Below are 54,972 nucleotides of genomic sequence, written 5' to 3'. Positions count from 1 at the left end.
TCTTGCCCGACTGCGGCTGCGCGCTCGGCGGCAAGCGTAAGGTCTCGGCCCCAGCTGCGGAGGTCGTAACGAGAGACATCAGGAAGAGACAGGCGGCGTGCATACCCGCCTTGTAACCCGGACCCGGGCCAGGCGCTATCGGTGGCCGTCAGAGGAACTTGACGCCGGCCGACTTGCCGCGACGCCAGACCACCTGGCAGCTCCGCCCGGTCCGGGCATCGCGCGCAAACGCCATGCGGATCACGCCCGGGAGCTGGCTCGCATCCTCGTCCATGGTGATCCTGGCGCCGGAGGCGGAGATATCCTGGACCAGGCAATGCCGCGCCGCGAATCCGCCCTCGAGCGTGATCCAGGCGTGCTGCGACAGCAGCTTGCGGGCTGCGCGCTTCTTGGGCTGTGGCATTGGCGAAAAATCTCTCCCGCTCCAGCGCTAGCCCAGGGAACCCTAAGAAACGGTTGAAATCGCCACCCGAATGATCCCGGTGCAGGCTATCCACCGGGCCCAAAAGAGCGTGCCGGGACGGCTTGCCCACGGGCCCAAAGGCCACTATACGTTCGCCCGCTGCAAGCCGCCGGGCACGACTCGGACGGCCAGCAGGCCTGTCGCTAATGCGGCCTGGCCTTGCGTTTGCTCCCTTCGTCTATCGGTTAGGACGCCACCCTTTCACGGTGGAGAGAGCGGTTCGATTCCGCTAGGGAGCGCCACGCAGCGCCCATCCCTCACCGCTCGCCCAGGACAACTACTCTGCACCTTCGCGCAGGCAAGCCGGACCGTTGCGGAGGTCGTCAGGTCGTCGTGAAAATCTCACGTCGCCGGTCGCGCCATTTTCGACTTATCGCGATGAACGGCTCTTCGATGAACCGCCGCGATATCCACGCCATCGGTGTGGTCAACAGCACTCCGATGACAATGCTCATCAGCATCGACAGCATGGGCCAGCCGTCGATACTGCTGATGCGGACCGCGACGCTCAAGCCGATCATGTGGAAGAGATAGAAGCTGTAGGAGATCCGGCCGTAGAAGCCGATCACCGGCTGATCCAACCAGCGAAAGCCGCGCTGCCGATCCCCAAACGCGATCAGCGCAACCAGCAGCCCGGATGAACAGGCTTCGAGCAAGATGATCGGCGCTGTCTGCTTTTGCAGACCGCAATAGAGGAACAGGACACCGGCCACGACAGCCACCACCATCTGCCGACCGCCGATACGTTCCACGAGCCGGCGTCCCGCGAAGTGCAGTGCCACGCCAAGCACAAAAGCATACAAGGGCGCGAGGTTCGTGTAGCCGCCGAGCAGGTGCGCATACGGACCGATGAACGACAGCCCGAACAGCACCGCGATCGCCGCGATCAGGACGCGCAAGCCCAACCGCCGCCCGCCCAGGAAAGCCAGAATGATGACCGGCGTTGCGAAGCACTCCACCGTCATCGACCACATCGGCCCATTGATGTCGTGCCGGATCATCAGGGCGTTCAACATCACGTTGAAGGGCGAAAACTCGGCCCCGAAGCCCAGATAGAATCCGAATGCCTCGTGCAGCGCGGCCAGCAGCAATACGACCGCGATGGCGGCCGGAAACAGCCGGAGAATCCTGTGACGCAGGAATACCGCGATGTCGTCATTCCGCGCCAGCGAGCGCGACAGCACGAAGCCACTCAGCACGAAGAACAGCACCACCGGCGCCATGCCCGTGACATAGGTGTCGGTGAAGCGTCCGAACGCATGGTAGCCGACGACGGAGACCGCAGCGAGGCCGCGCAACGACTCAAGTCGAGGCAGGAATTCGAGTTTTTGAACCACGATCGTCCTGACATCCGAGGTCTGGATTTCGGACGGCTTGTTGATCTTGCAGCATCCGCACTCGTACTTAGGCACAAGACGGCACGTCATGGCAATCTATTGAAATGGGTCCGTCCCGGGGCCACCCCCGGCCGGCTCGCGGCCCGGATGTCTCCGGCCGAGCCGTCATGGTCTCTCATCGCGGGCATTGCCCTTGCGTTCGTTATCGTCGAAGCGCTCGCGACACGCGCGATGCGGCGCGCATTGCCAAGGCTCGGATTGGAGATCGAGTGGGACAGCTTGACCTGGAAAGTGATCAAGCTCGCCCTGGCCGTTGGCGCGCTGGTCTTGCTGGTGCTCCGGGCCGTGAAACAGGTCCCGGCCTATGACGTCGATGACCAGCTTCGCCCCACCCGGCGACAGATGAATCGTATCCGTTGCGATCACCTCGCCGGCAGGCGTCCGGATAAGGCATTGCCGCTCGTCACAGAGCACCTTCCGCAGCGACACGAAATCGACGCCGGCGGATCTGCTGAAATTCGCCATCAATTCGTCCTCGGCCGGGCCCGACACGCCGGCCGCAAGCCGCTCCGGTAGTTCGTGTGCAAAGCGATAATGGTTGATGATCGCGTGCGGAAGCGTGCGCTTCCACACCGGCGGCGGCCCGAGAACGACCACACGTTGGACGCCGGCGCCTCGAAGCGCGACAATGGTGCTGGCCAATTTCTTCAGGTCGTTGTCAAAGCCCCACATTGCGTGGAGCACGACGATGTCCGGGCGCCGCGCCGCGATCAGCGCGAAGGCCTTGCCGTTGGCTTCCGCACACGAGGCGCTCCGCCCCGCATCGAGGATCGGCGCGCAGCCTGGCGCCGTGAAGCGTGCCACCCGGAACGAGCTTTGCCTGGCGGCGTCGCTCACGGCCGGATAGAGCGCCGCGGCGTTGGAATCGCCCCATAGCAGAACCAGTGGCCTGTCGCCCGGTTCGACACAGCTTGCGTCGAAACTGCTCCCCGGCGCCTCGAGAAAGCAGTGGTCCCTGAAGGCCGGATTGTCCTCGGTGTTGACGGCCGCAATCGCCTGCAACTCCGGCGGAAATCGCCAGAGGAAGCCGGCCGAAGCGATCGTCACCAGACCGATCGCGCCAATGGACGCTAGCGCAATCGACAAAACCGGCGCCACATTGCGCCGATGGCAGACGGGCAATTCGATGAAGCGATAGGTCAGGATCGACAGTACGCCCGCGGCAAGGACTGCGGCCCATATCTCGATGAAGTTCGGTACCCCGTGCCGCAGGATTCCGAGATAGGCCAATAGCGGCCAGTGCCAGAGGTAGAGCGGGTAGCTGACGAGCCCAAGCTGAACGGCAGGCCGGCTCGACAGCAGCATGCGGTTGGTCACGGCACTCGGCGACGCGATGACGAGCGCGGCGCCGAGGACGGGGACGAGCGCCAGCGCGCCCGGAAAAGGCATCGATCGGTCGAACAGCAGTCCGGACGCCACGATTGCGCCAAGGCCGATGGCTCCGAGGAAATTGCTCCCGCTTTTCCTGACGAGATTGGCTTCGGCCAGCAGCCCGCCGATCAGCAATTCCCAGGCGCGTGGCATCGGCGCGTAGAAGCCCCAGTTCAGGTTCGCCCTGGCAAGAACCACGCTGGCGACGAGCGACAACAGAATCGCGCCGAGGATGTACCGTCGACGATAAGGCGAACGCCGCAGCAGGACGAGCCCCAGCGGCCAGAAGATATAAAACTGCTCCTCGACGCCGAGCGACCAGAGATGAATCAGCGGATTTTCCGCGGCTAGCGACGCGAAATAACCGACCTGCCCGAGTTGGAACAGGTTCGAAGCGAATAGCGCGCTGGCAACGATGTTCTCTCCCAGCAGACGAAAAGGCTGGGGCAGCAAGACAAACCATCCAATTGCATAGGTGGCCACGAGAACGGCGATCAGCGCCGGAAAGATCCGCTTAATCCGCCGTGCATAGAATGTCGCAAGCGGTATGCTGCCGGGCGTGAGCAGGATTCGCGTGATCAGAAAGCCGGAGATGACGAAGAACACGTCGACGCCGACGAAGCCGCCTGGCAGCATCCAAGGATGCATGTGATAGCCGACCACCAGCAGGATCGAGACAGCGCGCAACCCGTCAATATCTGGACGATAATGTTCGGACGGCTTCATTGCCCCTGCACTAGCCGCATTCATCGATAGATACAATCAGATGCAGAATAGCAACTTTTTGATATGACGCCTCCAGGCTGGGGATGATCGCTTGGTAAGCCGGGCGATGCGCCGGCAGAATCCGTCCTCCCGGCATGAACCTCCTTGGCCCTCAACCCCGACCAATGTCCGAAGGAACCGCCTCGCCGACCGCGATGGCGTCACGTCTTGAAGGACCAGCTTCGGCCCATGGAGCAACGCAAATCCACAGCGCACGGTCCGTCCGGCGCCCCGCCAGCTGTGACCACGCCCCCGGCCTGGATGCAGCGCACGGCGCCGTACTCGCCGGACCGACGCGCCAAAATGCTGGAGCACATGGCGCGCGGCAGATCGGCGCCGCAGCGCCAAGCCGCCAAGGCAACGGTGCCGTCGCGCATGAGCGGCTGGGCATTGTTCGCGACGCTTATGGCTGCGCCGTCCTGGCAGCCATAATCGCGTCCTTTTTGCAATCGCGCGTGCCGTTTTACCTCGGGGCGTTCATCTTCCTGACCGACGGCGAGCGCATCGAAAGCGCGCTCGCAACGATCGGGATCCGGTTCGGAGCCGGGAGCGATCGGGCCCGGGATCGTCAAAGGCTTCGTCTCCCTGTTCGGAGGGTTCGCGCTGCTCGTGTCGTTGCGGGACTTCGTCCCCGGTTGGCTCGCCGCCTGGATGCCGCCGTTCAGTTCGGGCCAACAAACCCGCGTCAGGTCTCCGTAAGCCGGTCGAGCTAGGTTCTACGCGCCCGATTCACAGACCCCGCCCTCCAACAGCAGGTGGCGTTGCCACGCGGTGAGACATGAGCTCCTTGGAGCAGGCGAAGCTGCGACAGATCGCGATCGTGTCGCGCGCGCTGGCACGACGGGACGGCATCGATTATCGGCAAACCTCCAGGCACGAGCGGCACCAGTACCGGCGCGAGGCGATCATCACGCTGCTCGGCAATTGGACCCTCGATGACGCCTCGCAGACGGCATCATCGTCAAGTGCCGGAACGGCTGAAGCGGCCGCGGTCGCAATGACGCGGTTGTGAATCAGCGCGCCCGATAACCGGGACGTTTTGCCGCTTATCCCGGCACACTACCGGCCTGTTTACCGGAAATTTACCCCTGCTCCTGAGTGCCGGTATCATTTGTTTAGAATTTGATCGCTACCGTGGAATTACGGAAACAATCAGAAACACGATCTGGCACCCATGTCCGTCGCAGAGTTCCTCAGGCAGCGTGCAGTGGAAGTGACCGTGAGCGGCAGCTATTCGCTGCATCGCTGGTACGACTGCGATGGCAAGCTCCGAAACTTCGCCTGCCGCACCAAGCGCGTCTCGCCCTTCCGCATGATCGTGGACGTGCCGGTCGTCGGCAAGATCGGCGAGCGCGTAACCTCGTATTTCCAGGATTTCGGCGAATTCCAGTGCACCATCAGCGCAACGCTGAAATCGGGCTTCCTGATGGAGCTCGACATGACCCGGGCCCGCCGCGCCTGGATGTCGGAAAAGCTGACCTGGCTCGAGAAGAAGCAGAAGGACGACAGCATCCAGGAACTGCGCCGTGACGGCCGCTTCGTCCCGCAGGCATCGCACACATTCCTGACGGTTGCCGACGGCAGCACCCATCCCTGCTTCATTATCGACGTCTCCACGGCCGGCGTCGCGATCTCCAGCGAATACGACCCGCTGATCGGGACACCGCTTGCGGTCGGCGCCTGCGTTGGACGCGTCATCCGCAAGTTCGACAACGGCTTTGCGGTAAAGTTCACCGAGAAGCAGCAGCGGGACGACCTCGTCCGCCTGGTCGTGCGTCAGGCCATGCCGCAGCCGGTCTGAAGCCGGCCCAACCAATCCGTATTGCTGCCCTATCGCGGCCCCATTGCGGGATCAGTTTTTGAAGGTCTGCGCCGCGTGCCGGGCTTCATTTGTAGACTTTTCATTTGCAGACTTGCGATCGGGGGACCGGATGGCAGTCGACAAGATCACGGTTGATAAGATCACCTGGGACAGGGTTGGCCGGGTCACCGAGCCCGGACGCTACATGTACACGTTCGGCTGGCTCACGATTACGGCCGGCGATCTCGATATCTGGAAGCAGTACCCGCAAGCAGCCTTCACGCTGCTCGCCCACCATTCCGAGCCAGAGGCCGTCGGCGAGGAATTCCACCTTGGAGCCTTCGACATCACGCCCGACGCTCCACCGCCCTTCACCACCCACTGAGGGCGGAAAGCGCAGGCTAGGACCGTCTGTCAGGAGCCCGCGATTCGAACCGGAGCAAGCAGGGCTCGATGTGAGACGCCGGAGGCGTGTCGTTCGAACGGGTCTCATCCCGGCTCTGGACTCGCCGCCCGCGCACGTGCATCGTGAATCGAAGAAACCTGCACATCGCCTTGATCTGACTTACCAATCGCGATTCTTTGACAGGCGCGCAGCCGTTACAGTCGACGACGAGGTGGTTCTGTCATGCAATTGATTGCGCTCCTATTCTACACTTTGCGGTCCTGATGAACGCCAGCTGTCGGGCGTGTTAAGCAACGGGACAGCAAGCGCATGACAGATGGTCGCATCGGGACACGTGGATAAGCGGACCAAGGGAACCTACTTTCGGCGCCGATGTATCTGATTGAAGCGTTACCCACCGTCATCGGAACGGCCGCCATCGCCCCGGCGCTGCTGATGCTGTGGCTTGTCATTGCCGCCGAGGAACGCCCAGGTCCCCCGGCCCAGGTCTGGACCGCATTCCTGCTTGGCGCGGCCAGCATCTCGCTGCTGGGTCTCGCCCGTGCCCCCTTCGCCAAGATGGTCGCAGCGCCCGACAATCCCTGGGCGGCGCTCGCCATGCATTCGGTCTTCGGCGTCGCGGTGCCCGAGGAGGCGGTGAAGGTGATCGCCATCGTGCTGGTCTCCTCGACCAAGCGGCGGACCTTCGTCAACCCCATGGACACCGTGGTCTATGGCGCCGCCGTCGGCCTTGGCTTCGCGGCCTACGAAAACCTCGCCTATCTGGTGCAACATGCAGAGATGTGGCGGTCGCTTGCGGCCCTGCGCAGCGTGCTCACCGTGCCGTTCCACGGCGCGCTTGGCATCATCGCAGGCGCCTATCTGACGATCGCGCGCGCCGGCACGGCGCTGGGCGCGAACCGCCATCATCGCGACTGGTCCCGCCTCTCAAGCCGCCTATTGATCTTCGCAGGCCCGCTCGCCCTGCATTCCGCCTTCGACTTCCCACTGCTCACGCTTCAGCGCATGCCGGATCTCGATCCCACCTTGCGGATGTGGCTGGGCGCCGCGAGCCTGCTGATCGGCTTCAGCTCGATCGCCTTCGCCATGCGCCTGGTGCGGCGCGTCGCGCGCCACCATGCGCCCCGCACAGATACCGCGCGGGAGCGGCTCAGCCAGCTGCGCCGGATGTGGGCGCTGTGGCTCGCCGGCGGCGGTGTTGGTTTCCTCGGCCTCGCCTTCGTGCTGACCTCGATCCACCACTGGCTCATCAACCCCGAGCGCAATCTGACGCTAGCCCTCATCCCGATCGGCTTCGTCTCGATCCTGCTCGGCCTTGCGCTGCTGGTCGTCACAACCGCGATCTACGTTCTCGGCCGCAACCGCATCCGCACCAGTGGCGAGGGTTTTTCGTCGGCGCACGGCGGCGGTTGATCCGCGGGATGGCAAGCGTTGAGTGCGCGTACTAGATTGATCGCACATCTTTCGATCCGGAGCTTGCCGATGACTTCGCCCGAACAATTTTCACGGCTGCAATCCGCGATGAGCCATGCGGTGAAGGCGCATTGGAAGGCCTTTCTGTTCGAAGGCATTTTGCTTGCTGTTCTCGGCGTGGCGGCGCTGATCCTGCCGCCGCTCGCCAGCCTTGCCATCACGATCTTTCTCGGCTGGATGTTCCTGGTCAGCGGTATCGGCGGATTGATCGTGACCTATTGGGCCCGCGCCACGCCGGGCTTCTGGTGGTCGCTGATCTCGGCGGCCCTCGCCGTGCTCGCCGGCATGCTGCTGTTGGCCCGCCCGATGCAGGCCGTGCTGACGCTGACCATCGTGCTCGGCGCCTACTTCCTCGCCGAGGGCGTCACCACCATCATGTATGCCCTGGAGCACCGCCGCGAGCTGAGCGGCCGCTGGTCGTGGCTGCTGATCTCGGGCCTCGTCGACATCGCTATCTCGTTCATGGTGATCACGGGGCTGCCGAGCACGGCGGAATGGGCCATCGGCGTGCTCGTCGGCATCAACCTGCTGTTCGGCGGCGCCACCCTGATCGGCATGGCGCTGGCAGCACGCAAAAGCAACACCTGAGGAGTTTCGTCGCCCGCCGAGCCGATGGGGGGTGACAACGCGCGAATGGCACGCTATATGGTCCCCATGATCACCGTCGCCACCAGCTTTTATTGGTACTTTAGCTACGACAGCTCGCTGGCGGCAGGAGGATCGCGCTCAATCTGAAAGTATTGATGCAAACGTCCGAACAGCCGCCAGACCTGGCGGCTTTTTTATTGGCCGGCAGGTTCTCAACATGACAGGAGCCCGCCGTGCTGAGCACGACCGACGATCTTCGTATCCGCGAACTGAAAGAGCTGAGCACGCCTGAGGACGCGATGCGGGAGGTCCCGCGCACCCTCACGGCCACCCGTGTGGTGATGGCGGCGCGCAACGCCATCCATGCCATCCTCAACGGACAGGACGACCGCCTTCTGGTCGTCGTCGGCCCCTGCTCGGTGCATGATCCCAAAGCCGCGCTCGAATATGCCGAGCGCCTCGCCGCCCTGCGCGAGGATCTGGCCGACCAGCTCGAGATCGTGATGCGGGTCTATTTCGAGAAGCCGCGGACCACGGTCGGCTGGAAGGGCCTGATCAACGACCCGGATCTGGACGGCAGCTTCGACATCAACAAGGGCCTGCGGCTCGCCCGCAACGTGCTCTCGGCCATCAATAATCTGGGCCTGCCCGCCGGCGCAGAATTTTTGGACATGACGACGCCGCAATACATCGCCGATCTCGTGTCCTGGGCTGCAATCGGCGCGCGCACGACCGAGAGCCAGATCCATCGCGAGCTGGCCTCGGGGCTGTCCTGCCCGGTCGGGTTCAAGAACGGCACCGACGGCAATGTGCGCATCGCAGCCGACGCGGTGAAGTCGGCCTCGCATCCGCATCATTTCATGGCGGTGACGAAGCTCGGCCGCTCCGCGATCGCCTCGACCGCGGGCAACGAGGACTGCCACATCATCCTGCGCGGCGGAGCTAAGCCGAACTACGATGCGGCGAGCATCGCGTCGGCTTGCAACGATCTGGCGAAATCCGGTGTCGCGCCGCTGGTGATGGTGGATGCGAGCCACGCCAATTCGAGCAAGAAGCCGGAGAACCAGCCGCTGGTCACGGCCGATATCGCCGGCCAGATCTCGGGCGGCGAGAACCGCATCATGGGCGTGATGATCGAGAGCAATCTCGTCGCCGGCCGCCAGGACGTGGTGCCGGGCAAGCCGCTCGTCTACGGTCAGAGCATCACCGACGGATGCATTGACTGGGCAACGACGGCAACCGTGCTCGAGCAGCTCGCCGATGCGGTCGAGATCCGGCGCAACGCCGCGCGCGCCGGGCTGCACGAGCGCACCGCTTAAGTGGGGCAACAGGTGGGCGGGGCGAGGCTGTTCGCGTCCTGCCCACCGCGCCGCAATTGCGGCCTAGCAGCCGCGGCAGATGCTCTTGATCTTCTTGTCGAGCAGAGCGTCTTCCTTGTTCACGGGAGTGTTCGGATCGCTCAGATTCTTCTCGTTCGGCACATCGCCGGCACGCGGCTGGCGGTGACCGACAGGCGCCTGCGGCAACGTTCCCGACGTGGCGCCGCCTGACGTCGATGCCCCCTTGGTGCCGGTCTGCGCGACAGCCGCTCCGCCGAGCAAGACCACGAGCGATGCTGCCACCATGATCTTCTTCATATCCGCTCCTCCATTCCTCAAACCGGCGTTCTCCGGCCGCTCACGTCTCGGGCGGATAGAGATGAACGTCGCCGCAATAGTCGACGATACGATAGCGCGTTTCCGGGGCGGCATCACGTGCGTCGGCTGCGGTATTTTGCTCCGCCAACACATAATTCGGTCCGACCGGCGACTTGCCGGCGCCGCCGGGTATGTCGATGACGTAGTCAGGCTGACACAGTCCTGACACCCGCCCCCGCAATTGCCGCATCAAATCCTGCCCTTGCGCCAGCGTCGTGCGCAAATGCGCCGTGCCTGGCGCGAGATCGCCGTGATGGAGGTAATAGGGCTTTATCCGGCATTCGACGAAAGCCCGCATCAAATCCGACAGGGCGGTGACGTTGTCATTGACGCCGCGCAACAGCACGGACTGGCTCACCATGGGAATCCCGGCATCGACCAGCCGCGCGCAGGCGGCGCGCGCCGGCCGGGCCAGCTCGCGCGCATGATTGGCATGCAGTGCCACCCATGTGGTCGCGCCCTCGACCTTCAGCGCCGTGACCATGTCATCGCTGATCCGCGCGGGATCGGCCACGGGCACGCGGGTATGAAGGCGGATGATCTTGACGTGATCGATGCCGGCCAGATCGGCCATGATCTCGCTCAGCCGGCGCGGCGACAGCATCAGGGGATCGCCGCCGGTCAGGATCACCTCCCAGATCTCGCTATGCGCGCGGATGTAATCGATCGCAGCGCGATAGGCGCTGTCCGAGAGCGCGTTCTCCTTGCCGGGTCCGACCATCTCGCGACGGAAGCAGAAGCGGCAATATACCGCACAGACGTGAACGAGCTTGAAAAGCACGCGATCGGGATAACGATGCACGATGCCTGATACCGGCGAATGCGGGTGGTCGCCGATCGGATCGGCATTCTCGCCCGGCTGCATCTCTAGCTCGGCGGCGGTCGGAACGAACTGCCGCGCGATCGGGTCATCGGGATCCGATTTGTCGATCAGCTCGACCAGCGCCGGCGTGATCGCAACCGCATAGCGCGCGGCGACGCGTTCGAGCGCGGGCAGCGCCGTGGCAGTCGCGAGGTCCGCGGCCACGAGGTCGGCCGGCTCGCGCAATGTCCGTGCAAGATTGGTCTTCGTCATTTTTCACTTGGCGTTTCGTTTGCAGGCGGCGTCCACACCACCTGATCAATCCGTGTTGCGCCGCTTGCCAGCATCACCAGCCGGTCGAAGCCGAGCGCGACACCGCTCGCCTCCGGCATTTGGGCGACCGCAGCCAAAAAGTCTTCGTCCAGCGGATAGGCCTCGCCGTAGCGGCGCTGCTTCTCCGCCATGGACTCCGTGAAGCGCTTGCGCTGTTCCTCGGCGTCGGTCAATTCGCCGAAGCCGTTGGCGAGCTCGACGCCGCAGGCATAGACCTCGAACCGCTCCGCGACCCTGGGATCGTCCGTCTTGACCCGCGCCAATGCCGCCTCTGGAGATGGGTATTCGAACAGAATGGTCAAACGCCCCTGTCCCAGATGCGGCTCGACATGCTCGACCAGGACCTTGCTGAAGATGTCTGACCAGGTGTCGTCCTCGGCGACGCGGACCTTGGCGGCCGCCGCCTGGGCGAGCGCGGCACGGTTACCCTCGTTGCCCGAGATTGTCGACAGCAGGTCGATGCCGGCGAAGCGCTCGAAGGCGCCCGCGACCGTCAGCAGCTCCGGCTCGGCGAAAGGGTCGGCGGTCCGGCCCCGGAACGCGAAGGTCCCGATTCCGGTCGCCTGCGCGGCGTGGGCAATAACCACCACAGTGTCGGCCATGATGGCGTCGTAGGGGGCGCCCGCCCGGTACCATTCCAGCATGGTGAATTCGGGCAGGTGCAAATCGCCGCGCTCGCGGTCGCGGAACACCCGGGCGAATTCGAAGATTCGCTCCTCGCCAGCCGCCAGCAGCTTCTTGCAGGCGAATTCGGGCGAGGTTCGCAGGTAACGGCTAGCCCGGCTGCCATCGGGCCGGATGAGCTCGGTCCGGGGGGCGTGAAGATGGGTCTCATTGCCGGGGGAGACCTGGAGAACCGAGGTTTCGACCTCGACAAAGCCCTGCTCGGCGAAAAAGCTCCTGAGAGACCCGGTAACGGCCCCCCTGGCCTGGAGGAATGGCCGCCGGTCGAGGTGCCGCCCGGGTGTCCAGAACGGCGAAATCAGCTTGTCCCCAACCATTAACCGACCGCCCCGCAGGCCAGCAAAATGCTGGCATTCAACGACAAAATGCGTATGTTGCGGCCCGAAACGGGCGCCGAGGTCTGATTTGAGGCCCCAAGTCCCCCATCGATTTGACCAAGTCCTGGCCCGAGCCGGGCCAAGCAAGCAGGAAATATAGCTTTGAGAGTCATCGCCAGTTCTATTCGCAAGGGCAACGTGATCGAGCAAGACGGCAAGCTCTATGTCGTCGTGAGCGCCGAGAACATCCATCCCGGCAAGGGCACGCCGGTCAGCCAGATCGAAATGCGCCGAATCTCGGACGGGGTAAAGATCTCCGAGCGCTACAAGACCACCGATCAGGTCGAAAAGGCCACGATCGAAGAGCGCAACTTCACCTTCCTGTACGAAGACGGCGACGGCTTCCACTTCATGAACCCCGAGACCTACGACCAGGTCCAGGTCTCCAAGGACGTGGTCGGCGACGCGGCCGCCTATCTTCAGCCAGAGATGATGGTCAAGCTATCGACCCACGACGTCAACGTGGTGTCGCTCGCGTTGCCGCAGCGCGTGACGCTCGAAGTGGTCGAGACCGAGCCGGTGACCAAGGGTCAGACCGCCTCGTCGTCCTACAAGCCGGCGGTGCTCTCCAACGGTATCCGCACCACCGTGCCGCCGCACATCGCCGTCGGCACTCGCATCGTGGTGATGACCGAAGACGGCTCGTACTCCGAGCGCGCCAAGGACTAGGCAAGGGATCGAGGATCGGAACAGGTGCCGCCGGGGGGCGAGACAGTGGGTAGGAACGGTTTCCGCTTCGTCTCGCTACTTCTGGCGTCGCTTTCGCTCTCCTTCGCAACGCCGCTCGCTGCGGACGAATTCCGCAGCCCCTCGCTCACAGCGCTGCGCGTCGATTGGCGCGCAGCGCTCGACCAGCTCCGCACCGAGATCAATAACCGCCCGCAGGTCGCCGGCGATTTCATCTTCGTGCCGCGCCGTTCGGTGCCGCGCTTCGATCCGCGCGCCATGCCCGCGCTGGTGCAGCTCAACGCGGTCTCCTCGCAACTCTTCACCGGCATCGCCCGCAGCCCCGTTCCCGTGCTGCTGCCGTTCGACGCCGCCGCCTATCTCGAGGCGCAACGCAGCGGCACACAGACCCCGCTGGCGCTGCCGCGCTACCAGGCCGATTTCAACCCCGCCGACATGTTCGACGCCGGTCCCGCCGGCTACAGCGCAACGTTCTCGCTCGAGCCCGGCGCCGGCGACGGCATGCCGTCGCGCACCTTCGCAAGGCGGGTAGAGGTGCAGATCACCGGGTCGGCACTCGTCTACGACATCGCCGATCCCGCCGGCGGTCGGGGCGAGCCGGTCAAGCCGCTGGCGACAATCTACCCGGACCTGCGCAAATTCATCCGCGAAGGCTACGTGCGCTACGCCTTCACGCGCTTCGGCGCCGCCTATGTAGTGTCGATCCAGTGCCTGGACAGCGTCGCAAAACCGCGGCGGCTCGCCTGCAAGGAGGCCTACCCGGTAGCCGAGCGCTTCCTGAAGGCGCTGCACGTTGCCGGCGGCCAGCGCACGCGGCAATTGATGGACGTTGCCTCTGATCCGATCGATCGGCCGGCCGCACGTTCGGCGGATTTCAGCTACCGGCCGAGCGGCGACATCATCCCGAACACCGGCTATCGCAAACAGGGCGGCCATCCCGATCCGATGGCCTATGCGCAGATCCGCTTTCCGCTCGAGAAGGCGCCCGCCTTCGTGCATTCACAATCCTACGCCAAGCGCGACAAGGACGATCGCCCGACCGCCTATCCGTGGCGCGACAATTTCTGCGAGTCACGCAGCTTCGAAGTCTGGCAATGCGGTGGTGGCTACGGCCACCAGGGCGAGGACATCCGCGCCGCCGACTGCCCCTCGCCCGGTGACGGCCGCGAACCCTGCGATCCCAGGCAGCGCGGGGTCGTTGCGGTGCGCGACGCCATGGTGATCCGCGCGTCAAAGGACCAGGCTGCGACGCTCGAGGTCAACAGCCGCACCGAGCACATCCGCTTCCGCTACATGCACATGAATCCGCAGGCGTTGAACGCCGACGGAGTGCTCAACGGCCGCATCGTCACCGAGGGCGAGAAGATCGGCGTCATCTCGAACTATCTCGACCATCCCGCGGGCACGTCGATGCACCTGCATTTCGACGTCCAGCTGTTCACGCGCGACGGCTGGATCTGGGTCAGCCCCTACGCTACGCTGGTTTCGGCGTACGAGCGCCTGATCCGCGCCCGCGGCCGCGAGGTCGGCCCGGAGATCGCAAGCACCCCGCAGCCGGTCGCGCATACGCTGACCGAAGATGTGATCAAGCCCGACCTGCGCGAGGGATCGAGCGGCGAAGAGAACTGAGCCGTCACCGTCGATCGTGGTCCGGATGAGCATGGCTCATCCGGACCCGGCAAGCCTGTTAGTCCAGATACGTCGTGAGCTGCGCACCCTCATCCGCCACGAACACGGCAATTAATTCCGCCGGCTCCGTGGTGCTGGCGTTGGCGGAGACCAGGTGCGTCGCGCCTGGCGGCTCGAAGAAGGACTGGCCGACACCGAACGTCTCGACCGGACCGCCACCGAGTTGGGAGCGAATCTCGCCCTTGGTGATGTAGGCCGTCACCGAGCCGGCATGCCGGTGCGGTCGCGAAAACCCGCCAGGACCGTAGAACACGCGCACGATGGTGACCCGCTTGCCCGGTACGTTGGGCAATGCGTAGGAGCCGATCGGCTCGACCTTGTCGAGCGGCGAGCTTTCCGCGGCGGTGGCGCAGAGCGGCGCGAGTGCGCCTGATACGGTGTCCATCGTCACCTGCAGCGCCTTGCCGAGCGCGAGCGCGCAGACGAGCCCGCCGACGACGGCCAGCGCCATTGAGCGCAATGGCAAAGGCCGCGGCATGGTGACCAAATTCATTGCCGTCATGACAACCTCCCCGCGTTGTAATCAGAACGCCGCAGCACTCGCCGCGACGGGCCGCTTCGCCGGTGTCCAGCGATAGGCCGCACCAAACCGGTTCCAGACATTGATCGAGGCGATTGCCGACGTCAGGTACATCAGCTCGGTCTCGGAAAACTCGCGGGACGCCTCGGCATAGACCTCCTCGCGGACGCCGTCGGGCAGGAAGGTCAGCGCCTCCGCCCAGGCCAGCGCGGCACGTTCGCGAGCCGAGAAGATCGGCGCCTCGCGCCAGACCGCGACCAGGTAGAGCTTGTCCACGGGAACATGGATGCGCTCCGAGAACAGAATGTGATGCTGCACGCAAAAGGCGCAGCCATTAATCTGCGAGGCGCGTAGCTTGACCAGCTCCAGAAGCTGCTTGTCGAGGCCGGCCTTGGCAGCCACCTGGCCCAGCGCAAGCACCAGATCATAGGCGTCCGGCGCAATCTTCTTGAAATCCTCGTACTCGCTGCGGGCGTGTGACATTGCCGTTCACCTCGTGCTATTGTAAGAATGCTTATATATTATAAGAGCCCTTATATGACGCGCAAGACTACCGACATCACAAGATCGCCACCGAGGCCGAAGACGCCCGGGCCAGCCAAGGATAGCCGGGTACACCTGCCCGCCCCCGGCGAAGGCAAGCGCGGCGAGCAAGGCTATCTCGGCTACCTCTTGCGCCAGGCCCACGCCGCGGTGCGCCTGAAGATGGAACGTACGCTGGCTGATCTCGGCGTCACCTCGCCGCAATTCGCCGTGCTGACGATGCTGAACGCTTATCCGGGCCTATCGGGAGCCGATGTCGCCCGCCTCACCTTCCTGACGCCGCAGACCGTAGGCGTCATCATCCGCAACCTCGAGCGCGACGGCGCGATCCTGATGACGCCGCATCCCGTCCACGGCCGCATCCAGCAATGGACGCTGACGCCGCGCGGCGCGACGCTGCTCAAGGCATGCCGGGACCGTGTGCTCGAACTAGAGAAGCGCCTGGTGACAGGGCTCGACGGCAAGGCTGAAGTCACTGTCCGCCGTTGGCTTGCGGGCATCGCGGCCGATTTGCAGGACGAGGCCTAGTCGCCTCCTCCGTCGCCGCCGTCACCATCGCCGAAATCGCCGAAGCCGAAGTCGCCGCCCCCCTGAATGCCGCGGCCGAAGTTTTCTGCGATGATCATCATGACCACGACCAACAGGCTGGCGCCGAACGGCCAGGGATTGGAACGAATGATCTCGAACAGCTCCCGCATGTGCGCATGATGCGCAGACGGAAGCGAACCGACCGTAAAAGGACAGGCTTAAAGTTGGGGATTTAGGGAGGCTGCCCTATCCGCCCTTCAACGCTTTCTTAACTTCACCGTCCGGCCATGCCTCGCCCGCCGCAATGACCCGGATGCGGCTTCGATCCGCGGCATTGACCAGCACATGCGAACTGATCCGGTCGCCACTCGGCTCCAGATGCAAATCCGTTTCGGGTTTCCAGCTCAGTGTCGCCGCGAGATCGCCGGGAAAAATTTGCCAGCACGATCCGTCGTTGAGCTCGACGACATGGCTTTCCGCATGCGCTCGTATCTTCATTCCACCCCGAAGTCTCGTTGAAGACAGCAGGCCCCGGCGATCGACCGGGGCCCCTTGTCCGTCAATCGTTGTCGTGATGAATCACGGTCTTGCTGCGGTTTCCGAATTCATCTTCCTTCTTGATCACGGTGGTGCGGTCGGCCGGCGCACGCTCCTTGATGACGGTGGTGCGATCACGATCTCGGTCACGATATTCATGGGACTCGCCGACCGTCACGCCGGCACCGACCGGACCGACATGAACGCCGACTTCATCCGCGACCGCAGGAGCCGCGATGGCCGTGACCATGGCGGCGGCAAACAGATATTTCCGCATGTTGTCCTCCTCGATTGTGTGCGGAGGGAATGCGGGAGTGCGACACTTTGTTCCGGGGAACGCGACGCCTGAAGCCGTTCCTCCTGTTCCTGGAACCGGCTCACAGCAGCCGTGTTTCCCGCTACAATGCATCCATGAAACAAGCTGATTCCTCCGCCCGCCACAGCCGCCGCGCCCTACTCCGATCCACACTGGGCGCCGCCACCCTGCTCGTACTGCCAACGCGTGTTCTCGCTTCGCCTCCGGGCTTCGATGAATGGCGTGAAGGTTTTCGCGCACGCGCAATGGCAAAAGGTATTTCGGCGGCGACCTGGCAACGTGCGATGGCGCGAGTCGAGCCTGACATGAGCGTCTTCAAGCAGATGCGCAACCAGCCGGAATTCCACGAGCAGGTCTGGCAATATATCAACCGCCGAGTCTCCGACTGGCGCATCATCAACGGCAAGATCGCGCTGAAGAACAACGAGGCGCTGCTGGCGCGCATCGAACGCGACTTCGGCGTCGAGCGCGGCACGCTGCTGGCGCTGTGGGGCGTGGAGTCCGCCTATGGCGATCCGCTGGTGCAGCAGAACCACATGACGCCCGTGTTTCCCTCGCTCGCCGCGCTCGCCTGGAACGAGCCGCGCCGCAAGGCCTATTGGGAGACCGAGCTGATCAATGCGCTGCGTATCGTCGACAAGGGCTGGAGCACACCCGAGGAGATGCAGGGATCCTGGGCCGGCGCGATGGGGCATTCGCAATGGATGCCTGAGGTCTGGCTCAATGTCGGTATCGATTATAACGGCGACGGCAAGGTCTCGCCGTTCGGCAAGCCCGATGACGCGCTGGGCTCGACCGCAAAGTATCTGGTCAACCGCGGCAAATGGCATCGCGGCGAGCATTGGGGCTATGAGGTCCGCGCGTCCAGCGAGATGAGCGGCAGCCGAACCTTTGCGGCGTGGCAGGCGGCGGGCGTCACCCGCGCGGACGGCCAGGCATTTCCGCAGCCGAACGCATCCGCACAGATGTGGACACCGGTCGCGGGCGGGCCGACGTTCCTGCTGGGACCGAATTTCAACGCCGTGAAGAGCTATAATCCCTCGATGAACTATGCGCTGGCGATCTGCCATCTCGGCGACCGCTGCCTCGGCGCGCCGCCGTTCATTCAGCCCTTCCCCGGCTCCGAGCGCGTGCTGACGCTGGCCGAGGTGCAGGAGATGCAGACGCGGCTGACCAAGGCCGGCTTTGATACAGGCGGCACCGACGGCCGTGTCGGCAATGACACCATGAAGGCGATCAAGGATTTTCAGCAGCGCGCCGGGATCACGCCGGCCGATGGATATGGCGGGCTCAAGGTACTGGCGAAGCTGCGGCAGGGATCGTAGTCGGCTTCAGTGCCGGTACTGCGGCTCTTCGGCATCGAGCTGGCGGCGGATCGCGGTGAGATGCAGCCGCGCGGATTCGGAATCGCCTTCGCGCATCTGCTTGTAGGTCGCAGCCGCAATCGCGGGATCGACTGGTTGCACCTTCCGTCCCGTCGACATCGCCAGCACCTGCACCTCGGCCGCGCGTTCGAGGTAGTAGAGATCGTCCCAGGCTTCCGCGATCGTCGGCGCCAGCACCATCACGCCGTGATGCTTCATGAAGACGATGTCGGCATCGCCCACGGCTGAGGCAATGCGTGCACCTTCGCAGTTGTCGAGCGCGAGGCCGTTGTAATCGCGGTCGACCGCGGTGCGGCCGTAGAATTTCAGCGCGGTCTGGCCGGCCCAGATCAGGGGATCGCCCTCGGTCATCGACAATGCGGTGGCATAGGGCATGTGGGTGTGGAAGGCAACCTTGGCGCGCGGCAGGCGCCTGTGCATCTCGGCATGGATGTAGAACGCGGTGGCCTCGGGCTCGCCTTCGCCATCGAGCACGTGGCCGTGGAAGTCGCAGACCAGGAGTTTTGAAGCGGTCAGTTCGCGAAACGCGTAGCCGTAGGGGTTGACCAGGAAGAGATCGTCATGGCCGGGCACGACGGCCGAGAAATGGTTGCAGATGCCCTCCTCTAAACCATTGCGCGCGGCCATCCGGAAACAGGCGGCGAGATCTTCGCGCGCAATGCGGATCGCATCGGTCGCGAGGTCCGGCCGGTTCGAGCGTACGACTGCGGGTGAGGAGGCGTGAAGGCTGTGCGCCATGGCGAAGGAGACCTTTTTCGGGCAGGAGACGGCAGCGTTTTACAGGGCCGACGCCTGCGCGTCAGCCCCTGCGACCGCCACCCTGCCTTGCGCGTCTCACGCCCGCCGCGGCACCCCACCGGCATTCATGCCGCCATCGATCACGAGCTCGCTGCCCGTGACGTAACGCGATGCATCCGAGGCCAGATACAGCACGCCGGAGGCAATCTCCGCAGCCTGGCCCACGCGGCCAAGCGGGGTTGCGACCTTGGCGCGCTCCTCCGGATCGATCGGCGCGTTCTGGCCTGCGCCAGTCGCCCCGGTCGGGATCTTGCCCCAAATCGGCGTGTCGATGATGCCTGGATGCACGGAGTTGACACGGATGCCGTCGCCGGCCGCCGCGCACTCCATCGCGATCGATTTGGCGAACAGCCGCACGCCACCCTTGGTCAGCGAATAGGCTGAGAGGCCCGGCGCGCCGCGCAGGCCCGCGAGCGAGGACATCATGACAATCGAGCCGCCGCCGGTCTTGCGCATCAAGGGCAGGCAATGCTTGACCGAGAGAAACACGCCATCGAGATTGATCGCGTTCTGCTTCCGCCAGTCAGAGAGCGTCATGTCGGTGATCGAGGGCACGGCAATGCCGATGCCGGCATTAGAGACCATGATGTCGAGCCGGCCATGGCGCTTCGCGACCTCTGCGACGATCTCGATCCAGCGCTCCTCGCTGGTGACGTCCTGCTCCAGGAAGATCGCCTTGCCGCCGGCCTTGGTGATGCGCTTGGCGAGCTCGGGGCCGCGGAGCTCATCGATGTCGGTGACGACAACAGTCGCGCCTTCACGCGCAAATAAGTCGACGATCGCTTCGCCAATACCGGATGCGCCGCCCGTCACCAGTGCGACCTTGCCCTCAACCTGCCCTGTCATGTTCACTCCTTTTTTTGTTGTTTACGGTCTTTTTTTGCGGCCGTTACCTGATCACGGATGGCCCCTGGTCCGGTAGGGCGACGTCGATGACGCGGAACTGCACGCGCTCGGCGCCCTGGTAGCGATCCACCGACAAGGAGCCCGCGACATGCAGCTGCTGGCCGCGATTGGCGAGGAGCGCGTTGCCGAGCTTTTGCCCGACCGAGCGGAATGCGATGCCGTTGACGATGGCGCCGTCGCCGGACTTGAAGCGGAGGCGTAAATGCGCCTGTCCCACCTCGTTGGCAAACACGAGCTGATGCGCCGGCAGCGCCAGCACGGCTTCCGGATTGCCGCTGCCGAACGGACCTGCGCGATTGAGCGTGGTCGCAAGATCCGTCGTCACCGCGCGCGCCGAGATCGCGCCGTCGATATAGAGCTCGTTTACATGGCGCGCCTCGGCGACGGCCTGCGCCAGCGCGTTCTCCAGATAGGCACGGAATTCGGCGAGCTTCTCTTTCCGTAGCGTGACGCCCGCAGCCATCGCGTGGCCGCCGCCCTTGAGCAGAATGCCGTCGGTGACCGCCTGCCGTACGGCCTTGCCGAGATCGACGCCGGCGATCGAGCGGCCCGAGCCGGTGCCGATGCCGCCGGGCTCGAGCGCAATCGCAAACGCGGGCCGCGAGAACTTCTCTTTCAGGCGCGAGGCGACAAGGCCGACCACGCCGGGATGCCAGCCTTCAGACGCGGTGACGATGACGCCGAGCTTGTCTTCCAGCCCGATCGAGGCGAGCGCCTCGGCTTCGGCCTGCGCTTCGGCCGCCTGCTCGATGACGCGACGCTCGCTGTTGAGACGGTCGAGTTCAGCCGCGATCCGCGCGGCCTCGACGCTGTCGCCCTCGAGCAGCAGCCGAACGCCAAGATCAGCGCGGCCGATGCGGCCGCCGGCATTGACGCGCGGTCCCAGCATGAAGCCGAGATGCCAGGCCTCCGGCGGTCCATTCAGCCGCGCCACGTCCATCAGCGCGGTGTGGCCGACATGGTCGCGCCGCCGCATCGCGATCAGCCCTTTGGCGACGAAGGCGCGGTTGAGTCCGATCAATGGCGCTACGTCCGCGACCGTGCCGAGCGCGACGTGATGCAGCATGCCGAGCAGATCGGGCTCGGGCATCTCGGCATTCCAGAAGCCGCGCTGGCGCAGTTCACGATTGACCGCGACCAGCGTGACAAGCACAAGGCCGACGGCGGCGAGATGACCGAGGCCGGAGAGATCGTCGAGCCGGTTCGGATTGACCAGTGCGTCGACCTCCGGCAGCTCCGTGCCAGCCTGATGGTGATCGATCACCACGACGGACATGCCGAGGCGTTTGGCTTCGGCCAGCGGCTCGATGCTGGTGGTGCCGCAGTCGACGGTGACGAGCAGCGTGGCGCCCTTGGCCGCCAGCCCGCGCACCGCTTCGACATTCGGGCCGTAGCCTTCAAAGATGCGGTCTGGAATGTGGATTAGCGGATCGAGCCCGCAATGGCGCAGATGCCAGGCGAGCAGTGCCGCCGAGGTCGCGCCGTCGACGTCGTAGTCGCCGAAGATCGCGACCGTCTCGCCCTTCACGGCCGCATCGGCGATGCGCTTCGAAGCCGCCTCCATCTCCGTCACGGTGAACGGATCGGGCAACAATTTTCGGATGGTCGGATCGAGGAAATCGGGCACCGCGTCGATGTCGACACCGCGGCCGGCCAGCACCCGCGCCAGCAATTCCGGCACCTGGTGACGCTGCACGATGGCGAGCGCCGTGGCCGCGCCCCGCGCATCCAGCCGGTCGCGCCAGAGCTTGTCGGTGAGCGAGCGTGCCACGCCCAGGAAGGCCTGAGGCATTTCGACGGGCAAGGCGGTGGCGGGCGGCGTCATAAGGGAAAGTCGGCTGTTGGAAACTGGCACCCGGACAAGCGCGCATGTCCGGTCACTGGGCTGAATGGGATTGGCCGGCAATCCCTCGGGATTTGCAACGGCCGGACCGCACAAAGCGGTGGATTGCCGCTTTGCTGCGCTGACTGACTATCATTTAGGCATTCAGCAAAACAGCAAATTAAGCGGGCGTTAGGCGGAATCTTCGAAAACGAATCTTATTCGATCTGTAAGTCATCGTTCCGGGTTCATTGCAGATCAGGCCTCATTGCCAAGGGAAGTCCCCGATGTCTGCTGCGCTGGGTCTGAAAACCAAGCCGACCACCACCGAACCCGCCGACGACGATTCCGACATCTCCGCGCTGATCAATCGCCTGACCGCGGAGGTCAACCAGATCGCGGTCGACAAGACCAAGTCGATCCAGCAGATCACCAACCAGATGAAGATGCTGGCGCTGAACGCGCTGATCGAGAGCTCGCGGGCCGGCGCGCAAGGCGCGGGCTTCGCCGTGGTGGCGCAGGAGGTGCGCGGCGTCGGCCAGCAGGTCGAGACCATCGCGCGCGAGCTCGAGACGCAGCTGACGAAGCGCACCGGCGATCTCGTCGCCTCGATCGACCGCATGAGCCAGCGGTCGCGCGGCGAGCGCATGATGGATCTGTCGCTCAACGCGGTCGAGCTGATCGACCGCAACCTCTATGAGCGCACCTGCGACGTGCGGTGGTGGGCGACCGATTCCGCCCTGGTCGATTGCGCGGCCTCGCCTGCGCCTGCCGCGGTCACCTACGCCTCGCAGCGCCTCGGCGTCATCCTCGGTGCCTACACCGTCTATCTCGATCTCTGGCTCTGCGACCTCGACGGCAACGTCATCGCCAACGGCCGCGCCGATCGCTTTCGCGTCGTCGGGCAGAACGTCGCCCACACCAAATGGTTTCGCGAGGCGAAGACACTACGCTCCGGCGACGACTATGTTGCCGGCGACATCGAGAACCAGCAACTGCTCGGCAACGCCCAGGTCGCGACCTACTGCGCCAACATCCGCGCCGGCGGCCAGGCCAACGGCGCGCCGATCGGCGTGCTCGCCATCCATTTCGACTGGGAGCCGCAGGCGCGCGCGATCGTGCAAGGCGTGCGCGTCGGCGACAACGACAGGGCGCGCGTGCTGCTGGTCGACTCGCATTTTCGCGTCATCGCCGCCTCCGACGGCCAGGGCATTTTGAGCGAGCGCATCTCGCTCTCGCACGACGGCCAGCGCTCCGGCTTCTACCAGGATCGCTCCGGCACCATGATCGCCTTCCATGCGACGCCGGGCTACGAGACCTATCGCGGGCTCGGCTGGTACGGCGTGATCGTCTGCGCGGTGTAAGGCTGCAGCCGTCTAATCCCAAATCGTGAAAACAACCCCATGCACAGTAGCCGCGGGGTCGTTTTCAAGACGGTTCACGTTTGCCGTTTGACACGTCGGGCAAAACACCGGCATTCTACGATGATGGCAAAGTTCACGAAACTCCGAGCCGCTCCCGCGGTAACGCAGCCAATCGTCGGCTCTTGCAATGCCTTCGTCCTAGAATTCGGCCCTCCAACACGGCCCCTACGGAGGGCCTCGTGCCGAAATCGTTTGATCCTATTCCGAAGGCAGCTCTAGATGGCTGGAGAAGAGAGCTTTCACAATGGTGGTCCGCGGAGTCCTTCCGCGTGCGCATCGGTGAAATTGCCGGGCCAAGCCAGATCCCGCGGCGCGTCTTCTTTCGTCAATCAGGATTGACGTTCTTGCGCGATGCGTGGATCGCCTCCAAGGTGTCATCGGCACTCTCGTCAGAACAGGTTCGGTTAGTACCAGACGAACGACCTGACTTCGAGATTCAAAGCGTCGGACGAATCCTCCAATTCGAAGCCACTGAAGCCGACACGGACGGCCGCAAGCGTGGCGACGAGCCCGACGACGAAGGCTGGCGACCTGATCCCGTCGAGGAGTGGCAGAAGAGATTTAACGCCATCCCCGCGGCCCTCGACCGTGTCGTAAGCAAGAAGCTCCGCAAAGATTATCCGCCGGGTACTGCTCTGGTCGTGTACGTCAATCTGGCATGCTACGGCGCATACCAAAAGGAAGGCATTCCAATTCTCCAAACCGGCACTGCCGCCGCCAAAGATAAATTCAGCGCTGTGTTCGCGATGTGGGAGGGCGTCCTCTACAAATTTTGGGAGAATGGCGCTGCTGTCTCCGAGCAATGGCCGTATGCCCGCTTGGACGACATCTAGCGATGCATTTAGGAGCCGAGGGCACGCGACCAAGGTCAAGTGACGAATGGCGCAGCGACCCGGCAAGCGCCATTTCTACTCCTAGCCCTTCTTGGGAAGCCGCAATGACCAAGTCCCCCCTCACCGACCCCGTCGCCCGTGCTACCTCCGTCAGCACGGGCAACGCACCGCGCGGTGGCTTTGCCGATCTCGTGCCTGAACTCAGCGTCTCGAACATTCCGGCCAGCCTGTCGTTCTGGCGGGACCTGCTCGGCTTCGACATCGCCTATGACCGTCCGGACGCCCGGTTTGCCTATCTCGTCAGGGGCCGCCTGCAGATAATGCTGTGCGAACTGAACGGACGCTGGGAGACGGCCGAGATGCAGCGGCCATTCGGGCGCGGCATCAATTTCCAGATGGTCGTCGACCACATCGATCCGATCCTGAGCGCGCTCGACGGAGCGAAATGGCCGCTCTACGAACCGCCGACCGAGGCCTGGTATCGCGTCGGCGACCAGGACGTCGGACAGCGCGAATTCCTGATCCAGGATCCCGATGGCTATTTGATCCGCCTCGTCGAACACCTGGGGACACGCGCACCGTCGTCATCACAAGAGCGCTAGGCTCTGGCGACGCCCTCCCCGGCTGTCGGCAATGTTGCCAGTCCGAGCGTCTGCGACGGACGTTCGCCGAACATCGCAAGATAATATTGCGAGAACCGGCCGAGTTCGTAGAACCCCTGCTGCATGGCGACGGCCGCCACGGTGGTCGAGCCGGGCGCGCTCTGGTGCAGAATGGAATGAACGGCACACAGTCGCTTGTACCGGAGGAAGCTGACCGGGCCAAGGCCAAACACCTCGTGAAAGGCGCGATGCAGAGTCCGCCGCGCGACGCCGAGCGCCGCGCAGATCTCCGACACATGGACCGGGCGGGGGCCGGCCTCGTCGAGATACTCCTCGACCCTGCGGATCAGCCGTCTTGCGGAAGGCAGCCAGCCGCCATTGTCCGGCGGTAGCGACGACATGACATTGGCCGCCATGCATTCGACGATCGATCGCTGCCAGAAATCGGCGGTCGACGGCGTCAGACCCAGGCTATTCATGCGCAGATGCGTCATGATCCGAACCAGGCGGCGTGTGGCGATCGCGCCGGTCTCGAGATCCGCCCGGAAATGAGCGCGGCAGCGCCAGGTGTCGGGATCGCTCAGCCTCGCCTCGCCGGCAAACAGCGAGGTGACCTCGTTGAGATCGAAGCGCATGGCGGCATAAGCCGACGCGCCATGAAACACCCCGTCATGCTCGAGCAGCGGCGGGATCACGAGCACGTCGTTGAGCTGCATGTCGAACGACCAATGGGCGACGCGATCCTCAGCCTCCAGCAGCATTCCGATGATCAGCTTGTCGTCGCTGGAGACGCGCTGCGTGCGCATGCCGACGTTGAAGGTGCCGATGCTGAGAGAGAACTCTCCAATGCCAACGTGCGACAACGTCCCGCGCAACCGCCCGCGGCCGAGCTGCATCACATCGACATGCGAGCCGTGAACGGCCTGATGCAGTCCTTCGAAACCGTCCAGCTTGCGCGAATCAACCAGTAGGAATTGCCCCATGGCTGAACCCTGTTACTGAAGCGCGACAATTCTGCGGCAGAGGGCCACGAACTACCACCACAACGCGAAGCGGGTGCGACAATCTGCCTTCGGATTTGAGACAAACGTTATCGAAATCCGGCGCGCGCAATTCGCTGAATTGCGCTGAAACTTCAACCATTTTCGAGATAGGTCGTTAAGTCTCACCCATCGCTCCCACCCACTGGCACAAATTGCACATCACAGCAGTCCAGTTTTCCGATACCATTTTCTCAACCTTAGCGATATCGTTCGAAGCGCTCTGCGGATGGCAGAGCGCACGCGACAGGGATTTGCCGCGTGCTGGAATGCGTGCGCGCAATGGGAAAGAGATGTTGGCGCAATGTGCGTCGCCTCTCTCCGGGCGCCAAAAAGAGGGACCGGACAATGCGTCCACCGTGCCGGGCAATATGCCGTCGTCGACATCAGCCAAAGTCGGCGCCATAGCGTCAGGTGGAATAAGCGTAGCGGAGTTTCCACCATGCTGCGGGCGGATCCAGATCATTGCGAGTGGCTGCCGGACGACGCGAAGACCGGCGAGATGGTCTTCATTCCCGGCGGAACCTTCCGCATGGGATCCGACCATCATTATCCCGAGGAGGCGCCAAGCCATCGCGTCGCCGTCGATGGCTTCTGGATCGACCGCACGCCGGTCACCAACCGACAGTTCAAGCAATTCGTGAACGCGACCGGCCATGTCACTGAAGCGCAGATCATTCCCAATCCGAAGGACTATCCCGGCGCGCTGAAGGAGATGCTCTACGCGGGATCGCTGGTGTTCTCGCCGCTGCCGCGCATCACCGATCTCACCGATTGGAGCCAGTGGTGGTCGTTCCTGCGCGGCGCCAATTGGCGCCACCCTTACGGCCCCGGCAGCAACATCAAAGGCCTCGACGACCATCCGGTCGTACACGTCTCCTATAGCGATGCGGCGGCCTACGCCCGCTGGGCCGGCAAGGAGCTTCCGACCGAAGCCGAATGGGAGTTTGCCGCGCGCGGCGGCCTCGAGGGCGAGGAATTCGCCTGGGGCGATGCGCTGATGCCCGGCGGCAAGCACATGGCCAATATCTGGCAGGGTAACTTCCCCGTCCAGAATCTCGGCGAGGATGGGTTCGAGCGCACTTCGCCGGTCATGGCCTTCCCGCCGAACGGCTACGGCCTTCACGACATGATCGGCAATGTCTGGGAGTGGACCTCGGATTGGTGGTCGGCCAGGCACGTCGCCGACGCGGCAAAGCCCTGCTGCATTCCGAGCAATCCCCGCGGCGGCCGCGAGGAGGCGAGCTTGGATCCATGTCAACCAGACATCCGCATTCCACGCAAAGTCTTGAAAGGCGGCTCGCATCTCTGCGCGCCGAATTATTGCCGGCGCTATCGACCTGCGGCGCGGCACGCCGAGCCGATCGACACCTCGACAAGTCATGTCGGATTCAGATGCGTGGCGCGGATGCCGCCTGCCAACGTGCGTGAGCAAGAAGAGCGTACCGCAACATAGGGAGTATGGAATGAGCAGCGAGTTGGCGAACAAGAACAACAATTCCGGTGCTGACCAACCGATCAATCGCAGAAATCTCCTGTTGGGAACGTCATCCATCGTCGCCGCAGCGACACTGACATCAGAGGCGCTGGCACAAGCGCAGAAGGCAGCGCCCTCCCCCAAGCCCGCAGCAGCCCCGCCGGCGGGAGGCAAGCCGAACATCCTTATCATCTGGGGCGACGATATCGGCATCGCCAACATCAGCGCCTACTCCAACGGGCTGATGGGCTACGAGACCCCCAACATCGACCGCATCGCCCGCGAGGGCCTGAAGATGCAGCATTACTATGGTGAGCAGTCCTGCACGGCCGGCCGCGCTGCGTTCCTTACTGGTCAGCACGGCATTCGCACAGGCCTGACCAAGGTCGGATTTCCCGGCGCGCCAATGGGCATGAGCCAGCTGGATCCGTCCGCGGGAGGCTTGCTCAAGAACCTCGGCTACGCCACCGGCCAGTTCGGCAAGAACCACGTCGGCGATCGCAATGAATCATTACCGACAGTCAATGGCTTCGACGAATTCTTCGGCAATTTGTACCACCTCAACGCCGAGGAAGAGCCGGAGCTGCCGGACTACCCGAAGGATCCTGCCTACAGGGCCAAGTTCGGTCCGCGCGGCGTGCTGCGCTGCAAGGCCACCGACGTCGATGACCCCACGGTCGATCCACGCTTCGGCAAGGTCGGCAAGCAAACGATCCAGGATACCGGCGCGCTGACCAAGAAGCGGATGGAGACCATCGACGACGAGACCTCGGCTGCGGCGATCGACTACATGAAGCGGCAGCAGGCCGCGGGCAAGCCGTTTTTCGTCTGGTTCAACTCGACACGAATGCACTTGCGCACCCATGTGCGCGCCGAGCATCGCGGCCGTTACACCCACGGCGACAGCGAATATGTGGACGGCATGATGGAGCACGACGATATCGTCGGCAACCTGCTCAAGGCGCTCGACGACATGGGGATCGCGAATAACACGCTCGTGGTCTATTCGAGCGACAATGGCCCTCACATGAACACCTGGCCCGACGGCGCCATGACCTGGTTCCGCTCGGAGAAGAACACCAATTGGGAAGGTGCGTTCCGCGTGCCGTGTCTGGTCCGCTGGCCGGGAAACATCAAGCCCGGTACAGTTAGCAACGAGATGATGAGTCACAACGACTGGATACCCACTCTCTGCGCCATCGCGGGCGAGCCTGATGTCGTCAACAAGCTCAAGGCCGGCTACACCGCGAACGGCGTCAACTACAAGGTCCATCTGGACGGTTACGACCAGTCTGCCTTCCTGCGCAACGTCGGCGGCTCCGCAGCCAACAACAACGGCGCGAAGAGCGCGCGCGACAAGTTCTTCTACTCCGATGACGACGGACTGCTCGTGTGCTTCAGGCAGGGCGACTACAAGTACGTGTTCTCCGAGCAGCGCAAGGAGGGCACGATGGGGCTGTGGGCCGAACCCTTCACCACGCTCCGCTTGCAGAAGATATACAATCTGATGCAGGACCCGTTCGAACGGGCCGATATCACATCCAACACATTCTGGGACTGGCAACTCAATCACGTGGGCGGGGCCTACGGGATGATGGACGAAGTCTTCAAATTCGTGGCCACCTTCAAGGAATTCCCGCCGCGTTCCTTCCCGCCAAGTTTCAACCCCGCGAATATCCTCGAAGGCATGATGGACGGCCTCAAGCAGAAGAAGTCGCTCGCGGAGGGCATCGACATGGAGAAGGTCCGGGCGAATTTAAACAGGATCATCCAGGAGCAAGTCCAGGGCCGCTGACCACGGCCTTCGTGCGGACCGGCCGCCTCCGGGCGGCCGGTCCGATCCGCCGCAGTCTTACGAGAGGATCGATTTGCTTCGGACCCTCAGTGCCTTCATCATCTTCCTGACCATCGGGCTCGCGGTTCCCGAGGCTGGCGCGCGCGCAAGCCGATCCGCTGCCGTCCTGGAACGACAGCGCGGCGAAGGCCTCTACGACAGGCAATCAAAGATCGGAAAGCTCGACAAGGCCTGGGACGAGGCGGTGCAGCGCGGCTGGACCGTCGTGGACATGGCCAAGGACTGGAAGACGGTGTTCGCGTTCGAGCGCGGCAGCACGGGAGTGTCGCAATGACCGTGGTGCTGCGGGCGAAAGCGGTGACGGAGCCGAACGGCTGACAACAGAAGAGGTACAAGATGTCTGATCATACCTACGTGGCACGACTGGCAAGCTGCGTTCTGGCACTCGCAACCGGCCTATCGATATCGCCGGTGACACTATCGGCGGCCCCGCTTCAACCGACCGCGATCTGGCAAGACGCCGCGACCCCGCCCGACCTCATCGAGGTCCGCGCGGCCGGTCGCCGTGGCGGGGCAGCGGTTGGCCCCCGTGGCGGCGCAGTCGTGCATCGCGGCGGTGCCGCGGTCGGTCCGCGTGGCACGGCCTATCGCGGGACGACCGCCGTCAGGGGACCGCGCGGAAACGTTGCGGTGCGCCACACCACGGCCGTGGCCGGACGCGGCGCATGGGCCCGGCCGGGCCATTACTACTGGCCGAGGGGCGGCGCGATCGCTGCCGGTGCGGCGATCGGTTTCGTCACGGCGGCGACGGCTGCGGCCTGGGCCGGTGCTGCGCCGGCGCCCGGCATGTGCTGGTACTACACCGATCCGTCCCGGACCCAGGGCTTTTGGGACTATTGCCGGTGACGTCGGCGTGACAGCCGGGCGGCCGTCATGACGGGTTAGGACATCTTCGCCTGGATCGTGCTGGTGATCCTGCTCGCCAGCGCGGTCGGCGTGATCGGCATGGCCGGATGGAGGTGGTGATGAAGCAAATTATCGCAGGAGTTGTCGCCCTCATGCTGACGGCAGCCAACGCCGAGGCGCAAAACCCGTCGCCCGACGAGATTGCCGCGCGCAATATCCAGCGGCGTGCGGTCGAGGCGATGATCTGGGCGATGCCGGCGGTGAACACCGACCTGATGCTGCAGGCGATGCTCACCAGCGCCAAGGCCAAGGTCAACGAGATCGTCTTCTGGTCGAAGCCGGTGAATTGGAAGAACCAGACGCTGACACCCAATCCGGATTCGATCTACTTCATGTCGTTCTGGAACGTGAAGGACGGTCCGATCGTGCTGGAGATACCGCCGGCGCAGGATGGCGCCATTGCCGGCAATATCGTCACGGCGTGGCAGATGCCACTGGAGGACGCCGGCCCTGAAGGGGCCGACAAGGGCCAGGGCGGCAAGTATTTGATTCTGCCACCCGGCTACAAGGGTGAAACGCCCGCAGGCTATATCCCGCTTCAATCCGACACGTTCAGCGGCTTCGCGCTGCTGCGCTCCAATCTCGCCAGCCATGCAGACGCCGACGTCGCCAAATCCGTTGCCTATGGCAAGCAGATCCGGATTTATCCGCTTGCGCAGGCGCAGAACCCGCCGCCGACCAATTTTGCGGACGCGTATGACGTCCTGTTCGATTCCACAATTCCCTACGATGCCAGCTTCTATCGCAACCTCGACCGCGTCGTGCAGAACGAACCGTGGCTCGATCGCGACCGCGCGATGATCGACCAGCTCCGGTCGATCGGCATCGAGAAGGGCAAGGCGTTCGATCCGGATCGGAAGACGGTCGCGATCCTGGATGATGCCGCACGAGAGGCGCACGCGGTGTTGTCGCAGCGCTATGATGCGGGCTTTCCCGCAATCAATCCCGGCATCCGCTGGTTCCCGGCTGCGGTGGCGGAGATGGTGAAAGCGGCAAGCGATGGATACGCAGATCCAAACGCCTACCCGATCGATGCGCGCGGCGTGACCTACACGCTCGGCTTCACCGGCATCAAGCGGCTCGGGACCACCCAGTATTATCTGATGGCGAACAAGGACAAGGACGGCCAGCCGTTCGACGGTCATGTCACCTATCGCCTGACCGTTCCGGCCAATGCACCGGTCCGCAACTACTGGTCGGCCACCGTCTACGACCGCGAGACGCACGCGCTGGTTCGCAACATGCCTAGCGCCAGCCGTGCCTCTATCAGCCCGGGCATAGAGAAGAATGCCGACGGGTCAGTCGATGTCTATTTCGGTCCGAAAGCGCCGGAGGGCAAGGAATCCAATTGGGTGCCGACCGATCCGGCGCGGAAGTTCGAATTGCTGTTCAGACTCTACGGACCGGAGAAGCCGCTGTTCGACCACAGCTGGAAGCTGCCGGATGTCGAGCACGTCGCCACAACAGCCGGAGGCGTGACGAAGTAGTGCAATTGAGCGAGCGTGATGCGTTTGGGTGGCTAACGTGACGATCATGGGGAGACAGGACATGACGGGACTTCTTCGGAAGGCCACGCTTGCCACCGCACTGGCGTTAACCGGCTTCGCCAGCCAGCCCGCCCTCGCCGCCTCTGGCGGCGTCAGCTTCTGGCTTCCGGGCATTTTTGGCAGCCTCGCCGCCGTGCCGGTGACGCCGGCCGCGACCAAACCGATCGTTCGACAATACTGACGGAGGCATAGCGCAGCCCCGATGAGTGGAGAGACAAGGAGCACGCGCAAGATTCGCATCGGCTTCCAGACATCGATCATCACGGTGTTCGTGGGCGTTGTGCTGCTTGTCGGCCTGACCCTGGTCTATCTCAGTTTTGAGCGCGTGACCTCGATCACGCGGACGGCGGCGAGCGGCTTCATCGAGAAGGTGGCGCAGTTGGGTGCCGATCACGTCGACGAGCAGTTCAAGAATGTGCGCGACAACCTCGACATCCTGTCCGCCCTGACATCGATCCAGGAAGCCGACATCGCCGACAATACGCGGCTGTACAGCCTGATGGCGGCGATGCTGCGCAACAATCCGCAGCTGTTCAATCTCTATGTCGGCTACGAGGACGGCTCGTTCCTCGAGATGGATGTGATCGACCGCGCCAAGCCGGCGTTCCGCGCGGGCCTGAAGGTCGATCAGGACGCGGCGTTCCGGCTGGTCGTGATCGCGCGCACGGTCGGAGCCGCGCCGGTCACGCAATATCTGTCGGAGAACCTGATCCAGGTTGCCGAGGTCCCCGGCCCCACCGGCTACGACCCGCGGCAGCGGCCCTGGTATGTCGAGGCGTTCAAGAACGACAAGACGCTGCTGACGGGGCCTTACGTGTTCTACGCCACGGGCGAGCCCGGCTACACGCTGCGGACGCCGCTGAAGGAAGGCCGCCGCGGCGTCGTCGCCGGCGACGTGTTGCTGAACCGGTTCGAGGACATGCTGGGACAGCAGAAGCTCGGGCAATCGGGGCTTGCCTTCCTGTTCAACGATGCCGAGCGCATCGTCGGCCATCCCGAGATGAGCCGGCTGATGGCCGCTATCCCGGGGCGGCAGGACGACCTGCCTCAGATCGGCGCCCTCAAGCTGCCCGCGCTGGCCCCGATCATCCGCTCCTGGCGCAACAATGGGCCCGCCCAGCAATTCTTCGACGATGCCGCGGGCCGGACCTATGTCGCGGCGGTCCACCAGCTGGATACGACCGGCTCGGCCAATGTCCGGCTCGCGCTGGTCGCCCCGCTCGACGAATTCTACGCCCGGATCATCAACGAGCGCCGCACGTTGTTTGCGCTGGCGCTGGCCTTCGTCGGCGCCACCCTGCCGTTCGCGTTCTGGCTGGGGTCGCGGATGGCGGAGCCGCTGCGCAAGCTCGTCGATGAGACCGACGCGATCCAGCGCTTCGACATCGCCGAGCGGCCGCGCATCCATTCCGCCATCGCCGAGATCGAGGAGCTCGGCCGCTCGGTCTTCACCATGCGCAGCGTGGTCAGCAGCTTTGCCAACTTCATCCCACGCCCGATCGTGCGGCAGCTGATCGAGACCGGCTCGTTGCTGCGCCTCGGCGGCTCGCGGCGCGAGGTCACGGTGCTGTTCACGGACGTCGCCGACTTCACCGCCAAGACCGAGCGCGCCGACCCGTCGCAGGTGATGATCTTCACCTCGCGCTATTTTGCGGCGTTGTCGGACGAGATCATGCGGCACCGGGGCACGGTCGACAAATATATCGGCGACGCCGTGATGGCGCTCTGGAATGCGCCGGCGGACGATCCCGAACATACCCTCAACGCCTGCCGCGCCGTTCTCGCCTGCCTTGCGGCGAACGAGGCGCTCAACAAGGAGTTTCAACGCGAGGGCTGGCCGCCTTACGACACGCGCTACGGCCTGCATGTCGGCGACGCCGTGATCGGCAATATCGGCTCCAGCGACCGGATGAACTACACCGCGCTCGGCGCCACCGTGAATCTGGCGTCACGGCTGGAAGGCCTCAACAAGAACTACGGCACGCGCGTGCTGGTCAGCGCCGCGGTGCGCGCGCGCGTGGGCCATGCGTTCCTGTTCCGCAGCGTCGACAGCATCACGCCGAAGGGATTTGCCGAGCCGATCGAGGTCAGCGAACTCCGCGGCGAGCTGGCGCAGGCGGGCGAGGCCGAGATGATCATGTGCCAACGCTGGGACGAGGTCTTTGCGGCGATCGCGCAGGACGGCGCGGCCGACACCACCCTGGTCCGGCTCTCCGGCTTCCTGCACGACTATCCCAAGGACGGCATCGCGCAGTTTCACGCCGAGCGTTTCCGCGGCGCGGCCGGGAATGCGGGAGCTGCGGCATGAGCGCCCGCCTCATCAGCCGCCGGCGAGTGCTACGCCATGGCACCGCCCTGGCCGCCGCCTCGTTGCTCGGCATGCCTGCCATCGCGCAGGCTCGCAGAAAAGTCCGGCTCGGCTATTTCCATGCGGTCGCCGTGGACGGGCATATCTGGACCGGCCTCGATCGCGGCTCCTTCGAGCGCGAGGGCATCGATTTCGAGCTGCACGAATTCAATACCGGCCCCGAAGTGTTCGAGGCGATGATGCGCGGAGAAACCGACGTCTCCTCGGTAGGCGGCGTCATCTCCAATTATCTGGCGCTCGGCCGCGGCCGCGGGTTCCTCATCAACGACATCGAGGTCGCGACCGCGCAGCTCTGGGTCCGGCCGTCGTTCGGGATCAACAAGCTGGCCGATCTCAGAGGCAAGCGGATCGCAACGACCATGAAAACGGCGGCGCACATCTTTCTCGACCGCGCGCTGCGCGCCAACAACATCGCTCCATCCGAGGTGAAGATCGTCAACGCCAGCATGCCCGACGCCGTCAAGGCGTTCATCGCCGGCGAGGTGCCGGCCATCGCGCTTTGGGTGCCCTTCAATATCGCCGTACGCGAGGCGCTGCCCGATGCGGTGAAGCTGGTGGATGCCTCCGCCTTCTATCCGCAATCCGCCGTGCTCGGCGGCTGGGCGGCGCGGGTGGATTATTATGCAGGGAACAGGGACGTGCTGAGCCGGATCATCCGTGGCTGGATCGATGCGAACGACAACATGGTGCGTAACCCCGCAGCTGCGGCGGAGGCGCTTCAGGCTCACTACAAGCCGTCGCGCCTCGCCGACATCACTGAAGCCTTCAACGCGCAAAAACTCTACTCCGCGCGCGAATGGCGGCGGCTCTATGCGGACGGCACCGTCGTGAAATGGTTGCAGCAGGTCAGCGACTTCTTCATGACGGATGCCGGAGTCACCGGCGCGCTTCATGCGTCGGATTACTTCGATACGCAGCTCTATCTGGCGGCGGTTAAATAGACGCCCGCTCTGGACGAGCCCGGCCACCACCTGCGAACGAAACAGCACGTCCTTTTTCTCGGAACGCACGTCTCTCGCGCATTTCCGGCAAGTTTGGCTCGTTACAGGCAAGAGCATGCCCAGCAACTCTGCTAGGATGCATTTCGCATCACGTTCGCCAACGTGAGAGCGTGGGATTCCGCTGGATTTGGTCATCTCACGTTCCCTAATGTCGAGGACACACGCCATGAAGATCGTCGTGATCGGCGGAACCGGACTGATCGGATCCAAACTCGTTGCGAAGCTCAAGCAGCAAGGCCATGAGGTCGTCGCGGCCTCGCCGAAGTCCGGCGTGAATGCCGTTACAGGGGAAGGCCTCGCGGCGGCGCTGGCCGGCGCGCATGTCGTCGTCGACGTCGCCAATTCACCGTCCTGGGAGCCTGCCGCCGTGCTCGAGTTCTTCGAGCGTTCGAGCAAGAACCTCGGCGCTGCCGAAGCCAAAGCTGGCGTCAAGCATCACGTCGCGCTGTCGATCGTCGGGACCGACCGCTCGCCCGACATCGCCTATTTCCGTGCCAAGCTCGCGCAGGAGACGGTCGTCAAGGCATCTTCGATCCCCTACTCGATCGTTCGCGCCACCCAGTTCTTCGAATTCCTCGGTGCTATCGGCGAAGCGGGTGCGACTGACGGCAGAATCGTCGTTCCATCGGCGCTGTTCCAGCCGATCGCATCCGATGACGTGGTCGATTGCCTTGCCGAGGTCGCGACGGGGCGCCCGCTGAATGGCACAATCGATCTGGCTGGTCCCGAGAAGGCTCCCTTCAACGAGTTCGTTGCGCGCCGCCTGAAGGCGGCCGGCGACAGCCGTCCGGTGATCGGAGACCCAACTGCGCGGTACTACGGCGCAACGATCGTCGACACGTCGCTCAACCCGCTCGGCGAGGCCAGGCTCGGGAAGACTCCGCTCGCAACATGGCTCTCGACGATCTGAGGTGAGCATCCCGTCATGACAGTCACGAAGGGGATCCCATGCGTAGAATCCTGATTGCAACCACCGTGTGTGCCGCGTCGCTGCTGACGGCACATGCGGCCGAAACGCCGGCGGCAGCGCCATTGGCCAAAATAACCATCGTATTCGACCAGGCCCTGCCCAACGTCCCCGGCAAGAGCATGAAGGGTGTACTGGTCGAGTACGGTCCCGGAGGTTCCTCGCCGGCCCACATCCACGCGCCCTCGGCCTTCATCTATGCCACGGTTCTGGAAGGCGCGATCCGTAGTCAGCTCAATGACGGACCCGCAAAGGTCTTTCGCAAGGGCGAGAACTTCTCCGAAACACCCGGCGACCGCCATGCCGTCAGCGCCAATGCCAGCGATACCGAGCCGGCGAAGCTGCTGGCCGTCTTCGTGGTCGATACGGCTGACAAGGACCTGACGATGCCGATGCCGAAATAGCGCCGGTCCGGGAGTTGCACGCACTATCCGCCATCCACGAATACGACCGGCGTCCCTTTCGCGACACTCGCTGCAACGCGTTCAGCGTCCCAATTGGTGAGACGCACGCAACCATGCGATTGTCCCTTGGAGATATTTTGCGGCGACGGCGTGCCATGGATGCCATAGCCGTCGGCGGACAGGTTGATCCACATCGCGCCGACCGGATTGTTCGGGCCGGGCCTGATCTTGAAGGGCTTTCGGGAATGAACGCCCTTGAAGTGATAGGCGGGATTGTAGCGGTAGATCGGATTGGGATCGATCTCGGTGACCTTCAGCGTGCCCGAGGGTGACGGTTTTTCCTCGCTTCCGACGCTCGCCGGATAGAAACCGATCAACGCATTCGACTTGTCGAACAGTTTGACGGTCTGCCGCTTCTTGTCGATCTCGACCCTGTCGGCCTTGACGGGTGCAGCGCTTCCTCCGTCGCTGGTGTCGACGACGGCGATGGTCTCGCCGGCACGGTCGAAGTGGCGGCCGGGATTGAGGGCCGCCAGCAGCTGTTCGCTCATGTGAAACTTCTCGGCCAGCGCTTCGCGCGGACTGGTGTAGGCAAGCGCCGGGATGTCTTTCATGTCCTCCATTCTTGCGGGGAGTTTGTGCAGGAACGGGCCCGCGACGTCCTTGTCGGTGATGGTGTAGGTCGTCGTCAGTGGCCGGCCGTCCGCCTGCAGCGCCTTGCGGATATCGTCCGTCACCTCATCCGACGCCGGCAATTGCCGTGCTTCCGCATAGGCCCGCAGTGCCTTCTTGGCATTCTCGCCGAATTTGCCGTCGATCTCGCCGGGCGAGAAGTGGGCCCGGTCCAACAGGACCTGCAGACGCACGCCCGCCGGGGTCGGCTTCTCGTTCGACAGGGTCTTCTTCGATGGTTCAGCCGAACCGATCGCGGCCGCGTCCATCCCGGCAGCGAACGCCGGTGCGGCCGGCAAGGCGATCAGCGTGACGGCAAGGGCAATCTTCATTGCCGCGCGTCGCGGCACCGCCTCGGCCATGGTCCAAGCTCCGACGTGGAGACGTTCGTCGGGATGGCAACTCGGCTCGACGACGGAAGTTTCCAGTTTTTCCTGATGAGCGCGCCGGCCGGATCAGCCGACCCGTCGCCGGGCCATCTCGGCTGCCAGCAGCACTGCGGCGCGACTGGCGCCGGTCGATGCGACACCCTGCCCGGCGATGTCGTAGGCAGTGCCGTGCGCGGGCGTGCAGATTGGGAACGGGAAACCACCGAGCAAGGTGACGCCGCGATCGAACCCCATCAGCTTCATCGCGATCTGGCCCTGGTCGTGATACATCGTCAGCACCGCATCGAAGGCGCCGGCCTTGGCGCGCAGGAATACGGTGTCGGCGGGAAACGGCCCCTCCACGGCAATGCCGTCGCGCTGGCCGGCTTCCACCACCGGGGCGATGACATCGATCTCCTCGCGGCCGAAATTGCCGCCGTCTCCGGCGTGCGGGTTGAGGCCTGCGACCGCGATCCGCGGCCGCGCAAAGCCGGCATTGCGCATGCAGGCATCGGTCAGTTTCAGCGCGCGCTGGATACGTTCGCCGGAAAGTTTCGCAGCGACATCCCTGAGCGGAATGTGCGAGGTGACGCGCGCGTTCCAGAGCTCGCCCAGCACGTTGAATTCGCTGGCCGGCGTCTTGAGGCCGGCGACCTCCGCGGAGAACGCGATCTCATCGTCATAGTCGGCGCGGGCATACCGCATCGCCTGCTTGTTGAACGGCGTAAAGCAGACAGCGTCGACGCGGCCGTCGCGGGCGAGCTCGAGCGCGTGGCGGTAGTTCGTCAGCGCGAACTTTCCGCCGGCCAGGGTCGCAGTCTTCGGCTGGACCTCCCCGGGATCGAGATGGCCGAGATCGACGAACAGCGCATCGCCGTGCGCTGTGCGAAAATCACTGTCCCGCTCCACACGTGTCAGCTCCGGCGCGACGCCGGCGACGCGTGCGCCCTCATCGAAGATGCGGCGGTCGCCGATCACGACGAGGCGGGCGCGGGCACGGATCTCGTCCAGCGCCACGAGTTTTGCCGTCAGCTCCGGGCTGATGCCGGCGGGGTCTCCCATCGCCAGCGCAATGAGCGGCTTTGCGGTCATATGACAACCTTCTCCTGGCTTTGTGTCTCGACGTTGGGCGAAGCGGGCTTGCGCCAGACACGCGCGAGCTGCAGCACCAGCGGAAGCAGCAGCAGCGCGATTCCAGCCACCACCAGGCACGTCACCAGCTTGTTGGCGAAGAAGATCCCGAGCGATCCCCTGGACATCAGCATCGACTGCCGGAACGCATCCTCGGCCTTGTCGCCGATGACGATCGCGAGCACCAGCGGCGCCAACGGATAGAACAGTTTCTTGAAGAGGTAGCCGACGATGCCGAAGCCGAGCATCATGACGACGTCGAGATAGGAGTTCGACACCGAATAGGCGCCAACAACGCAGATGATCACGATCAGCGGCGCGATGATCACGAAGGGAATTCGCATCAACGCGGCGAATACCGGCACGGTCAGCAGCACCAGCGCGACCGCGACGATGTTGCCGACATACATCGAGGCGATCAGGCCCCAGACGAAGTCCTTCTGGTCGACGAACAGCATCGGTCCGGGATTGAGGCCCCAGATCATCAGCCCGCCCATCATGACCGCCGCGGTCGCCGAGCCGGGAATGCCAAGCGAGAGCATCGGCAGCAGCGCGCTGGTGCCGGCGGCATGGTCGGCTGTCTCGGGCGAGATGATGCCTTCGACCTCGCCCGTGCCGAAATAGCGGCCGCGTCGCGAGAACCGGCGGGCGATGCCGTAGCTCATGAACGACGCTGCGGTCGGGCCGCCCGGCGTGATCCCCATCCAGCAGCCGATCGCGGCGCTGCGCAGCAGCGCAACGCTGTGACGCGGCAGGCGGCCGACTGTGCGAAACACCTCGCGCCACTCGATCTTCGAGGAGACTGCGCGGGCATGAAATTCCTCTTCGACCGCGACCAGCAACTCGCCGATGCCGAACAGCCCCATCACCGCGACGACGAAGTTGACGCCCTTGACCAGCTCGTCGACGCCCATGGTGAGCCGCACGCTGCCGGAGACCGTGTCGATGCCGATGGCGGCGATCGCAAAGCCGATCGCGAGCGCCACCACGGTCTTGACCGGCGCCGCGCCGCCCATGCCGACGAAGCTCGCGAAAGCCAGGAAATAGACCGCAAAATATTCCGCCGGACCGAAGGCGAGCGCGACCTGCGCCACCCATGACGCCAGGAAGGTAATCAGGATGACCCCGACGAGCGCACCGAACGCCGCCGAGCCGAAGGCGGTGGCGAGCGCCGTGGTCGGCCGGCCGTCCCGCGCCATCGGATAGCCGTCGAAGGTGGTCGCGACCGAAGACGGCTCTCCCGGGATGTTGAACAGGATCGAGGTCACGGATCCCCCGAACAGCGCGCCCCAATACATGCTTGAAAGCAGGATGATCGCCGACACTGGCTGCATGCCGAAGGTCAGCGGCAGCAGCAGCGACACGCCGTTCGGCGCACCCAGCCCCGGCAGCACGCCGACGAGAATGCCGAGCAGCACGCCGACGGCCATCAGAGCCAGATGCGGCACGGTGACCGCGATGGTGAAGCCGTGGAAGAGCTCTGAGAGATTGTCCATCGCCCTCCCCCCTCAGAAACCAAGGGCCGCGGCGAGCGCGCCGTGCGGCAGGCTGACCTGGAACATGCGCTCGAACACGACGTAGAGCGCGAGCGCCGTCGCTGCCGCCGTCACGACCGAACGCACCAGCGATTGATGACGGGGGATCGCGAGCACTGCAAAGACGTAAGCGGCCGACGCCAGATACATCCCGAGCAGCGGGATGGCGGCAACGAAGATCGCCGCCGGCACGAACAGGCCCGCCAGCCGCCGCAGCTCAATGGACGTGATCGCGATAGGCACGCTCGCCAGCGTCGCGGCCGGGACGACGCCGCGCGCCAGATTGTAGAGGCTGCCAGCGACGATGATGATGCCGGTCAGGAACGGGAACGTGCCGGCATCGACGCCCGCGCTCGACCAGCCGATGCCGTTGTCCAGACTCTGGACAACCACCGCAACACCAAAACCGCCGGTGAGGATGGCAGTCGCAAGTTCGAGCGCGCGTCGCGAGATCATGGAAGGCTCCGGTCAAACCAGCGTTCGGTGTCGTCGCGGCGAAGGCGGAGTTTGTGGCACGATGCAACAGCCCCGCCTCACTTGACCAGCCATCCCTGCTCGCTCGCAACCTGTTTGACGTGTTCGAGATCCTCCTTGATGAATTTGTCGAAGTCCGCACCGGTGAGGAACGTGTCGATCTGCGAACTCTTCTCGATGTAGTCCTTCCATTCCGGCGTCGCCTGCACCTTCTTCATGAGGTCGACATAGTAGGCGGCTTGCTCCGGCGTGACCTTGCCGGGCAGCCAGACCGTCCGCGGCTGCTCATATTGCTTGATGTCGAGGCCCTGTTCGGCGCAGGTCGGCACGTCGCTCCAGCCCTCGGATAGCGTGACCTTGGCGCCTTGCGGCAGCCGCTTCGGACTGAAGACACACAGCGGGCGCTGCGTGCCGCCGCGCCACTGCCCGATGCTTTCGCTGGGGTTATTGACGTGGGAATCGAGATGTCCGCCGGCGAGCTGCACCGCGGTTTCCGCGCCGCTCTTGAAGGGGATGTAGGTCAGCTTGACGTGGCCGACCTTCTCGATCATGCGCGTCAGCACTTCGTCGGTATCCTTTGACTGCGCACCGCCCATCTTGAACTCGCCGGACGCGGCCGCCTTCAGATAGTCGCCCGCGGTCTTGTACGGCGCGTCCTGCTTGACCCAGAGCAGGAACTCGTCCTGCGCCATCGCCGCGATCGGGGTCAGGTCGGTGTAGTTGAACGCGACCTTGGAGACGAGCGGCTGCTGCCAGGCGTTCGAGGTACCAAAAATCACCTTGTAAGGATCGCCGGCGGAGGCTTTGCCGTAGACATAACCTTCCGCGCCGCTGCCACCGCCCTTGTTGACGACGACGATCGGCTGCTCCGTGAGCTTGTACTTGGTGATGATGTTCTGCACCGCGCGGGCGATGTTGTCGGTACCGCCGCCCGGGCCGGCGGTTGCCACGAATTCGATCGGCTTCTGCGGCTGCCAGGCAGCACATGCCGGCGCACTGCCTGCGAGCGCCGCCGCACTGACGGACAACAGAAAGAGAGACGTCCCACGCATGATTTCCTCCAACTGATTTCTTCTGTTTTGTTTGATCAGTCGTCTCGACCTCCGTTCAGGCGACGCGTTCCCTGCGCTCCCTGGATGCCGAGACGATTGCGCCTTCTTGCTCGAACGCTTCGATTTGCTCCTCGTCGAACCCGTGCTCGGCCAGCACCTCGCGCGTATGCTCGCCATAGACGGGCGCGCCCGACAGGACCTTGCCCGGCGTTTCCGAGAACTTGACCGGCAGCCCGATCGTCTTGACCGGGCCGAGCGTGGAATGCTCGACCTCGACGACCATCTCGCGCGCCAGCGTCTGCGGGTCGCCGAGCGCCTCCAGCATGTCGTGCACGGGACCGCACGGCACGCCCTTCTCGTCGAGTGCAGAGAGCCAATGCGCGCGCGTCCGGGTGCGGAAGCGCGCGCTGAGGACGGCTTCAAGCTCCTTCAAATTCGCCATGCGGTCGGCGCCGTTGACGAAGCGCGGATCGGCCGCGAGTTCGCTCGCGCCGAGTGCTTCCAGCATCAGCAGCCAGTGCTTCTTGTTGGCCCCGCCGACCACGAGCCAGCCATCAGAGGCCTCGAAGGCCTGGTACGGCGCGTTCAGCGGATGGGCCGAGCCCATCGCACGCGGCGCGGTGCCGGCGGCGAGCGCGATGGTCGACTGCCAATAGGTCTGCACCAGCGCCGCCTCGTAGAGCGAGGTCTCGACCCACTGCCCCTCCCCGGTCTTGAGACGGTGGGTGTAGGCCGCGAGGATGCCCATGCTCGCCAGCAGGCCGGCCGTGATGTCCGATAGAGGCGGGCCGCATTTCACCGGCGGACCGTCCGGGCGTTCGCCGGTAAAGCTCATGATGCCGCTCATGGCCTGCGCGACCAGGTCGAAACCGCGACGGTGCTTGTAGGGACCGGTGCGGCCGAATCCCGACAGCGAGCAATAGATCAGCGCCGGGAATTTTTCGTGCAGCTCCTCATAACCAAAGCCGAGGCGCTCCATCGCGCCCGGCGCAAAGTTCTCGACCAGCACATCGGCATCCTTGATCAGCCGCCGCAGCACCTTCTTGCCGCCGTCGGTCTTCAGATCCAGCACGATGCCGCGCTTGTTGCGGTTCATCATCAGGAACGATGCCGCCTCGTCGCCGATCTTGGGCGGGACCGAATGACGGGTGTCGTCGCCGTTCGGCGATTTTTCGATCTTGATGACGTCGGCGCCCATGTCGGCGAGCATCAGGGTACAGGTCGGCCCAGCCATGACATGGGTGAGATCGATGACCTTGAGGCCGGCAAGCGGGCCTGCGCGGCGTGAGGCGGATTGCGATCGATCGCTTTGCATCAGGGGTGTCCTATTGACCGCGCCACTGCGGGGCGCGTTTGTTCAGGAAAGCATCGAGCCCTTCGCGAAAATCCTGGCTCGTGTAGCACATCAGGATGAGGTCTTCGCCCTCGTCCCGCGTCAGCCGCTTTTGCAGGCGGGCCACCGCCTGCTTGGTCGCATTCAGCGTCAGAGGCGCATGGCTGGCAACGAGGCGCGCGACCTCGTCGGCACGCTTGTCGAGTGCTGCGAGATCGTCGACGACCTCACCGAGCAGCCCGACGTGCGCTGCCTCCGCCGCATCGACCAGGCGAGCAGTGAAGATCAGATCCTTGACCCGCGCAGCCCCGATCAGTGCCGTGAGACGGCTGACATTGGACATCGAGAGGCAATTGCCGAGGGTACGGGCGATGGGGAAGCCGATCCTGGCGCTGCGGGTCCCGATGCGCAGGTCGCAGGCCGCGGCAATGCCCGCTCCGCCGCCGGTGCAGAAGCCGTTGATCGCCGCGATCGTCGGCACTCGGCATTGCTCGAGGGTGGAGAGCACCCGGTCGATCCGGTTCTCGTAGTCGATGGAGTCCTGCGGTGTCTTGAATTCGCGGAACTGGTTGATGTCGGTGCCCGAGGCAAAGGCCTTGTCGCCGGCGCCGCGCAGCACCAGCACCTTGATGGAATGATCTGCGTTGGCTTGCTCGCAGATCGCAGCAAGCCGCTCGTACATGGCAAAGGTGAAGGCGTTGCGCGCCTGCGGGCGATTGAACGTGATCCGTCCGATGCCGTCCTTGCATTCAAAAACGAGGTCGTCCGCCTCTACGGCCTGGTCCATTTCCTCAACCCCTACTGTTTTTTGTATTTTTGAATGCAAAATTTTGGATTTACAAGATATAATTATCTGAATTTCGTCTATTGGAACATTTTTGCATTCAAAAATCGAGATATCCCATGCTGCATGAGGAGGTCGTCGGCCGCATCCGCGACATTCTGCTCGACGGCGAGATCCCGCCGGGCGCGCGGATTCCCGAACGCGAGCTGTGCGAACGGCTCGATATCTCGCGCACGCCGCTGCGCGAGGCGCTCAAGGTGCTTGCGGCCGAAGGCCTCGTGCAGCTATTGCCGCATCGCGGCTCGCGCGCAGCAAAACTGACCGACAAGGACATGCGCGACCTCTTCGAGGTCTGCCAGGGCCTCGAAGCATTGGCCGGCGAACTCGCCTGCGAGCGCATCACCGACGGCGAGATCGCGGAGATCGCGGCCGCGCACGCGGCGATGGTGCAGCATTATCGCGAGGGCGACCTGATCCAATACTATCGCGGCAACCGCGCCATCCACGAGGGCATCGTCAACGCGGTTGGCAATCCTGTGCTCGCGGGACTCTATGCGTCCGTGACCGCGCGCATCCGCCGCGCGCGCTACGTCACGCCGATGACGCCGCAGCGCTGGGCGTTCGCGGTCAGCGAGCACGAAGCGATCCTGAACGCGCTGCAGCGCCGCGACGGCGCCGGCCTCTCCCACATTTTGCGCGCGCATCTGCGGCACAAGCGGGAGGAGGTTTTGCAGGCCGGATTTGCGGAGACGGAAGGGAGCGAGCTCACGCTGAAAATTGCGTGACATTTGTCACGCAACCGGCAGTCCACCGGCGGCCCTCTTCCCGGCAGCTCCTGCGCGGCCCCTCCGCGACAAGCAGGACGCTTGCCTCGCGCAACCACCGGGAGCATCATCAGGCCAGTCGTGCCGAAGATCGAGACCCCCGTGAGGTGAGCTGTGATCCTTCCGCAAGAACCAGATCTTTTGATTGAGAAGGATGCGAGCGGGAACGTTCGCGAGTTGCGCCATTTGCAGACACCGGCGAAGGACGAGTCCGGCCACTCCGCCAAGCAGGCCGCCCTCGCCTACCTGCAGGATGCTGGTGTGCATCGTCATCTGTTGCCTATCAACGATGACGACTGGCAGCACCTGGAACGTACCATCAACGACGACGGACCGACGAGAGCCGGTGGATTCAGATTTCGATGGGTGGCCCCTCGCGAACTGAAACGGAATTCGACCATCGAGACCTCGATCGTCTGGGTCCAGCAGACGGCTCCACTGGCAGCCTCCGATTTTGTCCCCGATGTCCTGGGCGGCAGCATACGGCTGGTGGTCCATCACCACGGCGCGATCCCACTGATCACCAGCGCGCGATCGACGACGATCGAGAACGCACAATTGTCGATCGCTCCTGAGTTCGTCGAGCGAACATTTCCCGGCAGGCTCCTGGAACCGGCATGGGCAGACTTGCTTCCTCGCGATCTGACCGAGAGCCTTCTGGCTCCGTTGCTTGGCCTTTCCGACGACAAGGCCGGCATCGGAGACGCGCGGCTAGTCGCCTATCGCCTGCGCAAGCGCAGCGCCGTCTATGGCGGCACGCTGGGCATCGCGGTCAGTACAACTGCATTCCTGTCCGTGGCAGGCGAGGAGATCGCGCATCGTGTTCTGCTCGATCCTTTCGAGAACGAACTCTTGCGCAAGGCGCCAATCGCGTCGGCATGCGCCGGATACGCCTTTCTCAGCGATCCCGACAGCAAGACCGGAACTTTCGAGCTGCGTCCCGATAGCGGAGCCGACTTGCTCGATCCCGAGCGCGATCCGGTCGCACTGCTCGACCTTGATCACGCCCCGGGCGGACGCCGCAAGCTCTCCGGTCCGCGCGTTCAGGTGCTGACGCCGGCGGCGCTGGGTGCCGACTACGATCCACCGGTGCAGCGACCGCCTTTCGCGTTCTCGGCGCGCACCAACGCGTTCGCTGCGGTCAGCGCCTATTGTCATTGCGATTCCATGATGCTGCTGGTCGAGCAGTTCGGGTTCATGAACGCCGACTACTTCGCCAAGATCAGGCGGCCTTTGGTCGTCGAGCACAGGGCCAAGATGCTGGCGGGCTCCGGCGCGCGCGACGGCCGCGGCATCAATGCCTATGTGACACCGTTCCGCGCCGATCCGGTCGGGCCGCCCTGGGACGCCCGGATGCTGTTCGGGCTCGCCGATTTCGCCGACACCTGGAGAAATCCGCTCGGACTCGTCGCCGATGTGCGCTTCGTCTGGCACGAATTCTGCCACGTGATGATCCTTGCCGCGACGGGATCGACGGAATTCGATTTCGCCCATAGCGCCGGCGATGCGCTTGCAGCGATCATGGACGATCCCTCCTCCAGGCTGGTCAAGCTCGACGACGACGCATGTCGCGGCGTGACCTTCCCCTTCATTCAACTGCCGCTCCGGCGTCATGATCGCAAGGTCGAGGACGGCTGGGGATGGAACGGAACGCTCTATGAGCGCCCCAATCCCACCTACGGGTTGCGCGATCCGGCCGGATACAATGCGGAGCAGATCCTCTCGAGCACCCTGTTCCGTCTCTATTGCGCGCTGGGCGGGGATGCTCGCCGCACCAACGCGGCAGGTGTTGTCGAGCCGGACGTCGAACGCCGCCGGGCTGCGGCCTATTATTGCGCGTACCTCATCGTGAGCGCGATCGGCTCGCTCGGCTGCGTCCAGACAGAACCGACCAGCGAAGCAAGCCAATTCGCCACAGCGCTCATGGAGGCCGACGTCGGCACCTCAGAAGTCGACGACGACGGAACGCCCCGGCTCGGTGGAATGGTGCACAAGGTCGTGCGCTGGGCGTTCGAACAGCAGGGCCTGTACCAGATCGCATCGAACAGCCCACGCAACGAACCGGGACGCCCGCCGGCGGTCGATGTCTATATCGACGACAGCCGCGCCGGGAGCTACGACTACAGCAACAGCGGCTGGCACGCTCTGCCGGGGGCGGTGTGGGTCCGCCCCAATCCCGATGGCCTCACCGCGGACGCACAACCGACACCCGGGCAGACCAGCTACGTCTATGTCATTCTGCGCAATCGGGGCGATGATGCGGCGATAGACGCATCGGTGGATGTTTTCGCGGCCACCGGTCCTGCCGCCGATATCTGGGAGCCTGCAGCGAACTATTGGCAGAAGCTGCCGGGGAACAACGCGCCACACACCGTCCCAAGCGGGCAATCCTACACGTTCGGCCCGTTCGAGTGGACTCCACAAGTCGGCAGGAATGCGCTGCTGGTCCGCACCACCGTCAAGGGCGACCGCAGCAACATCGACGACGACTCCCCGCTGCGCTGCGCCACCGGCCCGACACCGGTGGAAGATCTCGTCCGCAGCGACAACAACCTCGGTTATCGCGAATGGCAACTTCCGTAGGCGTGGCTACGGCGGGGGAAAGCCCGGGAACGGTTCATTCGTAAGTGGCGCGACCGTATTTGGTGTGACCGATGCGGCCCACTCTGCCACCACAGCATCGAATAGATGACCGGTCTCCGGACATCGGTCCTTGATCAGGTCCACGCAAGCACGGGCAATGACTTTGCCGGCGGCGCTGTCGCTCGGATAGTGCACGCCCGCGCGCTCGCGGTTGAATGCGACCCGGCAGGCAAGCCATTCGAGCTGATCCCTCCAATGCGGCAGCACCTCGGCGAGCAGGTACGACATCAGCCAGCTCTGGAGCGAATGGCCGCTCGGGAACGAGGCATGGGCTGGCGGGCCGAACGCCGGCAGGAGACCGGGACATATGAACGAGGGCCGCGGCCGCTTGTACTTCTTCTTATAGTAGACCGCGACGACCTGACCGATGCGTACGGCAAGGTTCATGAGCACCAGCGTGTAATAGTGAGCGCGGTTGTTGACCCCCAGCATGCTCACCCAGTAGCCGGGCGCATTGTCGTGCTGAAAGATGATCTCGCCCATGTACCGCTCGCGGTCGATCTGCATCAGCTGCTGGAGGTGATGAAGCTCGGCATTGATGAATGTCGTCTGGTTTGCACTGCCCTGCTGCCAGCCCAGCAAATCGGGGGTATGCCCGGCGAGATTGACCTGTTTCCAGCCGGGGCCGCAGTTCTCCATGAACTCGGTGAGGAAGAGCAAGCAGAGCACGTCGGGATCCCAGGGTCCGATCCTGCCCTGCCAGTCCCCCGATGGCAGTGTCTGCGGCGGGAAGCTTGGCGCGCAGTTCGGGCCGAGGTCGAATTGCAGGGTCAAGGGCCGGAAGCTGAGCTCGGCCGGGGTGGCTCCGAAGGCCATCCCCATGCCCATCCCCATACCCATACCCATTCCCATTCCCATGCCCATTCCCATGCCCATTCCCATGCCCATTCCCATGTCATCCTCCAGAGCTTGTTCTGCGGGAACTTGTTTCTTGACGGCTAGCAGACGTCGCGGCGCAATTCGTCTCGCAATTAGCGAGGCAGCCCAGCTTCAATCAATCGTTCGGCAAGCAGAGCGAGACGCTCCGGCTGCTTGATCGGGTACCAGCTGCAATATTTTTCGACCGAGAATGACGGATCGATCCGCATATGAGCGGCGCCCACCTCGCGTGCCCGCTCGAGCGAACCGGCGGCGACAAGGCTTGCCGCAAGCAGTCGCAAATTGGCGACAAATTGAGGAGCCCCCGCCATGACCTTCGTGCCCCAATGCACGGCCTCATCGAAGGTCTCGTTGGTGTAGTGCGCGTTGGTGAGCGCCGATTGATAGAAATAGGCGTACGGATCGAGCGGTGACAACGATATCCCGTACGATGCGCGCGCCACCGCACGAGGCCCGTCACCAAGATAGCAGTATGTCGACGCGCTCAAGGACCAGGCGATTGCGGAATTCGGCGTTCCGCCGATCGCGCGGTCAAAGGCGTCGATGGCGCGGTCATACGCGGCGAAGAGAAAGGAATTGATATGGCCGAAGATGGCCAGCGCCATGGGGTCCGACGGCTCGAATTCGAGCGCGCGCGATGCAAGCCTGAGAGCTTCGCGGGAGTCGGCCTTGAAGTCGGTCGTATGCCCTTCGCCGATGTGCAGGATGTACCACTTTGCCATCAGCGCGTAGGCCACCGCATAATGGGGGTCATGATCGAGCGCACGCTCGAACAAGGTTCGTGCCACCTGCATGTCGTCATAACCAAGACGATAGAGGCGGTACATGCCCTGCAGAACCAGGTCGTAGGCGTTCATGCTCTGCGGAATCTTGCGTTCGGCATGCTTCAGTTCGGAGATGTGGATGTGCGGCAGGAGTGCATATGCGATGTTTGTCGCGATTTTCTCCTGCACGTCGAACAACTGGCTGATCGACGCATCATATTGGTTGGTCCACAGCATCGACTTCGTATCGACATCGATCAACTGCACCCGCATCCGCAACAACTCGCCACTGCGCGTGAGCGTCCCCGTGACGAGATAACGCACGCCCAGGTGATGGCAAACGCTGGCCGCGTCGATGGTGGGGTCGGTGAAACCGATCGTTGACGTGCTGGACACGACGAACAGCTCGCGGATTCCCGCCAATGACGCCACGATGTCGTGGACGATCCCCTGCGCAAGATAGGCATCCGCCGCGTCGAGACCGAGCATCTGCAACGGCAGGACCGCCACGGATGGCTTCAATGCATGAGCCACCGAGATTGCCGGAGGCCGCAGCTCTTGATGCGCGATCTTGAATGCCCGGATGCGCCTCTCGATATTCTTGAGCGTCAGGAACCCAAGCTCGGCGGCCTGATAGCGCAGATGATCCTTCACCTGATCGTGGATGGCTCCCGAAATCACGATCCCGCCCGGTCCCGCGAATTCCTGAAGCCGGGCCGCAATATTGATGCCGTCCCCGTAGATATCGTCGCGCTCGGCGATGATGTCGCCGACATTGGCCGACATCCGCAGCTGCAGCGGGTTGCCTCCGTCCGATGATGATTTCTCCAAATGGAGCTGCGTGCCGAGCGCGAAGCTGATCGCGTCGACCGGGCTCCTGAATTCCAGGAGCAGCCCGTCGCCGGTGCTTTTGATCACCTCGCCGCCGTTCGAGGCGACGCGCGGCTCGATCACGTCCGTTCGCATCGACATCCATCGTCGATGCGTGCCTTCCTCATCGCCTCCCATCAACCGGGAATATCCGACGACATCGATGAAGACAGCGGCAGCAGTACGCCTTTTCGGCCGGCTCTGATCCGAGCCGTTGTCCGGGGACCTGTTGTCGACACTGATCATCATGACAGGCGCAACAACTGCTGGGCAGCCACAGTCATTGTGGCGCCGAGAGATTGTAGCAGACAGGGGCTGCCGGGCAAATGTAAGGCCTGCGCACCGACGGAGCAGCCGCCGGTGATGCCAGTCGCCTCCGCAACCAACGCGTGCGCAACCGAGACATCTCAGTCAGCAAGGGAATGGAAACACTCGCATTTTACCAGATGCGTTCGCATACCCATCGGAATACCGCGAGATGCTTCAGACGGGCTCCCCCGCGACCTGAGAACGCACCGCTGACAGACGGCAATCGCCCCCTAGCACCCAAGCTTGTCGGCGATGCCGCCGAAATCCTTCGCAACGATGTCCCAATTGCCGGTCGCCTCGAAATCGACCTTCTGCAACGGGCCGTACTCGGTCGGCCGCGCGACGAAGGCGGTCTTCAGACCGTACTTCTGCGCGGCGGCGAGATCGCCATTGTGAGCAGCGACCATCATCACCTGCTCCGGCTTGAGGCCAAGCAGCCGGGCGGCACCGAGATAGGTTTCGGGATCTGGCTTGTAGTGCTCGAACAACTCGGCCGACATGACCAGGTCCCAGGGGAGACCTGCGAACTTCGCCATGTTGGTGAGCAGCGCCACGTTGCCGTTCGACAGCGGCGAGATCACGAATTTCGTCTTCAGCCGTGTCAGGCCGGCGACGCTGTCGGGCCAGGGATTGAGACGGTGCCAGCCCTTGGTGAGATGGTCGAGATCGGCCTCGGTAAGGCCCTTGATGGCAAATTTCTCGACCAGCTTTTCGAGGGAACGCCGATGCAGATCATCCAACATGACGTAGCCGCGCGCAGGGTTCTCGCGCACATCCTGCATCGAGGCGACATACATGCCGCGCCAGCCATCGACGAGCGCGGTCCAGTCGGCGCTGATGCCGCGGCCCTTCGCCCACCACATGAAGTCGGTGATCAGGCTGGTGCGCCAGTCGACGACGGTACCGAACACGTCGAAGACGAGGGCTTTGACGGCGGAGAGATCGGACATGTGCGCTTCCCCTGTTGTTCTTGCCGTCATTCCGGGCTCTCGCTTGGCGAGCCCCGGAATGACAGAGCGCGTTAGTCCAGATGGAACTTCGCGAGCTCGCGGTGCTCGGCCTTGATGTAGCGCACGGTGCCGGTGACGGAGCGCATCACGACCGTCTCGGTCTCGATCACGCCGTCCTTGCGGAATTTTACGCCCGACAGCAGTGAACCGGTCGTCACGCCGGTGGCCGCGAACAGGCAGTCGCCGCGCGCCATGTCCTCGATGCCGTAGATCATCTTGGGATCGTTGACCCCCATCTTGGCCGCGCGCTCGCGCTTCTCGTCGGAATCGAGGATCAGACGGCACTGCATCTGGCCGCCGATGCAACGCAGCGCCACCGCGGCGAGCACGCCTTCCGGCGCGCCGCCGGTGCCGAGATACATGTCGACGCCGGTGTTGTCGGGATCGGCGCAGTGGATCACGCCGGCGACGTCGCCGTCGGTGATCAGGCGCACGGCCGCGCCGGTCGAGCGCACGCTCTCGATGATGCTGGCGTGGCGCGGACGGTCGAGCACGAGAACGGTGATGCCGTCCGCCTTGACGCCCTTGGCCTTGGCGAGACGGCGGACGTTTTCGGCCGGCGTCGCGTCGAGCTCGACGACGCCCTTGGCGTAGCCAGGGCCGATCGCGAGCTTCTGCATGTAGACGTCGGGCGCGTGCAGCAGCGTACCGCCGTCGGCCATCGCCATGGTGGCGATCGAGCCCGGCATGTTCTTGGCGCACAGCGTGGTGCCTTCAAGCGGGTCGACCGCGATATCGACTTCCGGGCCGGCGTTCATGCCGACCTTCTCGCCGATGAACAGCATCGGCGCCTCGTCGCGCTCGCCCTCGCCGATCACGATGGTGCCCTGGATGGGCAGCTTGTTGAGTTCGCGGCGCATCGCGTCGACGGCGGCCTGGTCGGCCGGCTTCTCCTGCCCGTGCCCGCGCAGCCGCGCCGACGACACCGCGGCCCGCTCCGTCACGCGCACGATCTCCAGCGTGAGAATGCGCTCGAGCAATGCATGCGGCGGCACTGAAATATGGGTCGACATCGGCTAACTCCTTCGAAACAGTTTTGGACAGGACGCCCTGTCCGCATCAACTCGTAACACCCACAGTTCGTTCGAACCGTGTCAGTTCTTCTCAATCCTGATGACCTGCGGCCGCCCGCTGATCACCTTGTCCTTCTGCACGGCGGCGAGCGCGCGGCGCACGGCGTCCTCGTGCGTGGCATAAGTGATCAGGATGACGGGCACGGGGACCGCTTTGCCGTCGGCCGGAGCCGCGCCGCCATTGGGATGGCGCTGCACAATCGACTCGATCGAAATCTTCTGCTCCGCGAGCCGGGTCGCGATCGCAGCGGCGGTGCCCGGGAAATCGCGTGCCAAGAGGCGGATGTAGTAGCCGCCCTCGTGCCGCTCCATCGGCGCCTTCTTGGTGTCGCGAAGTTGCGCGATCGGCCGACCGAACGGATTGGCACGGATCCCGCGCGCAACATCGGCGATATCGGCGACGACGGCGGATGCGGTCGCGGCACCGCCGGCGCCGGGACCGACCAGCGTGATCGGCGGAATGCCCTCGCCATCGATCGTGACCGCATTGGTGACCCCCATCACCTGCGCGATCGAAGAGGTTTTTGGAACCATGGTCGGATGCACGCGCTGCTCGATGCCCTTGGCAGTGCGAACGGCAACGCCGAGCAGCTTGAGCCGGTAACCGAGATCGTCAGCGGCGCGCAGATCTTCCGGCGCGATGGAGGAGATACCTTCGACATACACCGCGCTTTGAGCAACTTTCGTGCCGAAAGCGAGGCTGGCGAGAATGGCAAGCTTTTGCGCGGTGTCGTGGCCGTCGACGTCAAAGGACGGGTCGGCCTCGGCATAGCCGAGCCGCTGCGCATCCTTGAGGCATTCGGCAAACGACAGGCCCTCCTGCTCCATCCGGGTCAGGATGTAATTGCAGGTGCCGTTGAGGATGCCGTAGACGCGGTTGATGCCGGTTCCCGCAAGACCTTCACGTAGCGTCTTGATGACGGGGATCGCAGCGCCGACCGCTGCCTCGAAATTCAGCGCACCGCCATGCTTTTCGGCGGCTTTTGCCAGTTTGATACCGTGCTTGGCGAGGAGGGCCTTGTTCGCGGTGACGACGGACTTGCCGGCAGTCAGCGCCGCCTCGACTGCCGACAGCGCGGGATCGCCGGCACCGCCCATCAGTTCGACAAAACAATCGATGCCGGGATGGGTGGCGAGCGCCATCGGATCCTTCGCCCAGTCGACGCCGCGCAGATCGATGCTGCGCTTCTTGGCCTTCGAGCGCGCGGTGACGGCGACGACGCGGATGCCGCGGCCACTGCGGCCCGCGAGCACGCGCGCCTGCGTTTCGATCAAACGGACAACTTCGGCGCCCACGGTGCCGAGCCCCGCTATGCCCACTTTCAGGGGTGCAACCATGATGCTTTAGAAAACCTGCAGAAGAGAATTAGCGCCGATTGGCGAGCGGAACGACGTTGTGCAATGTTTCGATGCCGCTTTCAAGGAAGCGGCGCACGCCGCGCGCGGCCTGCCTGATCCGTTGCTCGTTTTCCACCATGGCGATACGGACAAATCCTTCGCCATGCTCGCCGAAGCCGACGCCGGGCGAGACCGCGACGCCGGATTTCTCCACCATCAGGGTCGCGAACTGCATGCTGCCGACGCTGCGGAAGGCTTCGGGCAGCGGCACCCAGGCGAACATCGAAGCCTCCGGCGGCGGGATGTCCCAGCCGGCGCGGCCGAACGATTCCACCAGCGCGTCGCGGCGCTTGCGGTAGGTATCGCGCATTTCCTTGATGCAATCGTCGGGACCGTTCAACGCCGCGGTCGCAGCGACCTGCACCGGCGTGAAGGCGCCGTAGTCGAGATAGGATTTGACGCGGGCGAGCGCCGCGATCACGCGCTCATTGCCGACCGCAAAGCCCATGCGCCAGCCGGCCATCGAATAGGTCTTCGACATCGAGGTGAACTCGACGGTGACGTCGATGGCGCCGGGCACCTGGAGCACCGAGGGCGGCGGGTTGCTCTCGTCGAAATAGACCTCGGCATACGCGAGATCGGACAGGATGAGGATCTCGTGCTTCTTCGCGAACGCCACGAGGTCCTTGTAGAAATCGAGGCTCGCGACATAGGCGGTCGGGTTCGAGGGATAGCAGACGACGAGCGCGAGCGGTTTCGGGATCGAATGCACGATCGCCCGCTCGACAGCTTCGAAGAATTGCGGCGTCGGCTCCGACGGCACCGAGCGGATCACACCGCCCGCCATCAAAAAGCCGAAGGCGTGAATCGGATAGCTCGGGTTCGGGCAGAGGATCACGTCGCCGGGCGCTGTGATCGCCTGGGCCACGTTGGCAAAGCCCTCCTTCGAGCCCAGCGTCGCCACCACCTGGGTATCGGGGTTGAGCTTCACGCCGAAGCGACGCTCGTAATAGGCCGCCTGGGCCCGGCGCAGGCCGGGGATGCCGCGGGAGGCCGAGTAGCGGTCGGTGCGCGGTTTGCCCAGCGTCTCCTTGAGCTTCTCCAGCACATGCGGTGGCGCCGGCAAATCCGGGTTGCCCATGCCGAGATCGATGATGTCGGCGCCGGCATTCCGCGCGGCCGCCTTGGCCCGGTTGACCTGCTCGAACACGTAAGGCGGAAGGCGGCGGATGCGGTAAAATTCGTCCATGGCTCTCTGGGCTCCGGGCAACCGGTCAGGACAGAATCGACGGGCGATGACCACCCTTCAAGGAGATCTCGCCCCGCGCACAAAATTCACTCAAAATCAAATACTTGGAGTGACTTTCGACAACGAGGGCTGAACTCCTTCGCCCTGACTCTCGGCTGAATTGAAGTCTTTTTAGCACGGAGTGGCGGGGGCGCCAGCGATACCTTGCGCCCCGCGATGGCCGTCCCGGCCCAATTGGCGTCGTTACTTGGCGTCCTTGGCGGCGACAGCCTGGCGGTCGCGGGCGGCGGCAAGCTCGGCCTCGATCTTGGCGCGCTGGTCGGGCGGAATGATCGCCTGATCGCGATCCGGC

General features: G+C 64.1%; 56 protein-coding genes and 1 tRNA gene (2 of these 57 running past the window's edge). 26 read left to right on the top strand and 31 right to left on the bottom strand.

The features are described 5' to 3' along the window. A protein-coding gene (locus tag K3F49_RS20900; protein WP_234682830.1) for a hypothetical protein crosses the window boundary here: on the bottom strand, positions 1-103 show its 5' end (the start). It extends 137 nt beyond the left edge of the window; only the first 103 of its 240 coding nucleotides appear in the window; it begins with the start codon at positions 101-103; its stop codon lies beyond the left edge, outside the window. Between the two features lie 45 nt (positions 104-148). Continuing rightward, entirely contained in the window at positions 149-403 is a 255-nt protein-coding gene (locus K3F49_RS20895) for a PilZ domain-containing protein (protein WP_234682829.1), read from the bottom strand. A 227-nt stretch (positions 404-630) separates the two neighbouring features. On the opposite strand from K3F49_RS20895, the gene K3F49_RS20890 reads away from it, so the two are divergent. Next, positions 631-705 (top strand) — tRNA-Glu (locus tag K3F49_RS20890). A gap of 81 nt (positions 706-786) precedes the next feature. On the opposite strand, the gene K3F49_RS20885 is transcribed toward K3F49_RS20890, so the two are convergent. From K3F49_RS20885 to K3F49_RS20875, 3 genes are all read right to left on the bottom strand, one after another. Beyond that, positions 787-1,761 (bottom strand): acyltransferase family protein, encoded by a 975-nt coding sequence (locus K3F49_RS20885; RefSeq protein WP_234682828.1) that lies wholly within the window; start codon positions 1,759-1,761, stop codon positions 787-789. 204 nt (positions 1,762-1,965) lie between these two features. Then, positions 1,966-3,957: an acyltransferase family protein gene (locus K3F49_RS20880; RefSeq protein ID WP_234682827.1), complete on the bottom strand. Its 1,992-nt coding sequence runs from the start codon at positions 3,955-3,957 to the stop codon at positions 1,966-1,968. Positions 3,958-4,157: 200 nt separating this feature from the next. Continuing rightward, positions 4,158-4,568, bottom strand: a complete 411-nt coding sequence (locus K3F49_RS20875; RefSeq protein WP_234682826.1) for a hypothetical protein — start codon at positions 4,566-4,568, stop codon at positions 4,158-4,160. Positions 4,569-4,774: 206 nt separating this feature from the next. Between K3F49_RS20875 and K3F49_RS20870 the strand changes: the two genes are divergently transcribed. The 6 genes from K3F49_RS20870 to K3F49_RS20845 all read left to right on the top strand — a co-directional run bounded on the left by K3F49_RS20870 (position 4,775) and on the right by K3F49_RS20845 (position 9,583). After that, complete coding sequence (locus K3F49_RS20870; RefSeq protein ID WP_234682825.1) at positions 4,775-5,008, top strand: hypothetical protein; 234 nt, start codon at positions 4,775-4,777, stop codon at positions 5,006-5,008. Between the two features lie 162 nt (positions 5,009-5,170). Further along, positions 5,171-5,797: a PilZ domain-containing protein gene (locus K3F49_RS20865; RefSeq protein ID WP_234682824.1), complete on the top strand. Its 627-nt coding sequence runs from the start codon at positions 5,171-5,173 to the stop codon at positions 5,795-5,797. A 130-nt stretch (positions 5,798-5,927) separates the two neighbouring features. Continuing rightward, complete coding sequence (locus K3F49_RS20860) at positions 5,928-6,182, top strand: hypothetical protein (protein WP_234682823.1); 255 nt, start codon at positions 5,928-5,930, stop codon at positions 6,180-6,182. A gap of 393 nt (positions 6,183-6,575) precedes the next feature. Continuing rightward, positions 6,576-7,616, top strand: coding sequence for a PrsW family glutamic-type intramembrane protease (locus K3F49_RS20855; protein ID WP_234682822.1), 1,041 nt, complete (start codon positions 6,576-6,578; stop codon positions 7,614-7,616). 69 nt (positions 7,617-7,685) lie between these two features. Next, positions 7,686-8,264 (top strand): HdeD family acid-resistance protein, encoded by a 579-nt coding sequence (locus K3F49_RS20850; RefSeq protein ID WP_234682821.1) that lies wholly within the window; start codon positions 7,686-7,688, stop codon positions 8,262-8,264. 233 nt (positions 8,265-8,497) lie between these two features. Continuing rightward, positions 8,498-9,583 (top strand): 3-deoxy-7-phosphoheptulonate synthase, encoded by a 1,086-nt coding sequence (locus K3F49_RS20845; protein ID WP_346657334.1) that lies wholly within the window; start codon positions 8,498-8,500, stop codon positions 9,581-9,583. A 63-nt stretch (positions 9,584-9,646) separates the two neighbouring features. Here K3F49_RS20845 and K3F49_RS20840 read toward each other — a convergent pair whose 3' ends face one another. From K3F49_RS20840 to epmA, 3 genes are read right to left on the bottom strand one after another with little or no spacing between them, the layout of a single operon-like run. After that, a complete protein-coding gene (locus K3F49_RS20840) occupies positions 9,647-9,901 on the bottom strand; it encodes a hypothetical protein (protein ID WP_234682820.1) in 255 nt (84 codons plus the stop codon). 40 nt (positions 9,902-9,941) lie between these two features. Next, positions 9,942-11,036, bottom strand: coding sequence for a lysine-2,3-aminomutase-like protein (locus tag K3F49_RS20835; RefSeq protein ID WP_234682819.1), 1,095 nt, complete (start codon positions 11,034-11,036; stop codon positions 9,942-9,944). Beyond that, entirely contained in the window at positions 11,033-12,097 is a 1,065-nt protein-coding gene (gene epmA, locus K3F49_RS20830; RefSeq protein ID WP_234682818.1) for an EF-P lysine aminoacylase EpmA, read from the bottom strand. Before epmA ends, K3F49_RS20835 begins: the two co-directional genes overlap by 4 nt. A gap of 162 nt (positions 12,098-12,259) precedes the next feature. Between epmA and efp the strand changes: the two genes are divergently transcribed. Together efp and K3F49_RS20820 are read left to right on the top strand one after the other, a co-directional pair. Continuing rightward, complete coding sequence (gene efp, locus K3F49_RS20825; RefSeq protein WP_234682817.1) at positions 12,260-12,826, top strand: elongation factor P; 567 nt, start codon at positions 12,260-12,262, stop codon at positions 12,824-12,826. Between the two features lie 24 nt (positions 12,827-12,850). Further along, positions 12,851-14,473, top strand: a complete 1,623-nt coding sequence (locus K3F49_RS20820; protein WP_234682816.1) for a M23 family peptidase — start codon at positions 12,851-12,853, stop codon at positions 14,471-14,473. Positions 14,474-14,531: 58 nt separating this feature from the next. On the opposite strand, the gene K3F49_RS20815 is transcribed toward K3F49_RS20820, so the two are convergent. Continuing rightward, entirely contained in the window at positions 14,532-15,035 is a 504-nt protein-coding gene (locus K3F49_RS20815; RefSeq protein WP_234682815.1) for a cupin domain-containing protein, read from the bottom strand. 21 nt (positions 15,036-15,056) lie between these two features. Continuing rightward, positions 15,057-15,536, bottom strand: a complete 480-nt coding sequence (locus tag K3F49_RS20810) for a carboxymuconolactone decarboxylase family protein (RefSeq protein WP_234682814.1) — start codon at positions 15,534-15,536, stop codon at positions 15,057-15,059. Between the two features lie 54 nt (positions 15,537-15,590). Here K3F49_RS20810 and K3F49_RS20805 point away from each other — a divergent pair, with 54 nt between their 5' ends. Beyond that, complete coding sequence (locus tag K3F49_RS20805; protein ID WP_234682813.1) at positions 15,591-16,124, top strand: MarR family winged helix-turn-helix transcriptional regulator; 534 nt, start codon at positions 15,591-15,593, stop codon at positions 16,122-16,124. Here the strand turns inward: K3F49_RS20805 and K3F49_RS20800 are convergent. The 3 genes from K3F49_RS20800 to K3F49_RS20790 all read right to left on the bottom strand — a co-directional run bounded on the left by K3F49_RS20800 (position 16,121) and on the right by K3F49_RS20790 (position 16,938). Then, positions 16,121-16,294 (bottom strand): hypothetical protein, encoded by a 174-nt coding sequence (locus K3F49_RS20800; protein ID WP_234682812.1) that lies wholly within the window; start codon positions 16,292-16,294, stop codon positions 16,121-16,123. The genes K3F49_RS20805 and K3F49_RS20800 overlap by 4 nt on opposite strands. Before the next feature lie 76 nt (positions 16,295-16,370). Further along, positions 16,371-16,622, bottom strand: coding sequence for a hypothetical protein (locus K3F49_RS20795; protein ID WP_234682811.1), 252 nt, complete (start codon positions 16,620-16,622; stop codon positions 16,371-16,373). Positions 16,623-16,683: 61 nt separating this feature from the next. Next, a complete protein-coding gene (locus K3F49_RS20790) occupies positions 16,684-16,938 on the bottom strand; it encodes a hypothetical protein (protein WP_234682810.1) in 255 nt (84 codons plus the stop codon). Positions 16,939-17,072: 134 nt separating this feature from the next. On the opposite strand from K3F49_RS20790, the gene K3F49_RS20785 reads away from it, so the two are divergent. Beyond that, the gene (locus K3F49_RS20785; RefSeq protein ID WP_234682809.1) at positions 17,073-18,302 is read left to right on the top strand and encodes a lytic murein transglycosylase; all 1,230 of its coding nucleotides are present in this window, start codon (positions 17,073-17,075) and stop codon (positions 18,300-18,302) included. Positions 18,303-18,308: 6 nt separating this feature from the next. Here K3F49_RS20785 and K3F49_RS20780 read toward each other — a convergent pair whose 3' ends face one another. The 3 genes from K3F49_RS20780 to recJ form a co-directional block, all read right to left on the bottom strand. Continuing rightward, entirely contained in the window at positions 18,309-19,100 is a 792-nt protein-coding gene (locus K3F49_RS20780; protein ID WP_234682808.1) for an aldolase, read from the bottom strand. 96 nt (positions 19,101-19,196) lie between these two features. Next, positions 19,197-20,006 (bottom strand): SDR family NAD(P)-dependent oxidoreductase, encoded by an 810-nt coding sequence (locus K3F49_RS20775; RefSeq protein ID WP_234682807.1) that lies wholly within the window; start codon positions 20,004-20,006, stop codon positions 19,197-19,199. A 43-nt stretch (positions 20,007-20,049) separates the two neighbouring features. Continuing rightward, a complete protein-coding gene (gene recJ, locus K3F49_RS20770; RefSeq protein ID WP_234682806.1) occupies positions 20,050-21,891 on the bottom strand; it encodes a single-stranded-DNA-specific exonuclease RecJ in 1,842 nt (613 codons plus the stop codon). Positions 21,892-22,175: 284 nt separating this feature from the next. Here recJ and K3F49_RS20765 point away from each other — a divergent pair, with 284 nt between their 5' ends. The 3 genes from K3F49_RS20765 (at position 22,176) to K3F49_RS20755 (ending at position 24,747) form a co-directional block, all read left to right on the top strand. Continuing rightward, entirely contained in the window at positions 22,176-23,252 is a 1,077-nt protein-coding gene (locus K3F49_RS20765; protein WP_234682805.1) for a methyl-accepting chemotaxis protein, read from the top strand. A 239-nt stretch (positions 23,253-23,491) separates the two neighbouring features. Beyond that, positions 23,492-24,145 carry a hypothetical protein gene (locus K3F49_RS20760; protein ID WP_234682804.1) on the top strand — a complete coding sequence of 218 codons (654 nt, stop codon included), beginning with the start codon at positions 23,492-23,494 and terminating at the stop codon, positions 24,143-24,145. A 104-nt stretch (positions 24,146-24,249) separates the two neighbouring features. Continuing rightward, positions 24,250-24,747, top strand: a complete 498-nt coding sequence (locus K3F49_RS20755; RefSeq protein WP_234682803.1) for a bleomycin resistance protein — start codon at positions 24,250-24,252, stop codon at positions 24,745-24,747. Here the strand turns inward: K3F49_RS20755 and K3F49_RS20750 are convergent. Continuing rightward, positions 24,744-25,730 (bottom strand): helix-turn-helix domain-containing protein, encoded by a 987-nt coding sequence (locus K3F49_RS20750; protein ID WP_234682802.1) that lies wholly within the window; start codon positions 25,728-25,730, stop codon positions 24,744-24,746. The two genes, K3F49_RS20755 and K3F49_RS20750, sit on opposite strands and share 4 nt — an antisense overlap. A gap of 499 nt (positions 25,731-26,229) precedes the next feature. Here K3F49_RS20750 and K3F49_RS20745 point away from each other — a divergent pair, with 499 nt between their 5' ends. The 10 genes from K3F49_RS20745 to K3F49_RS20700 all read left to right on the top strand — a co-directional run bounded on the left by K3F49_RS20745 (position 26,230) and on the right by K3F49_RS20700 (position 36,312). Continuing rightward, positions 26,230-27,243, top strand: coding sequence for a formylglycine-generating enzyme family protein (locus tag K3F49_RS20745; RefSeq protein WP_234682801.1), 1,014 nt, complete (start codon positions 26,230-26,232; stop codon positions 27,241-27,243). Positions 27,244-27,253: 10 nt separating this feature from the next. Continuing rightward, positions 27,254-29,059, top strand: coding sequence for an arylsulfatase (locus K3F49_RS20740; RefSeq protein WP_234682800.1), 1,806 nt, complete (start codon positions 27,254-27,256; stop codon positions 29,057-29,059). Between the two features lie 73 nt (positions 29,060-29,132). Then, on the top strand, positions 29,133-29,393 hold the full coding sequence (locus K3F49_RS39650; RefSeq protein ID WP_452101110.1) for a hypothetical protein: 261 nt from the start codon (positions 29,133-29,135) through the stop codon (positions 29,391-29,393). Between the two features lie 62 nt (positions 29,394-29,455). Beyond that, on the top strand, positions 29,456-29,965 hold the full coding sequence (locus K3F49_RS20730; RefSeq protein WP_234682799.1) for a hypothetical protein: 510 nt from the start codon (positions 29,456-29,458) through the stop codon (positions 29,963-29,965). A gap of 119 nt (positions 29,966-30,084) precedes the next feature. Next, positions 30,085-31,512 carry a DUF1254 domain-containing protein gene (locus K3F49_RS20725; protein WP_234682798.1) on the top strand — a complete coding sequence of 476 codons (1,428 nt, stop codon included), beginning with the start codon at positions 30,085-30,087 and terminating at the stop codon, positions 31,510-31,512. A gap of 61 nt (positions 31,513-31,573) precedes the next feature. Further along, on the top strand, positions 31,574-31,753 hold the full coding sequence (locus K3F49_RS20720; RefSeq protein WP_234682797.1) for a hypothetical protein: 180 nt from the start codon (positions 31,574-31,576) through the stop codon (positions 31,751-31,753). A gap of 21 nt (positions 31,754-31,774) precedes the next feature. After that, positions 31,775-33,880 carry an adenylate/guanylate cyclase domain-containing protein gene (locus K3F49_RS20715; RefSeq protein WP_234682796.1) on the top strand — a complete coding sequence of 702 codons (2,106 nt, stop codon included), beginning with the start codon at positions 31,775-31,777 and terminating at the stop codon, positions 33,878-33,880. Continuing rightward, positions 33,877-34,881, top strand: a complete 1,005-nt coding sequence (locus K3F49_RS20710) for an ABC transporter substrate-binding protein (protein ID WP_234682795.1) — start codon at positions 33,877-33,879, stop codon at positions 34,879-34,881. The genes K3F49_RS20715 and K3F49_RS20710 overlap by 4 nt, the downstream gene beginning before the upstream one ends. Before the next feature lie 226 nt (positions 34,882-35,107). Beyond that, positions 35,108-35,851, top strand: coding sequence for an SDR family oxidoreductase (locus K3F49_RS20705; protein WP_234682794.1), 744 nt, complete (start codon positions 35,108-35,110; stop codon positions 35,849-35,851). Between the two features lie 38 nt (positions 35,852-35,889). Further along, positions 35,890-36,312 carry a cupin domain-containing protein gene (locus K3F49_RS20700; RefSeq protein WP_234682793.1) on the top strand — a complete coding sequence of 141 codons (423 nt, stop codon included), beginning with the start codon at positions 35,890-35,892 and terminating at the stop codon, positions 36,310-36,312. A 23-nt stretch (positions 36,313-36,335) separates the two neighbouring features. Here K3F49_RS20700 and K3F49_RS20695 read toward each other — a convergent pair whose 3' ends face one another. From K3F49_RS20695 to K3F49_RS20665, 7 genes are all read right to left on the bottom strand, one after another. Continuing rightward, positions 36,336-37,346, bottom strand: coding sequence for a L,D-transpeptidase family protein (locus K3F49_RS20695; protein ID WP_234682792.1), 1,011 nt, complete (start codon positions 37,344-37,346; stop codon positions 36,336-36,338). 93 nt (positions 37,347-37,439) lie between these two features. After that, complete coding sequence (locus tag K3F49_RS20690) at positions 37,440-38,444, bottom strand: 4-hydroxythreonine-4-phosphate dehydrogenase PdxA (protein WP_234682791.1); 1,005 nt, start codon at positions 38,442-38,444, stop codon at positions 37,440-37,442. After that, on the bottom strand, positions 38,441-39,979 hold the full coding sequence (locus K3F49_RS20685; protein ID WP_234682790.1) for a tripartite tricarboxylate transporter permease: 1,539 nt from the start codon (positions 39,977-39,979) through the stop codon (positions 38,441-38,443). Before K3F49_RS20685 ends, K3F49_RS20690 begins: the two co-directional genes overlap by 4 nt. 12 nt (positions 39,980-39,991) lie before the next feature. Further along, positions 39,992-40,474: a tripartite tricarboxylate transporter TctB family protein gene (locus tag K3F49_RS20680; protein ID WP_234682789.1), complete on the bottom strand. Its 483-nt coding sequence runs from the start codon at positions 40,472-40,474 to the stop codon at positions 39,992-39,994. 77 nt (positions 40,475-40,551) lie between these two features. Then, positions 40,552-41,544, bottom strand: a complete 993-nt coding sequence (locus K3F49_RS20675) for a Bug family tripartite tricarboxylate transporter substrate binding protein (protein WP_234682788.1) — start codon at positions 41,542-41,544, stop codon at positions 40,552-40,554. 55 nt (positions 41,545-41,599) lie between these two features. After that, on the bottom strand, positions 41,600-42,859 hold the full coding sequence (locus K3F49_RS20670) for a CaiB/BaiF CoA transferase family protein (protein ID WP_234682787.1): 1,260 nt from the start codon (positions 42,857-42,859) through the stop codon (positions 41,600-41,602). A gap of 10 nt (positions 42,860-42,869) precedes the next feature. Further along, positions 42,870-43,664 (bottom strand): enoyl-CoA hydratase/isomerase family protein, encoded by a 795-nt coding sequence (locus K3F49_RS20665; RefSeq protein WP_234682786.1) that lies wholly within the window; start codon positions 43,662-43,664, stop codon positions 42,870-42,872. A gap of 116 nt (positions 43,665-43,780) precedes the next feature. On the opposite strand from K3F49_RS20665, the gene K3F49_RS20660 reads away from it, so the two are divergent. Continuing rightward, positions 43,781-44,446 carry a GntR family transcriptional regulator gene (locus K3F49_RS20660; RefSeq protein ID WP_234682785.1) on the top strand — a complete coding sequence of 222 codons (666 nt, stop codon included), beginning with the start codon at positions 43,781-43,783 and terminating at the stop codon, positions 44,444-44,446. A 216-nt stretch (positions 44,447-44,662) separates the two neighbouring features. Then, positions 44,663-47,068: a hypothetical protein gene (locus tag K3F49_RS20655; protein ID WP_234682784.1), complete on the top strand. Its 2,406-nt coding sequence runs from the start codon at positions 44,663-44,665 to the stop codon at positions 47,066-47,068. A 6-nt stretch (positions 47,069-47,074) separates the two neighbouring features. On the opposite strand, the gene K3F49_RS20650 is transcribed toward K3F49_RS20655, so the two are convergent. From K3F49_RS20650 to K3F49_RS20620, 7 genes are all read right to left on the bottom strand, one after another. Next, positions 47,075-48,022, bottom strand: a complete 948-nt coding sequence (locus K3F49_RS20650) for a phosphatase PAP2 family protein (protein WP_234682783.1) — start codon at positions 48,020-48,022, stop codon at positions 47,075-47,077. Positions 48,023-48,099: 77 nt separating this feature from the next. Then, positions 48,100-49,890 carry an adenylate/guanylate cyclase domain-containing protein gene (locus tag K3F49_RS20645; protein ID WP_234682782.1) on the bottom strand — a complete coding sequence of 597 codons (1,791 nt, stop codon included), beginning with the start codon at positions 49,888-49,890 and terminating at the stop codon, positions 48,100-48,102. Positions 49,891-50,180: 290 nt separating this feature from the next. Beyond that, on the bottom strand, positions 50,181-50,900 hold the full coding sequence (locus K3F49_RS20640; RefSeq protein ID WP_234682781.1) for a haloacid dehalogenase type II: 720 nt from the start codon (positions 50,898-50,900) through the stop codon (positions 50,181-50,183). A gap of 71 nt (positions 50,901-50,971) precedes the next feature. After that, positions 50,972-51,973, bottom strand: a complete 1,002-nt coding sequence (gene glpX, locus K3F49_RS20635; RefSeq protein ID WP_234682780.1) for a class II fructose-bisphosphatase — start codon at positions 51,971-51,973, stop codon at positions 50,972-50,974. Between the two features lie 81 nt (positions 51,974-52,054). Continuing rightward, on the bottom strand, positions 52,055-53,371 hold the full coding sequence (locus K3F49_RS20630) for a homoserine dehydrogenase (RefSeq protein WP_234682779.1): 1,317 nt from the start codon (positions 53,369-53,371) through the stop codon (positions 52,055-52,057). Positions 53,372-53,399: 28 nt separating this feature from the next. Beyond that, the gene (locus tag K3F49_RS20625; protein WP_234682778.1) at positions 53,400-54,620 is read right to left on the bottom strand and encodes an LL-diaminopimelate aminotransferase; all 1,221 of its coding nucleotides are present in this window, start codon (positions 54,618-54,620) and stop codon (positions 53,400-53,402) included. Positions 54,621-54,863: 243 nt separating this feature from the next. Next, positions 54,864-54,972, bottom strand: the end of a protein-coding gene (locus tag K3F49_RS20620) for a hypothetical protein (protein WP_234682777.1). 167 nt of this gene lie beyond the right edge of the window; the window shows 109 of its 276 coding nt (coding positions 168-276); its start codon lies beyond the right edge, outside the window; the stop codon is at positions 54,864-54,866.

Source organism: Bradyrhizobium monzae, assembly GCF_021458635.1.
In the GTDB taxonomy this organism is placed as follows: domain Bacteria; phylum Pseudomonadota; class Alphaproteobacteria; order Rhizobiales; family Xanthobacteraceae; genus Bradyrhizobium.
This window is presented reverse-complemented; position numbering and strand designations above follow the sequence as displayed.

What these genes read in the sequence shown, in the direction of transcription:
- K3F49_RS20630 (WP_234682779.1), bottom strand. Translation starts at nt 53,371, where the DNA reads ATGGTTGCACCCCTGAAAGTGGGCATAGCGGGGCTCGGCACCGTGGGC.
- K3F49_RS20695 (WP_234682792.1), bottom strand. Translation starts at nt 37,346, where the DNA reads ATGGCCGAGGCGGTGCCGCGACGCGCGGCAATGAAGATTGCCCTTGCC.
- K3F49_RS20840 (WP_234682820.1), bottom strand. Translation starts at nt 9,901, where the DNA reads ATGAAGAAGATCATGGTGGCAGCATCGCTCGTGGTCTTGCTCGGCGGA.
- K3F49_RS20685 (WP_234682790.1), bottom strand. Translation starts at nt 39,979, where the DNA reads ATGGACAATCTCTCAGAGCTCTTCCACGGCTTCACCATCGCGGTCACC.
- K3F49_RS20790 (WP_234682810.1), bottom strand. Translation starts at nt 16,938, where the DNA reads ATGCGGAAATATCTGTTTGCCGCCGCCATGGTCACGGCCATCGCGGCT.
- K3F49_RS20855 (WP_234682822.1), top strand. Translation starts at nt 6,576, where the DNA reads ATGTATCTGATTGAAGCGTTACCCACCGTCATCGGAACGGCCGCCATC.
- K3F49_RS20895 (WP_234682829.1), bottom strand. Translation starts at nt 403, where the DNA reads ATGCCACAGCCCAAGAAGCGCGCAGCCCGCAAGCTGCTGTCGCAGCAC.
- K3F49_RS20780 (WP_234682808.1), bottom strand. Translation starts at nt 19,100, where the DNA reads ATGGCGCACAGCCTTCACGCCTCCTCACCCGCAGTCGTACGCTCGAAC.
- K3F49_RS20700 (WP_234682793.1), top strand. Translation starts at nt 35,890, where the DNA reads ATGCGTAGAATCCTGATTGCAACCACCGTGTGTGCCGCGTCGCTGCTG.
- K3F49_RS20710 (WP_234682795.1), top strand. Translation starts at nt 33,877, where the DNA reads ATGAGCGCCCGCCTCATCAGCCGCCGGCGAGTGCTACGCCATGGCACC.
- K3F49_RS20725 (WP_234682798.1), top strand. Translation starts at nt 30,085, where the DNA reads ATGAAGCAAATTATCGCAGGAGTTGTCGCCCTCATGCTGACGGCAGCC.
- K3F49_RS20795 (WP_234682811.1), bottom strand. Translation starts at nt 16,622, where the DNA reads ATGAAGATACGAGCGCATGCGGAAAGCCATGTCGTCGAGCTCAACGAC.
- K3F49_RS20870 (WP_234682825.1), top strand. Translation starts at nt 4,775, where the DNA reads ATGAGCTCCTTGGAGCAGGCGAAGCTGCGACAGATCGCGATCGTGTCG.
- recJ (WP_234682806.1), bottom strand. Translation starts at nt 21,891, where the DNA reads ATGACGCCGCCCGCCACCGCCTTGCCCGTCGAAATGCCTCAGGCCTTC.
- K3F49_RS20805 (WP_234682813.1), top strand. Translation starts at nt 15,591, where the DNA reads ATGACGCGCAAGACTACCGACATCACAAGATCGCCACCGAGGCCGAAG.
- K3F49_RS20745 (WP_234682801.1), top strand. Translation starts at nt 26,230, where the DNA reads ATGCTGCGGGCGGATCCAGATCATTGCGAGTGGCTGCCGGACGACGCG.
- K3F49_RS20740 (WP_234682800.1), top strand. Translation starts at nt 27,254, where the DNA reads ATGAGCAGCGAGTTGGCGAACAAGAACAACAATTCCGGTGCTGACCAA.
- K3F49_RS20665 (WP_234682786.1), bottom strand. Translation starts at nt 43,664, where the DNA reads ATGGACCAGGCCGTAGAGGCGGACGACCTCGTTTTTGAATGCAAGGAC.
- K3F49_RS20750 (WP_234682802.1), bottom strand. Translation starts at nt 25,730, where the DNA reads ATGGGGCAATTCCTACTGGTTGATTCGCGCAAGCTGGACGGTTTCGAA.
- K3F49_RS20800 (WP_234682812.1), bottom strand. Translation starts at nt 16,294, where the DNA reads ATGCGGGAGCTGTTCGAGATCATTCGTTCCAATCCCTGGCCGTTCGGC.
- K3F49_RS20690 (WP_234682791.1), bottom strand. Translation starts at nt 38,444, where the DNA reads ATGACCGCAAAGCCGCTCATTGCGCTGGCGATGGGAGACCCCGCCGGC.
- K3F49_RS20675 (WP_234682788.1), bottom strand. Translation starts at nt 41,544, where the DNA reads ATGCGTGGGACGTCTCTCTTTCTGTTGTCCGTCAGTGCGGCGGCGCTC.
- glpX (WP_234682780.1), bottom strand. Translation starts at nt 51,973, where the DNA reads ATGTCGACCCATATTTCAGTGCCGCCGCATGCATTGCTCGAGCGCATT.
- K3F49_RS20730 (WP_234682799.1), top strand. Translation starts at nt 29,456, where the DNA reads ATGTCTGATCATACCTACGTGGCACGACTGGCAAGCTGCGTTCTGGCA.
- K3F49_RS20810 (WP_234682814.1), bottom strand. Translation starts at nt 15,536, where the DNA reads ATGTCACACGCCCGCAGCGAGTACGAGGATTTCAAGAAGATTGCGCCG.
- K3F49_RS20755 (WP_234682803.1), top strand. Translation starts at nt 24,250, where the DNA reads ATGACCAAGTCCCCCCTCACCGACCCCGTCGCCCGTGCTACCTCCGTC.
- epmA (WP_234682818.1), bottom strand. Translation starts at nt 12,097, where the DNA reads ATGGTTGGGGACAAGCTGATTTCGCCGTTCTGGACACCCGGGCGGCAC.
- K3F49_RS20880 (WP_234682827.1), bottom strand. Translation starts at nt 3,957, where the DNA reads ATGAAGCCGTCCGAACATTATCGTCCAGATATTGACGGGTTGCGCGCT.
- K3F49_RS20670 (WP_234682787.1), bottom strand. Translation starts at nt 42,859, where the DNA reads ATGCAAAGCGATCGATCGCAATCCGCCTCACGCCGCGCAGGCCCGCTT.
- K3F49_RS20705 (WP_234682794.1), top strand. Translation starts at nt 35,108, where the DNA reads ATGAAGATCGTCGTGATCGGCGGAACCGGACTGATCGGATCCAAACTC.
- K3F49_RS20785 (WP_234682809.1), top strand. Translation starts at nt 17,073, where the DNA reads ATGAAACAAGCTGATTCCTCCGCCCGCCACAGCCGCCGCGCCCTACTC.
- K3F49_RS20645 (WP_234682782.1), bottom strand. Translation starts at nt 49,890, where the DNA reads ATGATGATCAGTGTCGACAACAGGTCCCCGGACAACGGCTCGGATCAG.
- K3F49_RS20815 (WP_234682815.1), bottom strand. Translation starts at nt 15,035, where the DNA reads ATGACGGCAATGAATTTGGTCACCATGCCGCGGCCTTTGCCATTGCGC.
- K3F49_RS20835 (WP_234682819.1), bottom strand. Translation starts at nt 11,036, where the DNA reads ATGACGAAGACCAATCTTGCACGGACATTGCGCGAGCCGGCCGACCTC.
- K3F49_RS20720 (WP_234682797.1), top strand. Translation starts at nt 31,574, where the DNA reads ATGACGGGACTTCTTCGGAAGGCCACGCTTGCCACCGCACTGGCGTTA.
- K3F49_RS20660 (WP_234682785.1), top strand. Translation starts at nt 43,781, where the DNA reads ATGCTGCATGAGGAGGTCGTCGGCCGCATCCGCGACATTCTGCTCGAC.
- K3F49_RS20715 (WP_234682796.1), top strand. Translation starts at nt 31,775, where the DNA reads ATGAGTGGAGAGACAAGGAGCACGCGCAAGATTCGCATCGGCTTCCAG.
- K3F49_RS20650 (WP_234682783.1), bottom strand. Translation starts at nt 48,022, where the DNA reads ATGGGAATGGGCATGGGAATGGGCATGGGAATGGGCATGGGAATGGGA.
- K3F49_RS20625 (WP_234682778.1), bottom strand. Translation starts at nt 54,620, where the DNA reads ATGGACGAATTTTACCGCATCCGCCGCCTTCCGCCTTACGTGTTCGAG.
- K3F49_RS20640 (WP_234682781.1), bottom strand. Translation starts at nt 50,900, where the DNA reads ATGTCCGATCTCTCCGCCGTCAAAGCCCTCGTCTTCGACGTGTTCGGT.
- K3F49_RS20850 (WP_234682821.1), top strand. Translation starts at nt 7,686, where the DNA reads ATGACTTCGCCCGAACAATTTTCACGGCTGCAATCCGCGATGAGCCAT.
- K3F49_RS20860 (WP_234682823.1), top strand. Translation starts at nt 5,928, where the DNA reads ATGGCAGTCGACAAGATCACGGTTGATAAGATCACCTGGGACAGGGTT.
- K3F49_RS20765 (WP_234682805.1), top strand. Translation starts at nt 22,176, where the DNA reads ATGTCTGCTGCGCTGGGTCTGAAAACCAAGCCGACCACCACCGAACCC.
- K3F49_RS20680 (WP_234682789.1), bottom strand. Translation starts at nt 40,474, where the DNA reads ATGATCTCGCGACGCGCGCTCGAACTTGCGACTGCCATCCTCACCGGC.
- K3F49_RS20775 (WP_234682807.1), bottom strand. Translation starts at nt 20,006, where the DNA reads ATGACAGGGCAGGTTGAGGGCAAGGTCGCACTGGTGACGGGCGGCGCA.
- K3F49_RS20865 (WP_234682824.1), top strand. Translation starts at nt 5,171, where the DNA reads ATGTCCGTCGCAGAGTTCCTCAGGCAGCGTGCAGTGGAAGTGACCGTG.